The organism is Streptomyces luteosporeus, from assembly GCF_039532865.1.
Classification (GTDB): domain Bacteria; phylum Actinomycetota; class Actinomycetes; order Streptomycetales; family Streptomycetaceae; genus Streptomyces; species Streptomyces luteosporeus.
Map to the genome: position 1 here is coordinate 115,344 of NZ_BAAASL010000006.1, position 57,671 is coordinate 173,014.

General features: G+C 74.1%; 44 protein-coding genes, 1 tRNA gene and 1 pseudogene (2 of these 46 cut by a window edge). 26 read left to right on the plus strand and 20 right to left on the minus strand.

Features of this window, described 5'->3' with window-relative positions:
- Positions 1–1,606, minus strand: the 5' portion of a protein-coding gene (locus ABD361_RS09235) for a TIGR03767 family metallophosphoesterase (RefSeq protein WP_344434384.1). Its footprint begins 152 nt before the window's first position; 1,606 of the gene's 1,758 nt are visible here — the first part of the coding sequence; it begins with the start codon at positions 1,604–1,606; its stop codon lies off the left edge, out of view.
- Positions 1,607–2,144: 538 nt separating this feature from the next.
- Here ABD361_RS09235 and ABD361_RS09240 point away from each other — a divergent pair.
- The 3 genes and pseudogenes from ABD361_RS09240 to pepN form a co-directional block, all read left to right on the plus strand.
- Positions 2,145–4,850: pseudogene (locus ABD361_RS09240) on the plus strand (S8 family serine peptidase); the annotation flags it as partial.
- Between the two features lie 255 nt (positions 4,851–5,105).
- A complete protein-coding gene (locus tag ABD361_RS09245; RefSeq protein WP_344434385.1) occupies positions 5,106–6,134 on the plus strand; it encodes an aspartate-semialdehyde dehydrogenase in 1,029 nt (342 codons plus the stop codon).
- A 140-nt stretch (positions 6,135–6,274) separates the two neighbouring features.
- Positions 6,275–8,845: an aminopeptidase N gene (gene pepN, locus ABD361_RS09250; protein ID WP_344434386.1), complete on the plus strand. Its 2,571-nt coding sequence runs from the start codon at positions 6,275–6,277 to the stop codon at positions 8,843–8,845.
- A 57-nt stretch (positions 8,846–8,902) separates the two neighbouring features.
- Here pepN and ABD361_RS09255 read toward each other — a convergent pair whose 3' ends face one another.
- The 3 genes from ABD361_RS09255 to malQ all read right to left on the minus strand — a co-directional run bounded on the left by ABD361_RS09255 (position 8,903) and on the right by malQ (position 12,462).
- On the minus strand, positions 8,903–9,868 hold the full coding sequence (locus ABD361_RS09255) for an acyl-ACP desaturase (protein WP_344434599.1): 966 nt from the start codon (positions 9,866–9,868) through the stop codon (positions 8,903–8,905).
- Positions 9,869–10,054: 186 nt separating this feature from the next.
- Positions 10,055–10,333: a hypothetical protein gene (locus ABD361_RS09260; protein ID WP_344434387.1), complete on the minus strand. Its 279-nt coding sequence runs from the start codon at positions 10,331–10,333 to the stop codon at positions 10,055–10,057.
- Between the two features lie 47 nt (positions 10,334–10,380).
- Positions 10,381–12,462 carry a 4-alpha-glucanotransferase gene (gene malQ, locus ABD361_RS09265; RefSeq protein WP_344434600.1) on the minus strand — a complete coding sequence of 694 codons (2,082 nt, stop codon included), beginning with the start codon at positions 12,460–12,462 and terminating at the stop codon, positions 10,381–10,383.
- Positions 12,463–12,743: 281 nt separating this feature from the next.
- On the opposite strand from malQ, the gene ABD361_RS09270 reads away from it, so the two are divergent.
- Positions 12,744–15,722 (plus strand): beta-N-acetylglucosaminidase domain-containing protein, encoded by a 2,979-nt coding sequence (locus ABD361_RS09270; RefSeq protein WP_425583186.1) that lies wholly within the window; start codon positions 12,744–12,746, stop codon positions 15,720–15,722.
- An 84-nt stretch (positions 15,723–15,806) separates the two neighbouring features.
- Here the strand turns inward: ABD361_RS09270 and ABD361_RS09275 are convergent, their stop codons facing one another.
- Entirely contained in the window at positions 15,807–16,343 is a 537-nt protein-coding gene (locus ABD361_RS09275; RefSeq protein ID WP_344434388.1) for an HNH endonuclease, read from the minus strand.
- Between the two features lie 213 nt (positions 16,344–16,556).
- On the opposite strand from ABD361_RS09275, the gene ABD361_RS09280 reads away from it, so the two are divergent.
- The gene (locus ABD361_RS09280) at positions 16,557–17,624 is read left to right on the plus strand and encodes a mechanosensitive ion channel family protein (protein WP_344434389.1); all 1,068 of its coding nucleotides are present in this window, start codon (positions 16,557–16,559) and stop codon (positions 17,622–17,624) included.
- 19 nt (positions 17,625–17,643) lie between these two features.
- Here the strand turns inward: ABD361_RS09280 and ABD361_RS09285 are convergent, their stop codons facing one another.
- Positions 17,644–18,147, minus strand: coding sequence for an FBP domain-containing protein (locus ABD361_RS09285; protein ID WP_344434390.1), 504 nt, complete (start codon positions 18,145–18,147; stop codon positions 17,644–17,646).
- 148 nt (positions 18,148–18,295) lie between these two features.
- Here ABD361_RS09285 and ABD361_RS09290 point away from each other — a divergent pair, with 148 nt between their 5' ends.
- The 14 genes from ABD361_RS09290 to ABD361_RS09355 all read left to right on the plus strand — a co-directional run bounded on the left by ABD361_RS09290 (position 18,296) and on the right by ABD361_RS09355 (position 35,670).
- Positions 18,296–19,498 (plus strand): ROK family transcriptional regulator, encoded by a 1,203-nt coding sequence (locus tag ABD361_RS09290; RefSeq protein ID WP_344434392.1) that lies wholly within the window; start codon positions 18,296–18,298, stop codon positions 19,496–19,498.
- Between the two features lie 115 nt (positions 19,499–19,613).
- Positions 19,614–20,912 (plus strand): extracellular solute-binding protein, encoded by a 1,299-nt coding sequence (locus ABD361_RS09295; RefSeq protein WP_425583188.1) that lies wholly within the window; start codon positions 19,614–19,616, stop codon positions 20,910–20,912.
- Between the two features lie 28 nt (positions 20,913–20,940).
- Positions 20,941–21,885: a carbohydrate ABC transporter permease gene (locus ABD361_RS09300; RefSeq protein WP_344434394.1), complete on the plus strand. Its 945-nt coding sequence runs from the start codon at positions 20,941–20,943 to the stop codon at positions 21,883–21,885.
- Between the two features lie 5 nt (positions 21,886–21,890).
- The gene (locus ABD361_RS09305) at positions 21,891–22,733 is read left to right on the plus strand and encodes a carbohydrate ABC transporter permease (RefSeq protein ID WP_344434395.1); all 843 of its coding nucleotides are present in this window, start codon (positions 21,891–21,893) and stop codon (positions 22,731–22,733) included.
- On the plus strand, positions 22,730–23,983 hold the full coding sequence (locus ABD361_RS09310; protein ID WP_344434396.1) for a 6-phospho-beta-glucosidase: 1,254 nt from the start codon (positions 22,730–22,732) through the stop codon (positions 23,981–23,983). The genes ABD361_RS09305 and ABD361_RS09310 overlap by 4 nt, the downstream gene beginning before the upstream one ends.
- Positions 23,974–25,002: an N-acetylglucosamine kinase gene (locus ABD361_RS09315; RefSeq protein WP_344434397.1), complete on the plus strand. Its 1,029-nt coding sequence runs from the start codon at positions 23,974–23,976 to the stop codon at positions 25,000–25,002. Before ABD361_RS09310 ends, ABD361_RS09315 begins: the two co-directional genes overlap by 10 nt.
- A gap of 221 nt (positions 25,003–25,223) precedes the next feature.
- A complete protein-coding gene (locus ABD361_RS09320) occupies positions 25,224–26,570 on the plus strand; it encodes a hypothetical protein (protein ID WP_344434398.1) in 1,347 nt (448 codons plus the stop codon).
- A gap of 29 nt (positions 26,571–26,599) precedes the next feature.
- Positions 26,600–27,562 (plus strand): glutamate ABC transporter substrate-binding protein, encoded by a 963-nt coding sequence (locus tag ABD361_RS09325; RefSeq protein WP_344434400.1) that lies wholly within the window; start codon positions 26,600–26,602, stop codon positions 27,560–27,562.
- A 30-nt stretch (positions 27,563–27,592) separates the two neighbouring features.
- Complete coding sequence (locus tag ABD361_RS09330) at positions 27,593–28,915, plus strand: hypothetical protein (RefSeq protein WP_344434401.1); 1,323 nt, start codon at positions 27,593–27,595, stop codon at positions 28,913–28,915.
- Positions 28,912–31,446: a serine/threonine-protein kinase gene (locus ABD361_RS09335; protein ID WP_344434402.1), complete on the plus strand. Its 2,535-nt coding sequence runs from the start codon at positions 28,912–28,914 to the stop codon at positions 31,444–31,446. The genes ABD361_RS09330 and ABD361_RS09335 overlap by 4 nt, the downstream gene beginning before the upstream one ends.
- Positions 31,447–31,449: 3 nt before the next feature.
- Complete coding sequence (locus ABD361_RS09340; protein ID WP_344434403.1) at positions 31,450–32,613, plus strand: PP2C family protein-serine/threonine phosphatase; 1,164 nt, start codon at positions 31,450–31,452, stop codon at positions 32,611–32,613.
- A 121-nt stretch (positions 32,614–32,734) separates the two neighbouring features.
- Complete coding sequence (locus ABD361_RS09345; RefSeq protein ID WP_344434404.1) at positions 32,735–34,060, plus strand: vWA domain-containing protein; 1,326 nt, start codon at positions 32,735–32,737, stop codon at positions 34,058–34,060.
- A 23-nt stretch (positions 34,061–34,083) separates the two neighbouring features.
- Complete coding sequence (locus ABD361_RS09350) at positions 34,084–35,202, plus strand: FHA domain-containing protein (protein WP_344434405.1); 1,119 nt, start codon at positions 34,084–34,086, stop codon at positions 35,200–35,202.
- Positions 35,203–35,265: 63 nt separating this feature from the next.
- Positions 35,266–35,670 (plus strand): globin, encoded by a 405-nt coding sequence (locus tag ABD361_RS09355; RefSeq protein ID WP_344434406.1) that lies wholly within the window; start codon positions 35,266–35,268, stop codon positions 35,668–35,670.
- Between the two features lie 67 nt (positions 35,671–35,737).
- On the opposite strand, the gene ABD361_RS09360 is transcribed toward ABD361_RS09355, so the two are convergent.
- The 7 genes from ABD361_RS09360 to ABD361_RS09390 all read right to left on the minus strand — a co-directional run bounded on the left by ABD361_RS09360 (position 35,738) and on the right by ABD361_RS09390 (position 44,717).
- Positions 35,738–36,481, minus strand: a complete 744-nt coding sequence (locus ABD361_RS09360; protein ID WP_344434407.1) for a DUF8010 domain-containing protein — start codon at positions 36,479–36,481, stop codon at positions 35,738–35,740.
- Positions 36,478–36,909, minus strand: a complete 432-nt coding sequence (locus ABD361_RS09365; protein ID WP_344434408.1) for an acyl-CoA thioesterase — start codon at positions 36,907–36,909, stop codon at positions 36,478–36,480. The genes ABD361_RS09360 and ABD361_RS09365 overlap by 4 nt, the downstream gene beginning before the upstream one ends.
- Positions 36,910–36,911: 2 nt before the next feature.
- The gene (ettA, locus tag ABD361_RS09370; protein WP_344434409.1) at positions 36,912–38,576 is read right to left on the minus strand and encodes an energy-dependent translational throttle protein EttA; all 1,665 of its coding nucleotides are present in this window, start codon (positions 38,574–38,576) and stop codon (positions 36,912–36,914) included.
- Between the two features lie 140 nt (positions 38,577–38,716).
- Positions 38,717–40,132, minus strand: coding sequence for a Cys-Gln thioester bond-forming surface protein (locus tag ABD361_RS09375; RefSeq protein WP_344434410.1), 1,416 nt, complete (start codon positions 40,130–40,132; stop codon positions 38,717–38,719).
- 246 nt (positions 40,133–40,378) lie between these two features.
- Positions 40,379–40,855, minus strand: a complete 477-nt coding sequence (locus tag ABD361_RS09380; protein WP_344434411.1) for a single-stranded DNA-binding protein — start codon at positions 40,853–40,855, stop codon at positions 40,379–40,381.
- A 143-nt stretch (positions 40,856–40,998) separates the two neighbouring features.
- Positions 40,999–42,975, minus strand: coding sequence for a GTPase (locus ABD361_RS09385; protein ID WP_425583189.1), 1,977 nt, complete (start codon positions 42,973–42,975; stop codon positions 40,999–41,001).
- A 101-nt stretch (positions 42,976–43,076) separates the two neighbouring features.
- Positions 43,077–44,717 carry a dynamin family protein gene (locus ABD361_RS09390; protein ID WP_344434605.1) on the minus strand — a complete coding sequence of 547 codons (1,641 nt, stop codon included), beginning with the start codon at positions 44,715–44,717 and terminating at the stop codon, positions 43,077–43,079.
- Positions 44,718–45,022: 305 nt separating this feature from the next.
- Between ABD361_RS09390 and ABD361_RS09395 the strand changes: the two genes are divergently transcribed.
- A tRNA-Arg gene (locus tag ABD361_RS09395) sits at positions 45,023–45,095 on the plus strand.
- A gap of 66 nt (positions 45,096–45,161) precedes the next feature.
- Here ABD361_RS09395 and ABD361_RS09400 read toward each other — a convergent pair.
- Positions 45,162–47,234 (minus strand): nuclease-related domain-containing DEAD/DEAH box helicase, encoded by a 2,073-nt coding sequence (locus ABD361_RS09400; RefSeq protein WP_344434412.1) that lies wholly within the window; start codon positions 47,232–47,234, stop codon positions 45,162–45,164.
- 158 nt (positions 47,235–47,392) lie between these two features.
- Between ABD361_RS09400 and ABD361_RS09405 the strand changes: the two genes are divergently transcribed.
- On the plus strand, positions 47,393–49,138 hold the full coding sequence (locus ABD361_RS09405) for a hypothetical protein (protein WP_344434413.1): 1,746 nt from the start codon (positions 47,393–47,395) through the stop codon (positions 49,136–49,138).
- Between the two features lie 111 nt (positions 49,139–49,249).
- Here the strand turns inward: ABD361_RS09405 and ABD361_RS09410 are convergent, their stop codons facing one another.
- Together ABD361_RS09410 and ABD361_RS09415 are read right to left on the minus strand one after the other, a co-directional pair.
- A complete protein-coding gene (locus ABD361_RS09410; RefSeq protein ID WP_344434414.1) occupies positions 49,250–51,325 on the minus strand; it encodes a hypothetical protein in 2,076 nt (691 codons plus the stop codon).
- Between the two features lie 237 nt (positions 51,326–51,562).
- A complete protein-coding gene (locus tag ABD361_RS09415) occupies positions 51,563–51,802 on the minus strand; it encodes a chaplin (RefSeq protein ID WP_344434415.1) in 240 nt (79 codons plus the stop codon).
- Positions 51,803–52,028: 226 nt separating this feature from the next.
- Between ABD361_RS09415 and ABD361_RS09420 the strand changes: the two genes are divergently transcribed.
- The 5 genes from ABD361_RS09420 to crcB all read left to right on the plus strand — a co-directional run bounded on the left by ABD361_RS09420 (position 52,029) and on the right by crcB (position 55,317).
- Positions 52,029–52,700, plus strand: a complete 672-nt coding sequence (locus ABD361_RS09420; RefSeq protein WP_344434416.1) for a 4'-phosphopantetheinyl transferase family protein — start codon at positions 52,029–52,031, stop codon at positions 52,698–52,700.
- A 147-nt stretch (positions 52,701–52,847) separates the two neighbouring features.
- Positions 52,848–54,113 (plus strand): styrene monooxygenase/indole monooxygenase family protein, encoded by a 1,266-nt coding sequence (locus ABD361_RS09425; protein ID WP_344434417.1) that lies wholly within the window; start codon positions 52,848–52,850, stop codon positions 54,111–54,113.
- Between the two features lie 9 nt (positions 54,114–54,122).
- Entirely contained in the window at positions 54,123–54,599 is a 477-nt protein-coding gene (locus ABD361_RS09430) for a fluoride efflux transporter FluC (protein WP_344434418.1), read from the plus strand.
- A complete protein-coding gene (locus ABD361_RS09435) occupies positions 54,596–54,961 on the plus strand; it encodes a DUF190 domain-containing protein (protein WP_344434419.1) in 366 nt (121 codons plus the stop codon). The genes ABD361_RS09430 and ABD361_RS09435 overlap by 4 nt, the downstream gene beginning before the upstream one ends.
- Entirely contained in the window at positions 54,958–55,317 is a 360-nt protein-coding gene (gene crcB, locus ABD361_RS09440; protein ID WP_344434420.1) for a fluoride efflux transporter CrcB, read from the plus strand. Before ABD361_RS09435 ends, crcB begins: the two co-directional genes overlap by 4 nt.
- Before the next feature lie 16 nt (positions 55,318–55,333).
- On the opposite strand, the gene ABD361_RS09445 is transcribed toward crcB, so the two are convergent.
- The 4 genes from ABD361_RS09445 to ABD361_RS09460 form a co-directional block, all read right to left on the minus strand.
- Positions 55,334–55,594 carry a Prokaryotic metallothionein gene (locus tag ABD361_RS09445; RefSeq protein ID WP_344434421.1) on the minus strand — a complete coding sequence of 87 codons (261 nt, stop codon included), beginning with the start codon at positions 55,592–55,594 and terminating at the stop codon, positions 55,334–55,336.
- Positions 55,595–55,733: 139 nt separating this feature from the next.
- On the minus strand, positions 55,734–56,051 hold the full coding sequence (locus ABD361_RS09450; protein ID WP_344434422.1) for a transcriptional regulator: 318 nt from the start codon (positions 56,049–56,051) through the stop codon (positions 55,734–55,736).
- The gene (locus ABD361_RS09455) at positions 56,048–56,536 is read right to left on the minus strand and encodes a hypothetical protein (RefSeq protein WP_344434423.1); all 489 of its coding nucleotides are present in this window, start codon (positions 56,534–56,536) and stop codon (positions 56,048–56,050) included. The genes ABD361_RS09450 and ABD361_RS09455 overlap by 4 nt, the downstream gene beginning before the upstream one ends.
- Before the next feature lie 86 nt (positions 56,537–56,622).
- Positions 56,623–57,671: the 3' portion of a sigma-70 family RNA polymerase sigma factor gene (locus ABD361_RS09460; RefSeq protein WP_344434424.1), read on the minus strand. Its footprint extends 661 nt past the window's final position; the window shows 1,049 of its 1,710 coding nt (coding positions 662–1,710); the start codon falls outside the window, past its right edge — the gene reads right to left on this strand; its stop codon occupies positions 56,623–56,625.

Genomic DNA, 57,671 nt, shown 5'->3' on the forward strand with positions numbered 1-57,671 from the left:
CCGACTCGATGAGCGTGGTGAACAGGGAGATCGTGCCGTCCTGGTTGTCGGTGACCTCGATGACGCGGGCGAGCTGGGGGTAGTCCACGTGCGAGGCGGTGGAGATCTCCCAGAAGCTGCCGCGGGGGCGGATGCGGTTGCGGTGGCTGTGGCCGTTGATCCAGGCCAGGACGTTGGTGTGGCGCTGCAGGAGGGCGACGACCTCGTCGCCGCCGTGCCGCTTGTCCCCCGGCCGGGCGGGGTCGGGCGTCATGTTGCTCATGCTCCAGCTCGGGTGGTGGCTGAAGACCAGGGCGTACTGGTCCTTGTGGGCGGTCAGGGTGCGCTCCAGCCACTGCAGCTGGGCGGTGCCGAGAGAGCCCTGGTAGTGGCCGCCGGGGTCGGTGGAGTCGATGCTGATGCCGATGACCTTCTCGGAGACGGGGAAGGTGTAGTAGAGGTTGCCCGTCTCCAGGTTGGCGCGGGTGTAGCCGTGGCCGAGCGGCCCGCGGCCGGTGTGCCGGGGGTCGAGGTGGGCAGCGACGTACTGCCGGGCGGTCAGGGGCACCCGGCGCGGGTCGGGCGTGACGGTGCGCATTTCCTTGCTGTGCGCCTTGAGCAGGGACTCCACGCGCTTGCCCTTGGGGTCGGCGCCGTCCGCCTCGCCGGCCATGAGCCACTTGGCCTCGGCGGGCGGGATGTACTGCAGCTTGCGGTTGCCGACGCAGACGTCGGCGATGAAGGAGCCGGCCGCGGGGTAGCAGCCGCCGGAGAGCAGGTCGTGGTTGCCGAAGGTGGAGTACCAGGGGATGTTCAGGCCGGGGCTGTTCACGGCGCGGCAGGCGGCGGCCAGGTAGCCGTCGATGCGCGGGTAGCCGAGCTGTTTGTCCTGGTCGCGCACGGAGCTCTCGGGGTGCCAGAAGGTCTTGAGGTTGCTGTTCTGGACGCCCTCGTAGTGGTGCGGATCGCCGGTCTGGGGGTCGATGCGGCCGCCGCTGAGTGCGGTGAGGAACCACTCGACCTCGATCTTCGCGTTCTCGTCGCCGTTGTCGCCGGTGGTGACGACGAAGGAGAGCGGGCTGCCGGTGACCGGGCCGCGCCGCAGCTTGTTCACGCGCTCGACGAGGGAGACGATGCCGGGCAGCGTGAGGGCCTCGTGCGGGCGCCAGGCGCCGGGCTCGCCGGAGCGGAAGAACTCGTAGCGCAGCGGGTGCTGGACGTCCGTCAGGTGCAGGTCGGTGAACTGCACGAAGCAGGCCAGCGTGGTGCGCCGGTCCTCGCGCCGGCCGCCGGCCGCGGCCAGTTCGGCGCGCACCTGCCGCGGCCAGCCCGGCCCGTCGCCCAGCCTGCGGTAGCCGCCGCTGCCGCGCGGGGCGGCCACGGAGACGAGGGTGGTGCCGGCGGCGGTGGGCGCGGCCTCGGCGGTGGCGGTGGTGCTCGCGGTGGCCGTCGCCGTGGCGCTCGCGGCCGCCTGGGGGGCGGGCGTCGGGTCGGCGGGTGCGGCACCGGCCGGGCTGCTGCCGGCGCCCAGGCCGAGGCCCAGGCCCGCGGTCGTGGCGCCCGCGGCGGCCAGGAAGGTGCGGCGGTCCAGCGGTGAGTCTGCGGTCCTGCGGGCTCTGCGGTGCATGGCGGTCTCCCCGAGTGCGAACGCGAAGGCTGGCGATCCGGAGCGCGGCCGGCGGACCCCGGCCACGGGGATGCTTGGCACCCCGGGTGACCTGGGCGTGAACGGGGCCGCAACGATCGCCGCCGGGCACCTCACATGGATCTTGGCTACTGCGAATGGACATACACCACTCGTCCCCTCGTGCGCTGACACTCACTCAGCGTTCACCCGCGGGGGAAGCGTTGGGCCCGGCAGCGGGGCGATCCTTTGGTCCGTTTGTCCTACAGTCACCGGACCGCGCCACCGGACCGGGGCCCTCCCCCGACCGCTTCGTGGTCCGTCGCCCCGTTTCATCCCGCCCTGCCCCCTGGCGGGTTTACGCCATCCTTATCCTCACGCCCCGGCAACTCTCCCCGAAACCACATCACTTCCATCAAAGTGGGCGATCACCCGGCTCCGATTTCCGGACGCCGCGTCGTCGTACCTTTTGCGTTTCCTCTTCGTTCCCTCAGCTCCGCCTTTTGTCACCCGCTCACCACTGACAAGCCCAGGGATGCCCATGCAAGCCACCCCCGAAGGCGCCGCGGCCGGTGCCGTGGACGCACCCCCCGCGCGCGCGAGACGCACGGCCCGAATAGCCGTCGCGGCCTCCCTCGTGGCCGCCCTCACCGCCGCGGGCGCCGCCCCCGCCCTCGCCGACGACCCCGTGCCCGCCCCGGGTGCGGTCGAACCGTCCAAGGGGCCCGCGGACAAGCTCGGTTCGCAGGACGCCTCCCTGCTCGCCAAGGCCAAGGCCGAGGGCGACAGGACGGTCACCATGATGATCGCCACCACCCCGGGCCAGACCGGCCAGGTCGCCCGCAAGCTGGACGCGATCAAGGGCGCCTCGGTGGGCCAGGCGTACGACAAGCTCGGCTACGTACGGGCCACGGTGCCCATCGCCAAGGCCGACGACGCCATCGACGAGGCGAAGAAGCTGGCCTCCGTGCACGGCATCGACCTCAAGCAGGAGATACCCCTGCCGGACCCGACGCCCCGCGCGGACACCGCCTCCGGCGCCCCCCGTGCGGCCAAGGGCCGCACCTACCCGGGGCCCGGCAAGGACACCCCGGCGAAGAACCCCTACCAGCCGGCCTTCGAGACCGGCGCCGTCGACTTCGTCGAGGACCACCCGCAGGCCGACGGCCGCGGCGTGACCATCGGCATCCTCGACTCCGGCATCGACCTGGCCCACCCGGCGCTGCAGAGGACCACCACCGGCGAGCGCAAGATCGTCGACTGGGTGACCGCGACCGACCCGCTCACCGACTCCGACGACACCTGGCTGCCGATGACGCAGGACGTCTCGGGCCCGTCCTTCTCCTTCAACGGCCGCACCTACACCGCTCCGGCGGGCGGCGGCAGCTACCAGGTCGCGCTGTTCCGCGAGAGCGCCACGACCGGCGGCGATATGAAGGGCGACCTCAACCGGGACGGCGACACCACCGACTCCTGGGCCGTGCTGTACGACAAGGCCAAGGGCACCGTCCGCGTCGACCTCGACGACGACGGCGACTTCGGCAACGACGAGGAGATGAAGCCGTACAAGGACGGCTTCCAGGTCGGGTACTTCGGCAAGGACGACCCCAAGACCCCCATCGCCGAGCGCATCCCGTTCGTCGTGCAGATCCGCAAGGACGTGCCGATGGACCCCAAGGGCGGCTCGTGGGTCGGCAAGAAGGCCGACTTCGTCAACATCGGCGTCATCGAGTCCGAGCACGGCACGCACGTCGCCGGCATCACCGCCGCCAACGGCCTGTTCGGCGGGCGGATGAAGGGCGCTGCGCCCGGCGCCCGGCTCGTCTCCTCCCGGGCCTGCACCTGGACGGGCGGCTGCACCAACATCGCCCTGACCGAGGGCATGATCGACCTCGTCGTCAACCACGGCGTCGACATCGTGAACATGTCCATCGGCGGGCTGCCCGCGCTCAACGACGGCAACAACGCCCGCTCCGAGCTGTACACCCGCCTCATCGACACCTACGGCGTCCAGCTGGTGATCTCCGCGGGCAACAGCGGCCCCGGCGCCAACACCATCGGCGACCCCGCCCTGGCCGACAAGGTCCTCAGCGTCGGCGCCTCCATCTCCAAGGAGACCTGGGCGGCCAACTACGGCTCGGAGGTGAAGACCAAGTACGCCATGATGCCCTTCTCCTCCCGCGGCCCGCGCGAGGACGGCGGCTTCACCCCGACCATCACCGCCCCCGGCGCGTCGATCAACACCACGCCGACCTGGGAGCCGGGCGCGCCCGTCAAGGAGGCCGGCTACGACCTGCCGCCCGGCTACGGCATGCTGCAGGGCACCTCGATGGCCTCCCCGCAGGCCGCCGGCGCCTCCGCACTGCTGATCTCGGCCGCCAAGCAGAAGCACATGAAGCTCACCCCCGCCGACCTGCGCACGGCACTGACCGGCACCGCGAAGAAGATCAAGGGCGCGCAGGCGTACGAGCAGGGCTCCGGCCTGATCGACATCAACGAGGCGTGGGAGGCCCTGCGCGAGGGCGCCACCGCCCACGACTACACGGTCAAGGCGCCGGTGAACACCGTGCTGGCCGGCAGGCTGAAGACCCCGGGCTTCGGCACCGGCCTGTACGACCGCGAGGGCGGCCTGAAGGCCGGCGAGACGCGCACCTACGACGTGACCGTCACCCGGACCTCCGGCCCGGACCGGCCCGTGTGGCACGAGCTGAAGTGGCGCACCAACGACGGCACCTTCTCGCTCGTCGGCGACGACGAGGTGAAGCTGCCGCTGAACAAACCGGTCACCGTCAAGGTGAAGGCCAAGGCCAAGGCGGCGGGCATCCACAGCGCGATCCTGACCGTCGACGACGACCGCACCGAGGGCATCGACAAGCAGATCATGACGACCGTCGTGGTCGCGGACCCGGTCGCTGCGCCCTCGTACACCGTGCAGAAGTCGGGAACGGCCACGCGCAACGCCACGACCTCCTACTTCGTGACCGTGCCCAAGGGTGCGAAGAGCCTCGAGGTGGCCCTCGGCGGCCTGGCCGCCGGCAGCCAGACCCGCTTCATCGCGATCAACCCCTACGGCGTACCGGTCGACCCGACCTCCACGCCGAACTGCTACCCGAACTACCCGAACCCCCAGAACACCTGCCGTCCGGACCTGCGGTCGTACACGAACCCGCTGCCGGGCGTCTGGGAGATCGAGGTGGAGTCCCGCCGCACGTCGCCGCTGCTGGAGAACCCCTACCAGCTGACGATCACCGCCAAGGACGTCACCGGCTGACACAGGCGCCGGCTGACACAGGACAGGGCGGGGCGGGTGCGGCTTTCGCACCCGCCCCGCCCCGTCCCGCCGCAACGCAGGGTGCAGGCTTGCGACACAGCGTGACGATCTGTGTTCGGATCCACGGCCAAAGGATTGGACTTCCACCCCCGGTCCACCCGCATGATGGAACCGTAGACCCAGGTCAGCCGTCGTTGGACGTACGTGCTGAACGGCAAGTAGGGAGTCCTCGTGAGGATCGGAATCGTCGGAGCCACCGGTCAGGTCGGCGGAGTCATGCGCAAGATCCTGGCCGACCGGAAATTCCCGGTCAGCGAGCTGCGCCTGTTCGCCTCGGCCCGCTCCGCCGGTACGACCCTGCCGTACGAGGGCAAGGACATCACCGTCGAGGACGCCGCCACCGCCGACTACACCGGTCTGGACATCGTGCTCTTCTCCGCCGGCGGCGCCACCTCCAAGGCGCTGGCCGAGAAGGTCGCCGGCCAGGGCGCCGTGGTGATCGACAACTCCTCGGCCTGGCGCCGGGACCCCGAGGTGCCGCTGGTGGTCTCCGAGGTCAACCCGCACGCGATCAAGCAGCGGCCCAAGGGCATCATCGCCAACCCGAACTGCACCACCATGGCCGCCATGCCGGTGCTCAAGCCGCTGCACGAGGAGGCGGGGCTGACCGCGCTGGTCGCCACCACCTACCAGGCCGTCTCCGGCTCGGGCCTGGCGGGCGTCGCCGAGCTCGACGGGCAGGTGCGCAAGGTCGCCGACCGGGCGGCGGAGCTCACCCACGACGGCGGGGCCGTGGACTTCCCGGAGCCGGGCGTCTACAAGCGCACCATCGCCTTCAACGTGCTGCCGCTGGCCGGCGCGGTCGTCGACGACGGCAGCTTCGAGACGGACGAGGAGCAGAAGCTCCGCAACGAGTCCCGCAAGATCCTGGAGATCCCGGAGCTGAAGGTGTCGGGCACCTGCGTGCGCGTGCCGGTCTTCTCCGGCCACTCGCTGCAGGTCAACGCCCGCTTCGCGCGTCCGCTGAGCGTCGAGCGCGCCTACGAGCTGCTGGGGGACGCCCCCGGCGTGGAGCTGTCGGAGATCCCGACCCCGCTGCAGGCGGCGGGCAAGGACGTCTCCTACGTGGGCCGCATCCGCGTCGACGAGACCGTCGAGCACGGTCTGGCGCTGTTCCTCTCCAGCGACAACCTGCGCAAGGGCGCGGCGCTGAACGCCGTCCAGATCGCCGAGCTGGTCGCGGCCGAGCTGCGCGGCTGATCGTTTGAGCACGAGCGAAGGGGCGGGCCCGGTGCGGGCCCGCCCCTTGGCGCATCCGCCGTCAGCGTACGCACCGCCACGCAGCGCGACGGGCGTGGAAGGATGGCCGGACCCATCGCGACGTTGAAGGAGATGCCCACGTGCCCGGTACGAATCTGACCCGCGAGGAAGCGCAGGAGCGGGCGCGGCTGCTCACCCTGGACGCGTACGAGGTCGAGCTCGACCTCTCCGGCGCGCAGGAGGGCGGCACCTTCCGCTCGGAGACCGTCGTGCGCTTCGATGCCGCCGAGGCCGCCGACACCTTCATCGACCTGGTGGCCCCCACCGTGCACGAGGTCGTGCTGAACGGCACCGCGCTGGAGCCGGCCGAGGTCTTCGCCGACAGCCGGATCGCGCTGCCGGGCGTGGTCGCCGGCCGCAACGAGCTGCGGGTGGTCGCCGACTGCGCGTACACCAACACCGGTGAGGGCCTGCACCGCTTCGTCGACCCGGTCGACCAGCAGGCGTATCTGTACACGCAGTTCGAGGTGCCCGACGCCCGCCGCGTCTTCGCCTCCTTCGAGCAGCCCGACCTGAAGGCGACGTTCCGCTTCACGGTGAAGGCCCCCGAGGGCTGGACCGTGATCTCCAACTCCCCCACCCCCGAGCGCCCGGCCGACGACGTCTGGCGCTTCGAGCCGACGCCGCGCATCTCCACCTACATCACCGCGCTGATCGCCGGCCCGTACCACTCGGTGCACAGCAGCTACGAGAAGGACGGGCAGGTCGTGCCGCTGGGCATCTACTGCCGTCCGTCGCTGGCGGAGTTCCTCGACGCGGACGCCATCTTCGAGGTCACCCGGCAGGGCTTCGACTGGTTCCAGGAGAAGTTCGACTACGCGTACCCCTTCGCCAAGTACGACCAGCTCTTCGTGCCGGAGTTCAACGCGGGCGCCATGGAGAACGCGGGCGCGGTCACCATTCGCGACCAGTACGTCTTCCGCTCGAAGGTCACCGACGCCGCCTACGAGGTGCGCGCCGAGACGATCCTGCACGAGCTCGCCCACATGTGGTTCGGCGACCTGGTGACCATGGAGTGGTGGAACGACCTGTGGCTGAACGAGTCGTTCGCCACCTACACCTCCATCGCCTGCCAGGCCGCCGCCCCCGGCAGCCGCTGGCCGCACTCGTGGACCACCTTCGCCAACTCCATGAAGACGTGGGCCTACCGGCAGGACCAGCTGCCCTCCACCCACCCGATCATGGCCGAGATCCGCGACCTGGACGACGTGCTCGTCAACTTCGACGGCATCACCTACGCCAAGGGCGCCTCCGTCCTCAAGCAGCTGGTGGCCTACGTCGGCGAGGACGCCTTCTTCCGCGGCGTGCAGGCGTACTTCAAGGCGCACGCCTACGGCAACACTCGCCTGTCCGACCTGCTGGGCGCGCTGGAGAAGACCAGCGGCCGCGACCTGAGCACCTGGTCGAAGAAGTGGCTGGAGACCGCCGGCATCAACATCCTGCGCCCGGAGGTCACCACCGACGCCGCCGGCGCCATCACCTCCTTCGCCGTCCGCCAGGAGGCCCCCGCCCTGCCCGCCGGCGCCAAGGGCGAGCCGGTCCTGCGCCCGCACCGCATCGCCATCGGCCTGTACGAGCTCGAAGGCGGCAAGCTGGTGCGCACCGACCGCATCGAGCTCGACGTCGACGGCGAGCGCACCGAGGTCCCGCAGCTGGTGGGCAGGCAGCGCCCGGCCGTGGTCCTGCTCAACGACGACGACCTGTCGTACGCCAAGGTGCGCCTGGACGCCGAGTCGCTGGCCACCGTCACCCAGCACCTGGGCGACTTCGAGCAGTCGCTGCCGCGCGCCCTGTGCTGGGCCTCGGCCTGGGACATGACCCGCGACGGCGAGATGGCCACCCGCGACTACCTGGACCTGGTGCTCTCGGGCATCGACAAGGAGTCCGACATCGGCGTGGTGCAGTCGCTGCAGCGCCAGGTGAAGACCGCCCTCGACCTGTACGCCGCCCCCACCTGGCGCGAGAGCGGCCTGGCGAAGTGGAGCGAGGCCGCCCTCGCCCACCTGCGCGCGGCCGCCGCGGGCAGCGACCACCAGCTGGCCTGGGCGCGGGCCTTCGCCGCCACCGCCCGCACCGACGAGCAGCTCGACCTCGTGGCCGGGCTGCTGGAGGGCACCGAGACCATCGAGGGTCTGGCCGTCGACACCGAGCTGCGCTGGGACCTGCTCGGCCGGCTGGCCGCCACCGGCCGCGCGGACGAGAAGGCCATCGAGGCCGAGCTGGAGCGCGACCGCACCTCCGCCGGCGAGCAGCACGCCGCCTGGGCGCGCGCCGCGCGCCCGACGGCCGCGGCCAAGGCCGAGGCGTGGGCGTCCGTGATCGAGTCCGACACGCTGCCCAACGCCGTCCAGGAGTCGGTCATCGGCGGCTTCCAGCAGGCGGACCAGCGCGAGCTGCTCGCCGGCTACGCCGAGAAGTACTTCGCGTGCGTCAAGGACGTCTGGAACGGTCGCAGCCACGAGATGGCCCAGCAGATCGCGATCGGCCTGTACCCCGTGCTGCAGGTCTCCGAGGCCACGCTGGCCGCCACGGACGCCTGGCTGGCCTCGGCCGAGCCGAACGCCGCGCTGCGCCGCCTGGTCACCGAGGCGCGCTCCGGCGTCGAGCGCGCCCTGAAGGCGCAGGCCGCGGACGCCGCGGCGACGGCGTAGTCAGCACCTCACCGGCGAAAGCGCCGGACGGGCCGGGTGGCCCGTCCGGCGTTCTCGTCATCCCTGACGGGCGGCCCGCCGGGCCAGGATCGCCGCGCGCCGCTCGTCGAACTTGCGCGCCTGCGTGTCCAGGTCGCCCAGGAACAGCCCCAGCTCCTCCTGCGCCTGCAGGCCCTCCGGCCCGAGGCCGTCGATCTCCAGGACCTTCAGGAAGCGCAGCACCGGCTGCAGCACGTCGTCGTGGTGGATGCGCAGGTTGTAGATGCCGCCGAGGGCGATCTGCGCGGCGGCGCGCTCGAAGCCGGGGATGCCGTGGCCGGGCATCCTGAAGCCGGTGACCACGTCGCGCACGGCGCTCATGGTCTGGTCGGGCGCCAGCTCGAAGGCCTTCGCGAGCAGGTTGCGGTAGAAGACCATGTGCAGGTTCTCGTCGGTGGCGATGCGCGCGAGCATGCGGTCGCAGACCGGGTCGCCGGAGTGGTGGCCGGTGTTGCGGTGCGAGATGCGGGTGGCCAGTTCCTGGAAGGCGACGTAGGCGACCGAGTGCAGCATGCTGTGGCGGTTGTCGGACTCGAAGCCCTCGCTCATGTGCGCCATGCGGAAGCGCTCCAGCTCCACCGGGTCGACGGCGCGCGAGGTGAGCAGGTAGTCGCGCATCACGATGCCGTGCCGGCCCTCCTCGGCCGTCCAGCGGTGCACCCAGGTGCCCCAGGCGCCGTCGCGGCCGAAGAGCGTGGCGATCTCGTGGTGGTAGCTGGGCAGGTTGTCCTCGGTCAGCAGGTTGACGACGAGGGCGACGCGACCGATGTCGGTGACCTTCGACTGCTCGGGCGCCCAGGCATCACCGCCCAGGGGGCCGTCGAAGTTCCGGCCGTCGCTCCACGGCACGTACTCGTGCGGCATCCATTCCTTGGCCACCTTCAGGTGCCGGTTGAGCTCGGCCTCGACGACCTCTTCGAGGGCGTACAGCAGGCGGGCGTCGCTGAGGACGGCACGGCCGTCGTGGGCGGGGGCGAGGGTCACGTGCGGCTCCTGGGCGATCATCACCTACGGCTCCGTAGGTTACGACACCGTAAGTTAGCGGTCCGGCAAACGCCAAAGCCAGTGGCCTCTACACGTAAAAGGGCCGGGGAAGGGCCGGGAAAAGGGCAGCGAAAAGGACGGCACCATGCGGTGCCGGCCTTCCGGGAAGCGATCGGGGTGAGGACCCTAGCGCGTGGCGCGCGGGTAGTGCGTCTGCGCGGCGTGGGTACGGGCGTTGTCGGAGTTCCGGGACAGCACCATGGTCAGGCCCGCGATGACCAGGAACAGCACGATCGGGGCCGCCACGTACAGACCGAGCGTGTTCAGCACGCTCAGGCCGGGGCCCGGGTCGTCGCCGTCGTCGCGGGTGAGCGCGAACGCGGGGGACGACATCAGCAGCATCAGCATCGTGCCGGCAGAGATCGCACCGGCGCGCACGGCGTTCTTGTTGACCTTATTGCTCACGGCCTCAACGTATCGGACCCCTGCTCGGGCCGCGCGCCCGGGGTGGCCTATCGGGGGCCGCGGGCCGCCACCACGTCCTCCATCAGCGCGTGCAGCCGGGGCGAGGCCACCAGTTCCTCCAGGGACAGCGGGCGGCCGCGGGCGTCGGCGACCGGCAGCCGCCAGTTCGGGTACTGGTCCCAGGTGCCCGGCAGGTTCTGCGGCCGGCGGTCGCCGACGGTGTCCGGCAACCAGATCCCGACCAGCCGGGCCGGGGTGCGCAGCAGGAAGCGGTGCACGGCCCGTACGGCCGCCTCCTCGTCCCCCGGGCCCTCCGGCAGCAGCCCCAGGCGCACGAAGCCGGCCAGCCACTCGGCCACGTCCATGGCGTCCTCGCGCTGCTCCTCCTGGAGCGGGCGGGCCAGCAGCCCCAGGCGGTGACGCAGCTCCACGTGCTCGCCGGTCAGCCGGGCGGCGGTGCTGGGCAGGTCGTGGGTGGTGGCCGTCGCCAGGCAGGCGGAGCGCCATTTCTCGGGGGGCAGCGGCTCCTCGGCCGCTTCGTCCCCTTTTTTCCCGCCGGAGTCCCCGTACGTGCGCTCGAACCACAGCACCGAGGTACCGAGCACGCCGCGCTCCTGGAGCGTCTCGCGCACCCCCGGCTCGACCGTGCCCAGGTCCTCGCCGATGACGGCGGCCCCCGCGCGGTGCGCCTCCAGGGCCAGGACCGCGAGCATCGCCTCGTGGTCGTAGCGCACGTACGCGCCGCGCCGCGGCTCGTACCCCTGGGGCACCCACCACAGCCGGAACAGCCCCATCACGTGGTCGATGCGCAGGGCACCCGCGTGCCGCAGCAGGTGGCGCAGCAGCTCGCGGTACGGGGCGTGGCCGGTGGCGGCGAGGGCGTCGGGCCGCCAGGGCGGCAGGCCCCAGTCCTGGCCGTGCGGGCTGAAGGCGTCGGGGGGCGCGCCCACCGACATGCCGGCGGCGAAGGTCTCCTGCTGGGCCCAGGTGTCGGAGCCGGTGGGGTGGACGCCGACGGCGAGGTCGTGGACGAGGCCGATGCGCATGCCGGCCTCGCGGGCGGTGCGCTGGGCGGCGGCCAGCTGCCGGTCGGTGAGCCAGGCGAGCCAGCAGTGGAAGTCGACGCGGTCCAGCAGCTCGCCGCGGGCCCGGGCGGTGCGGGCCGAGCGCGGGTCGCGCAGGCCCGCCGGCCAGCTGCGCCAGTCGGGGCCGTGCACCTCGGCCAGGGCGCACCAGGTGGCGTGGTCGTCGAGGGCCTGGCCCTGGGCGGCGAGGAAGTCGTGGTAGGCGGCGCGCCGGCCGGGGCCCAGCGGGACGGTGCGCACCAGTTCCAGGGCGCGCCGCTTGAGGTCCCACACGGCGTCCCGGTCGATGAGGGCCGAGCGGACCAGCACGTCCTCGCGCAGGGCCGCGGCCCGCTCCAGCAGGTGCTCGGCCTCCTGCCGGGCGGCGCCGGCGAGGTGGGCGAACTCGGGCACCTCCTCGATGCGCAGGTGGACGGGGTCGGGGAAGCGGCGGGAGGAGGGGCGGTAGGGCGAGGGGTCGGTGGGCGGGCCGGGCACGGCCGAGTGCAGCGGGTTGACCTGCAGGAAGTCGCAGCCGAAGGTACGGCCGGACCAGGCGGCGAGCTCCGCGAGGTCGCCGAGGTCGCCCATGCCCCAGGAGCGGGCGGACAGCAGCGAGTACAGCTGGACCATGAAGCCGATGCCCCGCCCGGTGGGCCCGGGCAGCTGCCGGGGGGCGACGATCAGGGGCGCGCTCGCGGTGCGCCCGTCGGGGGTGCGGGCGCGCAGCAGGTGGCCGCCGAGCGGCAGCGCCTGCCCGCCGGGGTCGTCCCAGGGCAGGGTGCGGCCGTCCTCGGTCTCCACGCGCAGCACGGTGCCCTCGGGCAGCGCGGGCGGGCGCCCTGCCGTGCCGCGCACGACGACGGTGGGGGGCAGCAACCGGCCGCGGGCGGCGGCCTCGTGCGCTTCGAGGGCGTCGCGCACGGCCCGTGGTGTGGAGGCGTCGACGCCGAGGGCGGCGAGGACGGCGACGACAGTGTCCTCGGCGACCTTGACGGTGCGGCCGGGGCCGGCCTCGTAGGAGGTGGCCACGCCGTGCAGTTCGGCCAGGCGCGCCCTGCCCATCGAGACTCCGTCCATCAAGACCTCCGCGGTCGGCCCCGGTGCCGGACGCCTGATGCCCTACCCATGTGCGGTGGCCGTCGACACCTTGCGTTCCCTCATGTCGCTTTGACGCCTCTTCGGGCGGCTTCCGGATCGGTTCCGGGCCTGGTCCCGTTCGTTGTGCCGGGGGCATTACCGGCAGTTCGGGCAGGCGCGTTGACAGCTCACGGACCTGGTGATGGGCTCGACGCTCCACGGCGCGACGGCTAGGCGCGATGGCTAGGGGCGAGGAGCAGCAGACGGTGCGTTTCCCGGTCGAGGACCCCTCGTACGAAGGCGGCGGTGCGGCGGTGCCCGGCCGCGCGGTGGGCACCGGCCGGCTGGGCCGGCCCCGCCGGGCGGGGGTCACGGTGCTGGCGGCCGCCCTGCTGGGCGGGTTGCTGGGCAACGCCGCGGACGCCCTCGCCGACCCCCGGCCCGGCGACGAGCGGGCCGCGACGGCCGGTTCGCCGGACGCCCCGGACCGCGAGAGCGCGGGCGCGCTGCCGGCGGTGTGGCCGCGGCCCCAGTCGATGCGCGCCCAGGGCTCGTTCGTCCGAGTGGGTGACGAGGTCACCCTGATGGCGGAGCCGGGCACCGACCCGTACGCCCTGCAGGCGCTGAAGGACGTGCTGCGCGACGCCGGCGCGCGCACGGTCGTCGACGCCGCGCCGGGCGGCACCCCGCCGCCCGGCGGGCTGATCGTGCACGCCGGCGGACGGAGCGCCGAGGGCGCCCTGAAGGCGCTGGGCGCGCCGGCGGTGGGCGACCTGCCGGCGGGCGGCTACCGGCTTGCCACCGGTGTCGTCGACGGTCGGCCCGCTGTGGCGCTGGCGGGCGTGGGCGACGACGGGCTCTTCCACGCGGCCCAGACGCTGCGGCAGCTGGCCGTCGAGCGGGACGGCGGCAAGGGCTTCGCCGGCGCGCTGATCCGCGACTGGCCGACCACGGCGGTGCGCGGGCTGACCGAGGGCTTCTACGGCCAGCCGTGGTCGGCGCAGCAGCGGCTGGACCAGCTGGACTTCATGGGCCGCACCAAGCAGAACCGCTACCTGTACGCCCCCGGCGACGACCCCTACCGGCAGGCCCGCTGGCGCGATCCGTACCCGGCCGGGCGGCGCGCGGAGTTCCGGGCGCTGGCCGAGCGGGCGCGGCGCAACCACGTGACGCTGGGCTGGGCCGTGGCGCCGGGGCAGGCCATGTGCTTCTCCTCCGCCGCCGACCTGCGGGCCCTCAAGCGCAAGGTGGACGCGATGTGGGCGCTGGGGGTGCGCGCCTTCCAGCTGCAGTTCCAGGACGTCAGCTACAGCGAGTGGCACTGCGACGCGGACGCCGAGGAGTTCGGCTCCGGGCCGAAGGCGGCGGCGAAGGCGCAGGCGAAGGTGGCCGGCGAGCTGGCCCGGCACCTGGCCGCCAAGGGCCCCGGGGCGGCCCCGCTCTCCCTGCTGCCCACCGAGTACTACCAGGACGGGCGCACCGCCTTCCGGCGGGCGCTGGCGGAGAAGCTCGACAAGCGCGTCGAGGTGGCGTGGACGGGCGTGGGCGTGGTGCCCCGCACCATCACCGGCGGCGAACTGGCCGAGGCCCGCACGGCCTTCGGGCACCCGCTGGTGACCATGGACAACTACCCGGTCAACGACTTCGCGCAGGACCGTATCTTCCTCGGGCCGTACACCGGCCGCGAGCCGGCCGTGGCCGCGGGCTCCGCCGCGCTGCTGGCCAACGCGGCGGCGCAGGCCACCGCCTCGCGCATCCCGCTGTTCACCGCGGCCGACTTCGCCTGGAACCCGCGCGGCTACCGCCCGGAGGAGTCCTGGCGGGCGGCCGTGGCCGACCTCGCCTCGCTCGCGGGCGGCGACGCGGCGGCCCGCGACGCGCTGTTCGCGCTCGCCGGCAACGACGCGTCCTCGGTGCTCGGCGGCGAGGAGTCGGCGTACCTGCGGCCGCTGCTCGACGACTTCCGCGACGCGCTGTCCACCGCCGATGCCGGACGGCTCGAGACGGCCGCGGGCCGGCTGCGGGAGGCCTTCCGCACCATGGCCGGCGCCCCCGAGCGGCTCGGGCCGGCCCTCGGCGGCGAGGTGGGGCCCTGGCTGGACCAGCTGGGCTGGCACGGACAGGCCGGGCTGCAGGCCGTCGACATGCTCACCGCCCAGGCGCGCGGCGACGGCACGGCGGCCTGGCGGGCCCAGCTGGCGGTGCAGAAGCTGCGCGAGCGGATCGGCGCCGAGCGCGCGACCGTGGGACAGGGCGTCCTGGTGCCCTTCCTCGACCAGGCGCTGGCCCGCGCCAACGGCTGGACGGGAGTCGACCGGCCGGTACGCACCGCGGGCGCGGCCACCGACGGGGACGCCGCGACCGCGCTCACCCCGGCAGCGGGCACGCCCCTGGCCGTCCGGCTGCCCGAGCCGCGGCCGCTGACGGAGGTCACCCTGCTGACGGCGGACGCGCCGGGCGCCGGAGGCGTCGTGGAGGCCCACGACCCGGTGCGCGGCTGGCAGCAGCTGGGACCGGTGGCGGACGGCGGCTGGACGCAGCTGCCCGGCAAGGGGCTGCGGGCGGACGGCCTGCGCGTGGTGTGGGACCAGGGCGCGCAGCCGCCGGCCGTGCACGAGATCGCCCCCTGGTTCGACGACAGCCCCCGGGCCGAACTCGAACTGACGAACGATGGACAGGCCGAGGCGGAGATCGGCGGCCGGCCGGCCGTCGTCGGCATCCGCGTGATCAACCAGCGACCGGGGACGATCCGCGAGGCGCTGGCCGTCCAGGCTCCCAAGGGGGTGACCGTCACCGCCCCCGCCGAGGTCACGGCGGTCCGGGCGGGCGTCACCACGGCCCGCATCGAACTGTCGGTGCCCGCGGGGACCCCGGCCGGCACCTTCACCGTGCCCGTGCGGCTGGCGGGCCGCGAGCGGACCGTGACGGTCCGGGCGTACCCGGCGCTCGGGGGCGAGGACCTGGCGCGCGGCGGACGCACCACGCCGGCGGACGACGACGTGTGGTGGCAGCTCGAACTGGCGCGCCCGGTACGGCTGGGGCGTCTGGTGCCGCACTGGCAGGGCGGACGGCCGGGCCGCTACCGGGTGGAGGTGTCCGGGGACGGGCGCGGGTGGCGCGAGGTGCCGTTCACCACGGACGCCGGGGGCGGGCTGCGCCTGGACGCGCCCGGCACGCGCTTCGTGCGCCTGCGCGGCGACGGCGGCTACGCGGTGGGGCAGGTGGAGGCGTACGCGCTGCGGTAGCCCTGCGGGCGGCCGGGCCCCGACCCCGCCCTTTCACCGCTGCGGGAAGGAGCGGGGTGGGGAAAACGAACGGCCCGGATGCGATCAGGCGGAGACGCCGTCGATCCGGGCCATCGCATCCTCCGCGCCGTACGCCTTGAGGTACGGCAGCCAGCGCGGATCCCTGTGGCCCGTGCCGATGATGCGCCACGCCAGCCCCGTCGGCGGGGCCGGCTGGTGACGCAGGCGCCAGCCGAGCTCCGCGACGTGCCGGTCGGCCTTGACGTGATTGCAGCGGCGGCACGCGGCCACCACGTTCTCCCAGTTGTGCTGGCCGCCACGACTGCGCGGTACGACGTGGTCGACGCTGGTTGCGACACCACCGCAGTACGCGCAGCGCCCGCCGTCGCGGGCGAACAGGGCGCGGCGGGTGAGCGGCACGGGCCCCCGAAAGGGCACCCGCACGAAGCGCTTCAGCCTCACGACGCTGGGCGCGGGGATGGTGCAGCTCGCACTGTGCAGATAGGCGCCCGTGTCCTCGAGGCTGACGGCCTTCTCATTGAGGACGAGTATGAGCGCGCGGCGGAGCGGTACGACGCCGAGCGGCTCGTACGACGCGTTGAGGACCAGGACATGCGGCACGGGTGCCTCCTTGTACGCCGGCGGCGCGTGGCTCGCGCCGGGACGATCTCCTGCAAGTGTCCCCTTACCCCTGGCACGCGCGCCACCATGACCAGGTAACGGGTCTCGGGTGTTTTTGAACAAGACCTGTCCCATCTCGAACACAACAGCGGGCGAGCGGCCCCCTCCCGTTACTCTGGGAGGCTGCCCCGCTCCCTCCAGGAGGCTTCTGCTGTGTTCTGGTCCGCCCTCCCGGCCGGTGATTCCCCGACCCCCCGTACCTCGTCGCTGGACGAGGCGCAGCGCACGGCGAACGACGCCGCGGGCTGGGTCGAGGAGAACTGGTCCATCTGGCTCAGCAACGGCCTGCGCATCGTTTTGATCCTCGTGATCGCGGTGGCGATGCGCTCCTTGATCCGCCGTGCCATCACCAAGCTGATAGCGCGGATGAACCGCACCGCACAGGCGGTGGACGGCACGGCGCTGGGCAGCCTGCTGGTCAACGCCGAGCGGCGGCGGCAGCGGTCGGAGGCCATCGGCTCGGTGCTGCGCAGCGTGGCCTCGTTCCTGATCATGGGCACGGCGGCGCTGACGGTCCTGTCCGTCCTGAAGATCAACCTGGCGCCGCTGCTGGCGAGCGCGGGTGTGGCCGGTGTGGCCATCGGTTTCGGCGCGCGGAACCTCGTGACGGACTTCCTCTCCGGCGTCTTCATGATCCTGGAGGACCAGTACGGCGTGGGCGACGAGATCGACGCCGGTGTGGCCACGGGCACGGTCGTCGAGGTGGGCCTGCGCGTGACCAAGCTGCGCGGCGCCAACGGCGCGATCTGGTACGTGCGCAACGGCGAGGTCAAGCGCATCGGCAACCTCAGCCAGGGCTGGGCCCTGGCCGAGGTCGACGTCACCCTGCGCTACGACGAGGACCTGGACCGGGCCCGCACCGTCATCGCCGCGGCCGGCGAGGAGCTGGCGCGGCAGGCACCGTGGACGGAGCGGATCTGGGAGCCGGTACGGGTCATGGGCCTGGACTCGGTGACGCTGGAGACGGTCGTGGTGCGGGTGCAGGCGAAGGCCATGCCGGGGCACGCGGCCGACGTCGAGCGGGAGCTGCGCTGGCGGATCAAGCAGGCCCTGGACGCGGCCGGCATCCGCATGGGCGCCGCCTCGCAGGGCCCGGAGGAGGACGTCCCCGCCCCGGACCTCGCCACCGCGGTGGCACCGCCGTCGGTGCTGGGCAATCCGGCCTCGCCGCAGTCCCAGGCGACGGCGCCGATACCGCCGGGGGCGACGCTCGGCAAGTAGCGCCGCACGCCTCCTGGCCTCACGCCTCCTGCAGGACCTTCTCCAGGAACTCGTCGAGGTGGGTGCGCATGCGCTGGAGCCGCTCCTCCACCGACAGGCTCTCCTTGTAGCGCATCGTCAGCAGCGGCACCTTCTTGCCGCGCACGTACAGCGGGCAGGCCAGGTCGGCGCACATGTAGGCGCCGACCGTGTTGCCCTCGCGCCCGGAGGCGCCCACGCGGCGGGCGGCCAGCAGGGAGACGCCCGAGCCGGGGTGCCCGGTCAGGCACAGCGAGCACATGGTGGTCTTGGTGAAGCTGCGGGGCCCGCCCTGCGGGACGCGCAGGGTCACGCCCACCAGGCCGCCGCCGCGCTCGACGACGAGGTAGCCCCGGTCGGGCGCGCCCGGGTCGCGCCAGCCGAGGAAGTCCAGGTCCTCCCAGGGCAGCTCGGCCAGCCCGCGGGGCAGGTTGATGCGGCGCGCCTCGCCCTTGGAGCAGTTGACGAAGCTGGCGCGTATGGCGTGGTCGCCGAGTGGTTCCATGCCGCGGAACGTAACAAGACGTGACGAAGGGGCGCACGCGATTTTTCGTTGCAGTGCACACCCTTGACGCCGGTGCGAGCGGGGCCCTAACGTCCCCGTCAGTTGGAAGGTTTCCTTACAGATCTGCCGAGGGGTGGGACTCGACGTCATGGGCCAGGCGGGAATCCCCGGGACGCCGCGCGTCCTGCGGGCCATGAACGACCGGGCCGCGCTGGAGCTGCTCGTCGACCTCGGGCCGCTCACGCGCACACGACTGGGCGAGCTGACCGGCCTGTCCAAACCCACCGCCTCCCAGCTGCTCGGCCGGCTGGAGGCCGCCGGACTGGTGCGCGGCGTCGGCAGCGTCACCGGCCGCCCGGGCCCCAACGCCCAGCTCTACGAGGTCAATCCCTCCGCCGCCCACGTGGCCGCCCTCGCCGTCGACGAGGAAGGCATCACCGCCGCCGTCGCCGACATCACCGGCACCCTGCTCGGCGAGCACCGCGTCCGCGCCCGGGCCCTGGACGAGGACGTCGCCCGGCGCACCGGCGAGCTGGTCGCCGAGGCCGTCCGGGGCGCACTGGCCGCCGCCGGGCTGGGCACCGGCGACCTGCACCGCACCGTCATCGGCACGCCCGGCGCCCTCGACCCGCGCACCCGCGTCCTGCGCTACGCCCCCCACCTGCCCGGCTGGCAGGCCCCCGGCATGAGCGAGGAGCTGGCCGGGCGGCTGGGCACGCCCGTCGTCATCGAGAACGACGTCAACCTGGCCGCGGTCGCCGAGCGCCACGCGGGCGCCGCCCGGGGCGAGGACAACTTCGTCCTGGTGTGGATCGACGAGGGCGTGGGCGCCGCCGTCGTCCTCGGCGGCCGGCCCCTGCGCGGGGCCACCGGCGGCGCCGGGGAGATCGGCTACATGCCGCTGCCGGGGGCGCCGCTGGCCCGCGGCGGCCCCGAGGCCACCGTCGCCCCGGACGGCGGGGGCGGTTTCCAGCAGCTCGTGGGCTCGCCCACGGTGCTGCGGCTCGCGCGGGAAGCGGGCCTGCCCGCCGGCAGCGTGCACGAGGCGCTCGATGCGGCGGCGCGCACGCCGGGCACGGGCGACGCGCTGTTCGCGGAGCTCGCCGAGCGCATCGCCACCGGGCTCGCGGCAGTGGTCGCCGTCCTCGACCCGGGGCTGGTGGTGCTGACCGGGGAGGTCTGCCGGGCCGGTGGCGAACGGCTGCGCGCCCTGGTCGCGTCGCGGCTGGACGGGCTCGCCCTGCCCCGCCCGCAGGTGCGCCTGAGCACCGTCGAGGGCTGCCCCGTCCTCGTCGGCGCGCTGCACACCGGGCTCGCCGACGCCCGCGACGCCGTCTTCGACACGGCCTGAACCGGCGGAAGGAGGCCCGGTGCCCCGGTCGACGTCACGCTCACGTTCACCGTTACGGCCACGGCCACGGTCACGGTCACGGTTACGGGCGCCTGCTGCGGTCGTCCTGCTGCTCCTGCCGGTGCTGTGGGTGCTCCCGGGCTGCGCCGCCCCGGCCGCCGGCAGCGCCGACGACGATCCCACCCGGCCCGTCACCCTGCGCCTGTGGCACGGCTGGTCGCAGAAGGACGAGGTGAAGGCGGTCGACGAGGCCCTCGCCCGGTTCCACCGCGTCCACCCGAACATCCGCGTGGAGACCACCGGCAACGTCGGTGACGCCACCGTCAACCAGGCCCTGCGCGCCGGCGGCCCGGGCGCTCCGGACGTCGTGGCCTCCTTCAGCACCGACAACGTCGGCCAGTACTGCTCGTCGGGCATGTGGACCGACCTCGGCCCCTTCCTGCGCCGGTCCGGCATCGAGAAGGAGGCGGTCTTCCCGCGCGTGATGCTCGACTACACCGCCTACCGGGGCAACCAGTGCGCGCTGCCGCTGCTCGCCGACGCCTACGGCCTGTACTACGACAAGGACGCCTTCGAGCAGGCGGGCATCGCCCGTCCCCCGCGCACCCTGTCGGAGTTCAAGGCGGCCGCCGTCCGGCTCACCGAGCGCACCGCCGACGGCGGGTACCGGCGGGTGGGCTTCATGCCGGACTTCCGGCTGTACGAGAACAGCCCGGACCGCCTCTTCGCCCAGTGGGGGCCCGCCTACTTCGACGGCGACGGCAGCGCGCGGCTCTCGCGCGAGCCGGCGACCGCCGCCTTCCTCCGCTTCCAGCAGGAGCTGATCGACGCGCTCGGCGGCTACGGGCCGCTGGAGAGGTACCGCACCACCTTCGGCGAGGAGATGTCCTCGCAGCACGCCTTCCGCACCGGGAAGCTGGCCATGCACCTGGACGGGGAGTGGCGCACCCGGCTGCTGGAGGCGGACCGCCCCGGCTTCCGCTGGGCGACGGCGCCCCTGCCCGTACCGGACGACCGGCCCGAGACGTACGGGCGCGGCCTGCTGACCGGCACCGTGGTGGGCATCGCGCACAGCAGCCGGCATCAGAACGCGGCCTGGGAGCTGGTGAGGTTCCTGACGACCGACACCGATCAGGTGGTCGCGTTCGCGAACGCGCTCGGCAACGTGCCCTCCACCAAGGCCGCGCTCGCCTCGCCCCGGCTGCGGGCCGGCCCGGGCTTTCGCACCTTCCTCGACATCGCCCGGCACCCACTGAGCGTCGCCCTGCCGCCCTCGGTCAACGGCGGGATGTACGTGGTGACGCTGCGCGAGTTCGGCTACGCCGTCGAGGCCGGCCGGGTGCGCGACCTCGGCAAGGGGCTGCGGCAGCTCGACCGGCAGATCGACGACGACACCCTCCAGTCCGCCGACTGACGAAAGGGCAGGGATGAAAAGGGCAGGGATGAACCGTCCGGACCCCGCCCGCCGCGTCCGGCTGCGCCGGCGCCTGCGCACCGCGGGCTTCCTCTCCCCCTGGCTGGCCGGCTTCGGCGTCTTCTTCGCCTACCCGCTCGCGGCCACCGTCTACTTCTCCTTCATGCACTACAACCAGATCCGCCCGCCGACCTTCGTGGGACTGCGCAACTGGTCGTACGTGCTGGAGCGGATGCCGCTGTTCGGGCCGGCCCTGTGGAACACCCTGTGGCTGGTAGTGGTCATGGTGACGCTGCGGGTGGTCTTCGGCCTGGGCATCGGGCTGCTGGCCACCCGGGTCAAGCTCGGCAAGGGCCTGCTGCGCACCCTGTTCTACCTGCCGTGCCTGGTGCCGCCGGTGGCCGCGACGGTCGCCTTCGTCTTCCTGCTGAACCCCGGCACGGGCCCCGTGAACGGCATCCTCTCCGCGCTCGGCCTGCCCTCCCCCGGCTGGTTCACCGACCCGGCCTGGGCCAAGCCCTCGCTGGTGCTGCTGTCGCTGTGGGGCATCGGCGACCTCATGGTGGTCTTCCTCGCCGCCCTGCTCGACGTCCCGCGCGAGCAGTACGAGGCGGCCGAGCTGGACGGGGCCGGGCCGCTGGCGACGTTCCGCTACGTCACCTGGCCCTCGATCACTCCCGTGGTGACCTTCGCGGTGGTCACGGGCGTGGTACAGACGATGCAGTACTACACGCAGGCACTGGTGGCCGGGCGGATGGCGTCCGGCGTGAGCATCGGCCCCGGCACGGTCGTCCAGCCCGGCTATCCCGACCATTCCACCCTCACCGTGCCGCAGCTCGTCTACTCACTGGGCTTCCAGAACTTCAACACCGGCGCGGCGTGCGTGCTCTCGCTCGTGCTCTTCGCCCTGGCCATGTCGGTCACCGCCCTGCTGATGCGCAGGCGCGGCGGGCTGCTGCGGGCGGAGGACTGACGACCGTGACGACCGCCAAAAAACCCAGGGCCGTGCTGCACTGGATAGCCGTGCACACCACGGCCGTCGCCGCCGCGCTGTTCTTCACGCTGCCCTTCGTCTTCATACTGCTGACGTCGGTGATGAGCGACGAACAGGCGCTGAGCGGCGAGCTGTGGCCCCACCAGTGGCAGTGGTCGAACTACGCCGAGGTCTTCCGCACCCCCGGGTTCCTGACCTGGTGGCGCAACTCGCTGCTGTACGCGGGGCTCGGCACCCTGCTGACCGTGTGCTCCTCCGTCCCGGTCGCGTACGCGCTCGCGAAGTTCCGCTTCCGGGGACGGCGGCCGGCACTGCTCCTGGTGATCGCCACGATGATGCTGCCGCCCCAGGTGGTCGTGGTGCCCATGTACCTGGTGTGGGCCCAGCAACTGCACCTGTCGGGCTCCCTGTGGCCGCTGATCGTCCCGCTGGCGTTCGGGGACGCGTACTCCATCTTCCTGCTGCGCCAGTTCCTGCTCACCATTCCCACCGAATACCTCGAGGCGGCGAAGGTCGACGGCTGCGGCGAGGTGCGCACGCTGCTGCGCATCGTGGTGCCGATGGCCCGCCCGGGCATCGCGGCGGTCGCCCTGTTCCAGTTCTTCTTCTGCTGGAACGACTACTTCGGGCCGCAGATCTACGCCGCCCAGAACCCCGGCGCCTGGACGCTCAGCTACGGGCTGGAGTCCTTCAAGAGCGCCCACGGCGTCGACTGGAACCTCACCATGGCCGCCACCGCCCTGGTGACGGCCCCGGTGGTCGCCGTCTTCTTCTTCGCCCAGAAAGCCTTCGTCGAAGGCGTCACACTGACAGGAGTCAAGGGTTGAAGCTCGCAGTAGTGGGGGGCGGCTCCACGTACACCCCCGAACTCGCCGACGGCTTCGCGCGCCTGCACGCGACGCTGCCCGTGGACGAGCTGGTCCTGGTGGACCCCGACACCGACCGGCTCGAACGCGTCGGCGGCCTGGCCCGGCGCATCCTCGCCCGGCAGGGCCACCCCGGGCGCGTGACGTGGACGAGCGACCTGGACGCCGGCACCGACGGCGCCGACGCCGTCCTGCTGCAGCTGCGGGTGGGCGGGCAGGGGGCCCGCGAACAGGACGAGACCTGGCCGCTGGAGTGCGGTTGCGTCGGACAGGAGACCACCGGCGCGGGCGGGCTCGCCAAGGCGCTGCGCACGGTGCCGGTGGTGCTGGACATCGCCGAGCGGGTCCGCCGGCGCAACCCGCAGGCCTGGATCGTCGACTTCACCAACCCCGTCGGCATCGTCACCCGCGCCCTGCTCGCCGCCGGGCACCGCGCGGTGGGGCTGTGCAACGTCGCCATCGGCTTCCAGCGGAAGTTCGCCGGGCTGCTGGGCGTCGCCCCCGAGGACGTGACGCTGGAGCACGTGGGCCTGAACCACCTCACCTGGGAGCGGGCCGTACGCATCGGCGGCCGGGACGTGCTGCCCCGGCTGCTCGCCGAGCACGGCGGGACGATCGCCGCCGACCTGCGCCTGCCGCGCGCCCTGCTGGACCGCCTCGGCGTGGTCCCCTCGTACTACCTGCGCTACTTCTACCGGCACGACGAGGTGGTGGAGGAACTGCGCGGCGGGCCCTCCCGGGCCGCGCAGGTCGCCGAGATGGAACGGCGGCTGCTCGCGATGTACGCCGACCCCGGCCTGGACGAGAAGCCGGAGCTGCTCGCCTCCCGCGGCGGGGCGTTCTACTCGGAGGCCGCGGTCGCGCTCACCGCCTCGCTGCTGCGGGACACCGGCGACGTTCACGTGGTCAACACCTTCAACCGGGGCACGCTGCCCTTCCTGCCCGACGACGCGGTGATCGAGGTCCCGGCGGCGGTGGGCGCCGAGGGCGCGCGCCCACTGCCCGTACGCCCCCTGGAGCCGCTGTACGCCGGGCTGGTGGCGGCCGTGACGGCGTACGAGCACCTGGCGCTCGAAGCGGCGCTCAAGGGCGGCCGGGGGCGCGTCTTCGAAGCACTGCTCGCCCACCCGCTGATCGGCCAGTACGCGCAGGCGGAACGCCTGACGGACGCACTCCTCGCCCACAACCGCGAACACCTGGCGTGGGCGTGACCGGTCCGGCGGGCGGGAACGTGATCGTGGCGGTCGACGCCGGCAACAGCAAGACGGACGCGGCCGTCGTCGCCCCCGACGGCACCGTCCTGGGCAGCGCGCGCGGCGGCGGCTTCCAGCCGCAGACCGCCGGCGTCGAGCGCGCCGTCGACATGCTGCAGACGACCGTCACCGGCGCGCTCGCCGCCGCCCGGACCCTGCGGCCCGGCCCCCTGCGCATCGGACACGTCTCCGCCTGCCTCGCCAACGCCGACTTCCCGGCGGAGGAGGAGCTGCTCGCCACCGAGCTCGCGCGGCGCGTGCGCCCCGCGGGCGGGCAGGGCGGGCCGCCCTCCGTCGAGGTGGCCAACGACACCTTCGCGCTGCTGCGGGCGGGGCTGCCCGACGGCGGTGAACCGGTCGGCGTCGCCGTGGTCTGCGGCGCCGGCATCAACTGCTGCGGACTCGCCCCCGGCGGCCGCCGCGCCCGCTTCGCCGCGATCGGCCGCATCTCCGGGGACTGGGGAGGCGGCGTGCACCTGGCGGAAGAGGCCCTGTGGTGGGCCGCCCGCGCGGCCGACGGGCGCGGCGGGCCCACCGCCCTGGCCCACGCCCTGCCCGCCCACTTCGGGTTGCCCACCATGGCCGAACTCATCGAGGCCCTTCACCTGGGCCGCATCGACCCCGCCCGCCGCCACGAGCTCGCTCCGGTGCTCTTCGCGGTCGCGGACGCCGGCGACGCGGTGGCGCGGGCGCTGGTCGAACGCCAGGCCGAGGAGGTCGTGGCGATGGCGACGGCCGCGCTGCGGCGGCTGGAACTGCTCGACACGGCGGTGCCGGTCGTCCTGGGCGGTGGCGTATTGACGGCGCGTCATGCGCTGCTCGACGAAGGCATCGCGCGGCTGCTGGCGCGGCGGGCGCCGCGGGCGGTGGCGCGGGTCGTGACCGCGCCACCGGTGCTGGGGGCGGCGCTCCTGGCCCTCGACCGGGCGGCCGCGCCACGGCGCGCGTACGCGCGCTTGAGGGCCCACTACGCGTAGGGGGCGTGCCCCGTAGGGGCGCGGGGAACTGCGCGATCGGCCACCGACGGCCCGCAGTCGACGCACGGCCTCCGTCTGCGGGCACGTCGTGGCTTGTCGCGCAGTTCCCCGCGCCCCTACGGGGCGGGAACCGAACACGCGCCCGGCGCGTGGAGGATGGTGCACCCCGGTCCCTGCGGCCATACTGCTGGCCGGGCACTCGCGACCCAGGGGGAGGTCACGTGTCACCAGCGCATCCGGCCCTGGACCGGCTCAGAACGGCGGTGGCGGCCACCACCGAGCCGGGCAGACTCCGGCTGGCCGGTGCGGCCCTCGCCGTCCTCCTGGCCGCCTTCGGCGCGCTGGCCGCCTGGCAGGTGGCCGCCCGCCAGTCCGCCGCGGACGCCGTCGTACGGCACAGCCAGCCGCTGAGCGCGGACGCCGCCGACATCTACCGTTCCCTGGCCGATGCCGACACCACCGCCGCGGGTGGTTTCCTGGCCGGCGGCCAGGAGCCGGCCGCGGTCAGGCAGCGGTACGAGAAGGACATCGCCGTGGCCTCCGAGCTGCTGGTGAAGGCCGCGGCCAACACCGATCCGGCCGATCCGGCCCGCAGCCGCATCACCCGGCTCAACGCGCAACTGCCGGTCTATACGGGCCTGGTGGAGTCCGCCCGTGCGGCGGGCCGGCAGGGACTGCCGCTGGGCGGCGCCTACCTGCGCTACGCCAGCGACCGGATGCGCGAGGAGCTGCTGCCCGCCGCCCGGGAGCTGTACGAGTCGGAGACCGGGCGGCTGGAGTCCGACTACGCGGGTGCCACGGGCTGGCCGTGGGCCGCCCTGGCCGCGGGGGTCGTCGCACTGGGTGCGCTCGGCTGGGCGCAGCGGCGCGAGTACCTGCGTACCCACCGCGTCTTCAACCACGGCCTGCTGGCCGCCACGGCCGCCGCCGGGGTGGGCCTGCTGTGGCTGGTCGCCGGGCACGCCGTGGCCCGCACCGAGCTGACCGCCTCCTACGAGCACGGGGCGCGTTCGATGCAGGTGCTCAGCGAGGCCCGTATCGCCGCCCTGCAGGCCCGCGGTGACGAGAGCCTGACGCTGGTGGCGCGCGGGGCGGTGCTCACCGCGGCCGGGGACGACGCCTACGAGGCCAGCTACCGCGCGGGGATGCGCGCCCTGGTCGGCGGCGACCTCACCACCGGTGGCGAGCCGCGCGGGGGCAGCCTGCTGGGCAGGGCGCAGTCGCTGGCGGACGGGGCCGCGGGCCGCGACCCGGTGGCCGGGGCGATCCGGGACGTCGGCCGGTGGCAGCAGCGCCACGGCGAGGCGCGCGCCGCGGACGACGGCGGCTACTACGAGCGGGCGCTGCCGCTGGTCATCGGCGACAGGGACAGCACGGGCGCGGCCTTCGACCGGGTCGACACGGGGCTGCGCCGGGCCCTGGCGCACGAGGAGGAGGACTTCCGGCGGGCGGCGGACGACGGCCGCGGTGCGCTGACGGGGCTGGCGGCCGGCACGGCCGTGCTGGCGGTGCTGGGGGCGGCGGGTGCGGTGCTCGGCATCGGCCGCAGGCTCGCGGAGTACCGGTGAGCGCGGGAGCGGGGACGGGAGGGCGAGGGATGGGCGAGCGATCCGCCGCCAGGGGCTGGGCCCTGCTGACGACGGCGGTGTGCGCGGCGGCTGCTGCGGCCGCCGCGGCGCTGCCGCAGCCGGCGGCGCCGGGGCCCACGGCCCGTACGCCCGCGCCCGTTGCCGCTGCGGGCGCGCAGGCCGCGGCCGCCTGCAGCTCCCCGGAGGCGAGCCTGCGGCCCTCGACCGCCGACGGGCCGGCCGTGCAGCGCATCAAGGAGCGCGGTCGTCTCGTGGCAGGTGTCGACCAGAACAGCTACCGCTGGGGCTACCGCGATCCGGCCACCCGGGAGCTGGAGGGCTTCGACATCGATCTCGTCCGCGCCGTCGCCAAGGCCCTGCTGGGCGACCCGGACAAGGTCACCTTTCTGGCGATCCCCACGAACCAGCGCATACCTGCCCTGCAGAAGGGCAAGGTGGACATCATCGCGCGCACGATGACCGTCAACTGCGACCGGATCCGGCAAGTGGCCTTCTCCACGGCCTACTTCGAGGCCGGGCAGCAGGTGCTGGCCCCCAAGGGCTCGCCGGTCACCGGGTTCGACGACTCGCTGAAGGGGAGGAAGGTCTGTACGGCCAAGGGATCGACGGGCGAGGGCGAGCTGCACCGTCAGTCGCACGGAGCGACCGTGACGACGGTGCCCAACCAGCTCGACTGCCTGGTGCGGTTGCAGCTGGGGCAGGTCGACGCGGTGGTCACCGACAACGCGCTGGCCGCCGGGCAGGCGGCCCAGGACCCGTCCGTGCGACTGGTCGGCAAACCGTTCACCACCGAGTCCTACGGCGTGGCGATGAACCTCAAGGACGAAGACCTGGTACGCCGGGTCAACGCAGTACTGGAGGACTACCGCCGGGGCGGGGAGGCGAGCCCGTGGATGCTGGCCTACCGCAAGTGGCTGGCGGCCGATCTGAAGGGCATCACCGCACCACCGGAACCGACGTACAAGGACTGACACCGGCAGACACCGGAGGAGAGGAGATCGATGGCGCTCGCGGGGCCCACCGGGCCGGCTCTCAGCCGCGAGGAGGCGGACCGCGAACTGGCGCGCCTCGGCGAGGAGCACGAGGCGGTCGAGTCCTCGCTGCTCGCCCTGCAGGACCACGCGGGCCGCAGACTGCTGGAAGGAGCCCGGCTGAGCGGCACCACCGAGGCCCGCTGGGCGGCCACCGAGCAGCTGATCACCCAGCTGTGGGTGTACTTCGACGCCTTCACCGACGCCCTGGAGGCCGCCCGTGAGCTGCGGGCCCGGCGCCGCTGGCCCACCCAGGGCGAACTGGCCCGCATCGCCGACCTGCTGCGCGGCACCGCCATCACCCTGCCCGGCGTGCCCCCGGCGGCCACCGCCGCGGGGCTGATCCCGCCGCCCCGGCTCAGCGAGCGGCTGAGCCTGCGGGAGCTGGCCGAGCGGATGAACGCCTGGTACGGCGAGGCCCTGGAGGTGGTCGTCGCCGCCGACGCCGTGTGGTCCGCGCTGCCGACCCGCATCGACCTGCTCGCCGCCGAGCTGCGGCGGGTGCGCGCGCTCGCCGAGTCGGTGGGCGTGCGGCCCGGCGCCCACCCGGCGGGCGACGAGCTCGACGGCATCGCCGCCGAGCTCACCGCCCTGCGCGCGCGGGTGCTGGAGGACCCGCTGGCCTTCTGGACCGGCGCCCCGCCGGGCGCCGGCCCCGGCGGCGGCCGCCTGGACACCTCCCTCTACGACCGCTCCGCCCGCGCCCTGGAGGACGTGCGGCGCGAGGTCGAGGCCGTCCTGGACGTGCGCGACGACGCCGAGCGCCGGCTGATGCGCGTCCGGGACGTGATCTCGCGCGTCGACCGCACGCTCGGCGAGGCCCGCAGCGCCCGCACCGAGGTGCTGTCGAAGATCGCCGCGTACGAGGTGCCCGTCGTCTCCGGCCCGCCGACCGTGCTGTACGAGCAGCTGTCCGCGGCGTCGGAACACCGCCGCAACGCCGCCTGGCACCTGCTCTCGCCGGTGCTGGAGGGCCTGGAGCTGCAGGCCGAGGAGGAGCTGCTGCGCGCCCGCGAACAGCTCACCGCGGTCACCGCTCCGCTGGCGGTGCGGGCCGAGCTGCGCGGGCGCCTGGACGCGTACAAGGCCAAGGCCGCCCGCCTGGGCCTGGCGGAGGACGCGTTCGTCCTGGAGCGGTACGACGCGGCGCGGCGCGTGCTGTGGAGCGCGCCGTGCGACCTGGTCACCGCCGAGGCGGCCGTGCTGCGCTACCAGCAGGCCGTCGCGGAGGCCGTGGCCCCGCCCGCCCGGCCGGCGGTCACGGGGACGACGGACCACAAGGGGGAGCGATGACCGGTACCGGCTGCCAGCGGCCCGGCTGCCCGGGCACGTACGAGGACGTGGGCGCCGGCGAGCTGTACTGCGACACCTGCGGGCTCGCACCGGTCGTGGCGCCGGGCGGTGCCCTTTCCTCGCCGCCGACGGGGGTGACCAGGGCGCGCGAGGGGTCCTCGTCCTCCGGGTCCTCTTCCGGTTCGTCTTCGGGTTCGTCCTCGGGGTCCTCTTCGGCGCGTTCCTCCTCCTCGCGCCGGTCGGTCTCCGGCCGTCTGTCGCGCTCGTTGCAGGAGGGCTCGCAGAGCACGCCGACCGCGGCCCGTTCGGTCTCGGTGCGCAGCCGGCGCTCGGCCGCGTCCTCCTCCGGCCGGGGCCGGCTCGGCGCCGGCCTGGTGACCATGCCCGGCGTGCCCCGGCCCGACCCGCGGGCGGCCGTGCTGAGCGATCCGGAGGTGCCCGAGCGCAAGCGGTTCTGCAGCCGCAGCGACTGCGGGGCACCCGTGGGGCGTTCGCGGGAGGGGCGGCCGGGGCGCACGGAGGGCTTCTGCACCAAGTGCGGCCACCCCTACTCCTTCGTGCCCAAGCTCCGTCCGGGCGACGTGGTGCACGGCCAGTACGAGGTGGCGGGCTGCCTCGCGCACGGCGGTCTGGGCTGGATCTACCTGGCCGTCGACCGTGCCGTCGCCGACCGCTGGGTGGTGCTCAAGGGCCTGCTGGACACGGGCGACGAGGACGCGCTGGCCGCCGCCGTCTCCGAGCGGCGCTTCCTCGCCGAGATCGAGCACTCCAACATCGTGCGCATCTACAACTTCGTCGAGCACCTCGACCAGCGCACGGGCAGCCTCGACGGCTACATCGTCATGGAGTACGTCGGCGGCAAGTCGCTGAAGGAGCTCGCCAACGAGCGCCGCCGCCCCGACGGCCGCCGCGACCCGCTGCCGGTCGAGCAGGCGTGCGCGTACGGCATCGAGGCGCTGGAGGCACTCGGCCACCTGCACAGCCGGAACCTGCTCTACTGCGACTTCAAGGTCGACAACGCCATCCAGCAGCAGGACCAGCTCAAGCTCATCGACATGGGCGCGGTGCGGCGGATGGACGACCAGGACGGCCCCATCTACGGCACGATCGGCTACCAGGCCCCCGAGGTCGCCGAGGTGGGCCCGACCGTGGCCTCCGACCTGTACACGGTGGCCCGCACGCTCGCCGTGCTGACCTTCGACTTCCAGGGCTACACCAACGTCTTCGCCACCAGCCTGCCCGCGCCGGACAACATCGAGGTCTTCCAGCGCTACGAGTCCTTCTACCGGCTGCTGGTGCGGGCCACCGACCCGGACCCGGCCCGGCGCTTCGCCTCCGCGGCGGAGATGGCCGAGCAGCTGACGGGGGTGCTGCGCGAGATCGTGGCCCTGCAGACGGGCACGCCGCGCCCGGCGGTCTCCACGCTGTTCGGGCCGGAGCCGCGGGTGGTGGACACCTCCCTCTTCCCGGACGTCGCCGGGGACGTCTCGGCCCTGGGGGTGCGCCCGCGCACCGGCTTCTTCCGCCGGCCGGCCACCGGAGCCGTCGCTCTCGCCCCGGCGGCCCCCGCCCCCGGCACGGCTCTCGCGGAGCTCGACGTACGGGCGGCCGCGCTCGCCCTGCCGATGCCGCTGGTCGACGCCGGCGACCCCAACGCGGGCTTCCTCGCGGGGCTGCTGGCCTCCCGGCCCGCCGAGCTGTACGCCGCGCTGAAGGCGGCCCCCACCGACTCGCACGAGCTGCGGCTGTGCCGGGTGCGGGCGCTGCTGGAGCTCGGCGAGGACGGGCCCGCGGGGCAGGCCGTCGCGGCGCTGGAGGCGGCGCGGCCCGAGGACTGGCGCACCGTGTGGCACCGCGGTGTGCTCGCTCTGGTCACCGGCGACCACGCCACCGCCGCCCTGTCGTTCGACGCCGTGTACGACGCGTTCCCCGGGGAACCGGCGCCGAAGCTGGCGCTCGGTCTGTGCGCGGAGGTGCTCGGGCAGCTGGACAACGCAGCCGAGTACTACCGGCTGGTGTGGGCGACCGACCCCGGCTTCGTGGGCGCCGCCTTCGCGCTGGCCCGGGTGCGGCTGGCCGACGGCGACCGCCCGGGCGCGGTGGCCGCGCTGGAGTCGGTGCCGGAGGCGTCCATCCACTACACCGCGGCCCGTGTGGCCGCGGTGCGGGCCCGGCTGCGGCGGCGCTCGGCCCACGAGGCGCTGCTGGAGGACCTGCGGGCGTCAGCCGCCCAGGTGGAGCGGCTCGCCGGCTTCGGGCTGGACGCCGTGCGGCGCGAGCGGCTGTCGGCGGAGGTGCTGGGCACCGCTCTGGACTGGGTGCTCGCGGGCCGGCAGGGCGAGGCGCCGGCGCAGACCGGGCAGCCCGGGCGGACCGGCGACGTGCTGCTGGACAGTCCGCTCGACGAGCGGGGCCTGCGGTTCGGGCTGGAGCGCTCGTACCGCGTGCTCGCCCGCCTGGCCCACCGCGGCGAGGAACGGATCGAACTGGTGGAGCGGGCCAACCGTTACCGCCCCAGGACATGGGTGTGATCGATGTCGCAACTGCCCCCACAACTGACGGTGTGTCCCGTCTGCCGCGAACCGCTGGAGCCCTCCGACAACTTCTGCGGAGGCTGCGGTGCCGCCCTGGCGGCGGCGGTGCCCGTGCCCGCCGGCGGGCACGGCACCGACCGGTGGCGACCCGACACGCCCGCGGCGCGGGAGGCGGCCGAATGCCGCGAGGGCCCGGGGGGCGGCGCCGTACCGGCGCAGCCGGGGCGCGGCGCGAGCCCCGGCAGGCCGTGCGCGGCCTGCCGGTCGGGCATGATCGACAACGACGGGTACTGCGAACACTGCGGGCATGCACAACCGCGCGAACGGGATCACATGGAGCACGAGTCGGCAGGCGTCGCGGCAGTCAGCGACCGCGGCCTGCGCCACCACCGCAACGAGGACGCCTACGCCGTGTCCACCCCGCAGCCGGCCGGCGGCCGGCCTGCCGTCGTCGCCGTCGTCAGCGACGGCGTGTCCTCCGCGGCGCGGCCCGACGAGGCGTCGGCCGCCGCCGTACGGGCCGCGCACGACGTCCTGGTGGCGGAGCTGGAGCGGGGCACGGCGCCCCGGGAGGCCACGCACACGGCGATCGTGCACGCCGCGGAGGCGGTCACCGACCTGGCCGCCGCCCCCGCGGGCGAGGCGCGCGAGCACGACCCGTACCGCCAGGTCAACTCCCCGGCCTGCACCGTGGTCAGCGCCGTGATCACCGGTGACCTGCTGACCGTCGGCTGGGTCGGCGACAGCCGCGTCTACTGGGTGCCCGACGACCGCTCCACCCAGCCGGCCCGGCTGACCGAGGACGACTCCTGGGCCGCCCAGATGGTCGCCGCCGGGCTGATGAGCGAGGCCGAGGCGTACGCCGACGAGCGCGCCCACGCCATCACCGGCTGGCTGGGCGCCGATGCGTACGAGGTGGTGCCGCACACCGCCTCGTACCATCCGGACCGGCCGGGCGTGGTGATCGTGTGCACCGACGGGCTGTGGAACTACGCCGAATCGGCCGAGGAGATGGCCCGGGTCGTGCCGGCCGACGCCCGCAGCCGGCCGCTGGAGTGCGCACGCCGTCTGCTGGCGCACGCCCTGGACGGCGGGGGCCACGACAACGTAACAGTGGCGGTACTGCCGTTCCCGGCCCGGCCGGAAGGGGCAGGATCGGCCTGACGGCCAAGCGTTCACGGGGGGATCCGCACGCCGGTGCCGGCCTTGCCGCACCGCGCGGCTGTCCGCCCCGCCGCACGTCCGTGCACCACCCACGTGGCAGACGTACGAAGGAGCGGATGAAATGGCCAGCTTCGGCAAGGCGAGCGTGCCGCGCTTCTCGGTCGAGGTGTACCAGAACGTCAACCTTCCCGAAGGCGGCCGCGAGGTCAACGCGATCGTCACGGTCACCGCCGACGCCGGCCAGGGCGGGGCGGGGGAGCCGGCCTCCGGCGGCGGGCAGCAGGCGGCGGTGGTCCTGATGGTGGACTGCTCCGGCTCGATGGACTACCCGCCGGCCAAGATGCGCAGCGCCCGCGAGGCCACGGCCGCCGCGATCGACGCCCTGCGCGACGGCGTCGCCTTCGCCGTCGTCGCCGGCACCCACCAGGCGCGCGAGGTCTATCCGGCGGGCGGCAGGCTCGCGGTGGCCGACGCCACCACCCGCGGCCAGGCCAAGGAGGCACTGCGCAAGCTGAGCGCGGGCGGGGGCACGGCGATCGGCACCTGGCTGCGGCTGGCCGACCGGTTGCTGTCCTCCTCCGATGCGGCGATACGCCACGGCATCCTGCTGACCGACGGCCGCAACGAGCACGAGGAGCCGGAGGCGCTGCGCGCGTCGCTGGACGCCTGCGCGGGCCGCTTCATCTGCGACGCCCGCGGCGTGGGCACGGACTGGGAGGTCAAGGAGGTCACGGGCATAGCCTCCGCCCTGCTGGGCAGTGCCGACATCGTCGCCGATCCGGCCGGCCTGGCCGCCGACTTCACGCGAGTGATGGAGTCGGTGATGGGCAAGGAGGTCGGCGACGTCGCGTTGCGGCTGTGGATCCCGCAGGGCGCCGAGGTGATGTTCGTCAAGCAGGTCGCGCCGACCGTGGAGGAGCTGACGCAGCGCCGGCAGGAGGCCGGTCCGCGGACCGGCGACTACCCGACGGGCGCCTGGGGGGACGAGTCCCGCGACTACCACGTGTGCGTCAAGGTGCCCGAGGCCCGGGTGGGGCAGGAGATGCTCGCCGCCCGGGTCTCGCTCGTCCGGCCCGGGGCCGACGGCTCCGCGCAGGTCCTCGCCCAGGGCCTGGTGCGCGCGGTGTGGACGGACGACCTGGTCGCCTCCACCGCCATCAACCCGCAGGTGGCCCACTACACCGGCCAGGCCGAGCTCGCCCAGGCCATCCAGCAGGGGCTGGAGCTGCGCAAGGCGGGCGACATCGGCGGGGCGACGGCCCGGCTCGGCCGGGCGGTCCAGCTCGCCAGCCGCTCCGGTCACGAGGACACCGCGAAACTGCTGGCCAAGGTGGTGGACGTGGTCGATGCCGCGAACGGTACTGTGCGGCTGAAGACCAGGGTGTCGGAGGAGGCGGAAATGACCCTCGAGACCCGGTCCACCAAGACCGTTCGTGTCAAGAAGTGACGCCAGAGGGGGAATCGACCGACATGCCGACCTGCCCGAACGGCCACCCTTCGGTGGCCGACGACTGGTGCGAGGTGTGCGGCCACCGGATGCAGGGGGCCGCCGCGGCCTCCCCCGCCGTCCCCCCGCCGCCGCCCGCCGCGCCGCCGGCACCTCCGGCACCGCCCGCGCCCCCCGGCCCGCACGGCCCGCCCGGCCCCGGCGCCACGGGCGGCTACGGCTACCCGGGGCCCGCCGGCGACGCCACCGTCCAGGCCGAGCTGTGCCCGCAGTGCCGCACGCCGCGCGAGGCGCAGGCGCCGTTCTGCGAGGAGTGCCGCTACAACTTCGTCACCCGCTCGGCCAACCCGTACGCCTCGCCGCCGCCCCCGCCCGGCCACGGGCTGCAGTCCGCGCCGCCGCCCCCGCCGCCCGCGCACCCCCAGCCGCCGCAGGGCTTCGACTACCAGGGCTCGCGCCCCTCCCGGGTCAACCGGCCGGCCGAGCCGCTGCCCCCGCAGGGCCCCGGCCAGGGCTACGGAACGGCCTCCCCGGGCTACGACGGGCAGGGGTACGGCGCCCCGGGCCGCCCCGCCCCCGGCCACACCGCTCCTGGCCACAGCGTCCCCGGCTACGACTCCCCCGGCTACGACGACGACTGGATGCTCCCCCCGCCGGAGGGCGCGCCCGAGCCGCCCGCGGCCCCCGGCGCGTACGGGTACGAGACGCCCGACCACCAGCCGGAGCCGGAGCAGCCCGCCGGCTGGGTGGCCGTCGTCGCCCCGGACCGCGAGTACTTCCTGTCGATGATGAACCGCAGCGGCCCGGAGGCGGCGGGGCTGAACCTGCCCGCCTACTCCCCCGAGCTGCGCTTCCCGCTGGACGGCGGGCAGGTCACCATCGGCCGCCGGCGGCACAGCACCGGCGAGTCCCCCGACATCGACCTCTCCCGCCCGCCGGAGGACCCGGGCGTCTCCCACCAGCACGCCATGCTGGTGCAGCAGCCGGACGGCAGCTGGGCCGTGGTCGACCAGGACTCCACCAACGGCACGACGATCAACGGTTCGGAGGATCCCATCCAGCCGTACGTGCCGGTACCGCTGCGCGAGGGCGACCGGGTGCACGTGGGCGCGTGGACGACGATCACGGTGCGGCGTGGCTGAGGAGTCCTGAGGCGGAGTCCTAAGGCGGAGGTCCTCGGTCCGGTGGTCTGAGACCATGGAGGGGTGATGGAGATTCCGCGCGGCACGCTTCAGGAGCAGACCTTTTACGAGCAGGTCGGCGGGGAGCAGACCTTCCGGCGCCTGGCCCACCGCTTCTACCAGGGTGTGGCCGGGGACCCGCTGCTGCGGCCGATGTACCCCGAGGAGGACCTCGGGCCCGCCGAGGAACGCCTGGCACTGTTCCTGATGCAGTACTGGGGCGGTCCGCGCACCTACAGCGAGAACCGCGGTCACCCCCGGCTGCGGATGCGCCACGCGCCGTTCACCGTGGACCGGGCCGCCCACGACGCGTGGCTGCGGCACATGCGCGACGCCGTCGACGAGCTCGGACTGGAGCCCGGGCTCGAGACGCAGCTGTGGAACTACCTGACGTACGCGGCCGCCAGCATGATCAACTCGGCCGACTGACCGATCGGGCGCTCCCTGCGCAGGCGGCTCAGTGCCTGGGCTCAGTGTCTGGGCTCAGTGTCTGGGCTCAGTGTCTGGGGGTAACCGTCAGATCCCGCAGGCCGCCGCCGGTGCTCACGGCGACCGAACCGTGCGGCGTGCGCAGCCGCAGCCAGCCCCGCGCGGCGAACAGCGCCAGCGGCTCGGGGGCCAGTGCCGTGGCCGTGCCGTTGCGGGCGCCCGCGGGCGCCTGGGCCCGGGCCGGGCGCAGGAAGCCCAACGCCTGGGCGGCGTGCACCGCCCGCAGGGGCAGCCCCGTCTCCCCCAGGGTGCGGGACCAGATCTCCCGGCCGATGCGGTCGCGCTCGGCCCGGGTGCGGTGCTGCTCGGGCAGCGCCTCGTCGCGGGCACGGAACTCCGCGACGGCCGCGGCCACGGCGGCGCGCACCGCCTGCTCGCCGGGCAGGCCCTCGACGCGCTGCCAGCCGCCGCGCGGCGGCAGCACCCCGGCCCACGGAGGGCCGGTGACCGGGGGCGGAACGACGATGCCGGCGGCGGCACCGTGCCGGGCCGGCTCCCCTTCGCGCAGCTCGTCCAGGGCGTCCAGGAGCTGCCCCGCCGAGACGGTGACGTCCAGCTCGGCCGGGTCGGCCAGCCGGGCGGTGCGCACGGCCAGCACCTCGAAGGACGGCGGCCGGCCGAAGGCCGCGAGGACCGCGCCGCCGGCCTGCAGCCGGACGGCCGCGGCACGGTCGAAGTGGATCAGCCGGGCCAGGAAGGCGGCCAGGTCGGCCGCCTCCCCGGCGTCGGCGAAGCGCAGCCGCTGCGTCATGCGGCGACGGCCTCCTCCGCGGCGTCGTCCGCGTACGCCAGGAGCAGCTCGCGCTCCTCCGGGGTGACCCGGCGCGGGCGGCCCGCGGCGAGGTCGAACGGCACGACCACGGTCGAGGCGCGGACGAAGGTGTGCTCGGCGTCCTTGATCTCGTAGGAGACCGTCATGGACGCCGCGCCGATCTTCGCCACCCACAGCTCGACGGTCACCGGCTCGGGCCGGTGGACCAGCGGACGCAGGTAGTCGATCTCGTGACGGGCCACGACGGACCCGTCCGCGAAGTTGCCCTGCGTCGCGCCCTGCTTCACCGCGTGGATGAAGTCGATCCGGGCCTCTTCGAGGTACCGCAGGAAGACCGCGTTGTTGACATGGCCGTAGGCGTCCATGTCGGACCAGCGCAGGGGGCAGGAGTAGCGGTAGCGCGCCACGGTCAGCCCCGGGTGAGCTTCTTGTAGGTGGCGCGGTGCGGACGGGCCGCGTCCGGGCCGAGACGCTCGATCTTGTTCTTCTCGTACGACTCGAAGTTGCCCTCGAACCAGAACCACTTGGAGTTGCCCTCGTACGCCAGGATGTGGGTGGCGACCCGGTCGAGGAACCAGCGGTCGTGGGAGACGACCACGGCGCAGCCGGGGAAGTCGAGCAGGGCGTTCTCCAGCGAGGAGAGCGTCTCGACGTCGAGGTCGTTGGTCGGCTCGTCGAGGAGCAGCAGGTTGCCGCCCTGCTTGAGGGTGAGCGCCAGGTTCAGGCGGTTGCGCTCGCCGCCGGAGAGCACGCCGGCCGGCTTCTGCTGGTCCGGGCCCTTGAAGCCGAACGCGGAGACGTAGGCGCGCGAGGGCATCTCGACCTGGCCGACGTTGATGTAGTCCAGCTCGTCGGAGACGACGGCCCACAGCGTCTTCTTGGGGTCGATGTTGGCGCGGGCCTGGTCGACGTAGGAGATCTTGACGGTCTCGCCGACCTTGATCGTGCCGGAGTCGGCCTTCTCCAGGCCCTGGATCATCTTGAACAGGGTCGTCTTGCCGGCGCCGTTCGGGCCGATGACGCCGACGATGCCGTTGCGCGGCAGGGTGAAGGACAGGTCGTCGATGAGGACCTTGTCGCCGAACGCCTTGGAGAGGTTGTTGACCTCGACGACGACGCTGCCCAGGCGCGGGCCCGGCGGGATCTGGATCTCCTCGAAGTCCAGCTTCCGCATCTTCTCCGCCTCGGCGGCCATCTCCTCGTAACGGGCGAGGCGCGCCTTGGACTTCGCCTGGCGGCCCTTGGCGTTGGAGCGGACCCACTCCAGCTCTTCCTTGAGGCGCTTCTGGCGCTTGGCGTCCTTCTGGCCCTCGACCTTCAGACGGGCGGCCTTGTTCTCCAGGTAGGTGGAGTAGTTGCCCTCGTAGGGGTGGGCGCGGCCGCGGTCGAGCTCCAGGATCCACTCGGCGACGTTGTCGAGGAAGTAGCGGTCGTGGGTGATCGCCACGACGGTGCCGGCGTACTTGGCGAGGTGCTGCTCCAGCCAGTTCACCGACTCGGCGTCGAGGTGGTTGGTGGGCTCGTCCAGCAGCAGCAGGTCGGGGGCCTCCAGCAGCAGCTTGCACAGGGCCACGCGGCGCTTCTCGCCACCGGAGAGGTTGACGACCGGCCAGTCGGCGGGCGGGCAGCCCAGCGCGTCCATGGCCTGCTCCAGCTGGGCGTCGAGGTCCCAGGCGTTGGCGTGGTCCAGCTCCTCCTGGAGCTTGCCCATCTCCTCCAGCAGCGCGTCGGAGTAGTCGGTGGCCATCAGCTCGGCGATCTCGTTGAACCGGTCGAGCTTGCCCTTGATCTCCGCGACGCCGTCCTGGACGTTCTCCAGCACCGTCTTGGACTCGTCGAGCTTCGGCTCCTGCATGAGGATGCCGACGCTGTAACCGGGCGAGAGGAACGCGTCGCCGTTCGACGGCTGCTCCAGCCCGGCCATGATCTTGAGGACGGTGGACTTACCGGCACCGTTGGGGCCGACCACACCGATCTTCGCACCGGGCAGGAAGCTCAGCGTCACGTCATCGAGGATGACCTTGTCGCCGTGCGCCTTGCGCGTCTTGCGCATGGTGTAGATGTACTCAGCCAAGAGAAACCGTCCGGCAATCGAGAAGGGCCAATGTGCGGCTCCGCCGCGTGAGGGCAGATACACCCCATCTTGCCGTACCGGTACCCCTGGGCGGAAACGCGTTGTGCCCGGCGGGCCGCCGCGTCACCGGGCACCGCGCGTCACTGGTCGCCGGCCGCCTCGGTGCGGCGCAGGAGGAAGACGGCACCTCCGCCCACGACGATCAGGGCTATGGCCACGCCGGCCACCTCGGGCGTGGCGCCGCTGCCCCCGGTCCCGGCGAGGTCGCCGCCGGTCACGGGGCCGCCACCGGTGCCGGCCTTGTGCGCGACGACGGGGCTCGCCGCGGGGGAGGGCCTGGTGGTGCCGGAGCCTTCGGCGGCGGCGGTCTCGGCAGTGCGGCAGTCGAGGATGCCGGAGAAGGTTCTGGCGAAGCCGCCGGGGCCGGTGACCTGGAGCCGGTACGCCTGGTCCTCGCCGATGCGGACCAGCGTCGTCTCGGTGCGGCCGGGGGCGACGGTGTGCGGGCGGCCCTGCAGCTCGTGGGTGAACGGGCGGTCGCCCTTGTTCTCCACGGCGACCTGCACCCCGCCCGCCGCGCAGTCCTTCCGGGCGGTCACGGCGGGTATCGCTCCCTCGGCCGCCCAGGTGGCACCGGCCCCCGCCGACACGGTGCTCTCGCTGGACCCGGCGAGGATCATGGTCTGGGTCCGGGTGTGGTCGCCGATGAACGCGCGGCCCACGGGGACCTTGGTGGCGGCCGTGGCCTTCAGCGCGGCCGAGCCGTCGGGGGTGCCGGCGGGGACGTCGAAGTAGACCTCGCCGCCGTTGCCGGTGGTGGTGACGGGCTTGCCCGCCTTGTCGACGAGCCGGACGTTCTTGGCGACCGCGGCGGCGGAGGGCATGACGGTGACGCTGCTCGCGTCGGTGCGGACGGTGACGGGCCCTATGCGTCCGCCGGCCCGTCCGGAGACGGCCGCCGGGGTCAGGGTCAAGGACGCCTGGGGCTCCGGGGTGTCCTCGGCGTGTCCGTAGAGGTAGTCGGCGAGCTTCTGGGCCTCGGGGCTGACGGCGTCGACCTTGACGGAGTCGGAGTAGCGCCAGACGGCGACCTGGGTGCCGGCCGCGGCGCTGTTGGCGTCGAGGGTGCCGGCGCCGGAGTCCTTGGCGAGCGCGGCGAGATCGTTGACCTGCGGATAGGAGTGCTGCAGGATCCAGCGGATCCGCCCGGCGTTGGGGTTGTCGTGCAGCGAGGACTCGCCCCAGCCCGTCTCCTTGTACTTGGCGCCGTCGACGGTGTTGGTGAGGATGTCGACGCAGTACGTCTGCAGGGTGCCGCCGCCGTCGACCTTCATCTCGAACAGGCCGGCCATGACGGGGCCGGTCCTGCGCCGGTCGTGCACCACGGCGCCGCCGCCGGCGGTGATGCGGCCGAGGGTGGCGCTCACGCCGCCCTGCTGCGCCCCCTCCTCGGCGGCCGCGGCACCGCTGGCCGCCGTGCCGGCGAGCGTCAGACCGCACGCCACCAGCAGCACCAGGGCGCGGCGGACGATCCCCCGCCCCTTCACAGAGTTCATGGATTTCCTTTCGCGCGGGCGCGGACCGCGCACGGACCGGCCCCGGCCGTCGCACGAGCGCCCCGTTGGACAACTCGGAACGCAGGTGCCCCCGTTGCCATGCAGGGGATCTTAAAGATCAGTTGCAGGGCTCCGGGCCGCACATCTCTTCGGACGGCCGATCCGAATCGGAATCGTTATCACATCAACGTTTGACGGCGGCGATTATCGATAAATCACCGGAACCACTTCCTCCGCGATGGCCCGTCAGGACCCCGGCGCGGCAGTGCCGGCCTGGAGCTCCCCGCCGCCGGCCCCGTCCGCTCCCCCGGCGCCGACGGCGGCCGCCACGCGGACCGGCTCGACCGGCAGCGGCAGCCGGGCCGGCGCGACCCTGCGGAAGGCGGAGGTGCCGCGCGTCAGGTCGTGGCCGATGGAGACCGCGTCGATGTCCGCCGACAGCCGGCGTCTGCCCTCGTACTCCTGCTCCTGGATGCGCAACCTGCCCTGCACGATGACCGGTTCGCCCACCGACACCGACCCGACCACGTTCGCCGCCAGGGTGCGCCAGGCCCACACGGTGTAGAAGCTGGTGTACGCGTCGGCCCACTCCTCGCGCTGCCGGTCCCAGCGGCGCACCGTGGCCGCGAGCCGGAAGCGCGAGAGGGCCGCGCCGTTGGCCGCCTCCCTGAAGTCGGGCTGCGTCGCCACGTTGCCCACGACCGTCACGAGCGTCTCGTTCATCGGAAGGCTCCTCCCCCGTCACCGGAACCGGTCGCCACGACCGGTCCGGGCTTCATCGTGCCCGGGCCCCGCGATTCCCGCTGAGGGCTGTGGACAAGCGGCGGCTTGGGGAAAAAGCCGTCACCCCTTGAGGTGAGACGAGGTCAGGCCTCGCCCGCGGCGATCACGTACTGGGCCCGTACCTCCCGGTACCGCAGCAGCTCCGCCGCCACCGGCTCCAGGACGCGGGCCCGGCCGCAGCACGCGGCGGCGCTGCGCAGCCGGTGCTCGGTCTCCAGCCCGTACCCGCGCGCCGGCCCGCGGGCCGCGAGCCGGCCGCACCAGGCCAGCACCGGGCCGGCCAGGCCGCCGCCGGCCATGAGGGCCGCCGGCGCCCACCAGGGGCCGCCCGCGAAGTCCCCGGTCACGTCCCCCACCATCCAGGCCAGTCCCAGCAGTTGCACCAGTGACAGCATGCCCTGGCCGGCCGCGACCGCCGCCCACCAGCGGGGCCGTACCGTCTGGGAGCGGGCGCCGCCTCGCCGGCCGCCGCCGCTCGTCGGCCACACGCCCGTGCGGCCGCCGTCGGCGCGCCCCACGCCCGTCGGCGGCTCGGCGCCGCCCGCGCTGACGGGCCGCCGCGCGCCCGGCACCTCGGCCGCCGACGCCGTGGCGGCCACCTCGTCCAGGGCCTCGGCCAGTCCTTCCGCGCCCCGGGCGGCCGCCTCGCGCACCGCCTGCGCCCAGGGGTCCGGCAGCCCGGCGGACGCCTCGTACGCGAGGGCCCGTACGGCCTGCTCGACCAGCGGCCGGGAGGCCGTACGGCGGGGCGCCGGGCCCGTACCGATGCCGCTCGGGCCCCTGGCGTCACCTACGGCGCACGCGTCACCGTCGCCGTCGCCGCCCCGCGCCGTGCGCGGCGCGAATCCGGCGAACCTCTTGCACCACTCGTAGCAATAGCGCAGTCGCGTCCACGCCGTACCGCAGGCCCGCTCGGCGTCCCGGCGCCACGCCCGTTCCGCGGCGAGCCCGGCCGCCTGGGCACCGACCGCCTCCGCCAGCCGGTCCTCGAACTCCTGCCGCGCCCGCTCGGTCAGCCCCGGCCGCACGTCGGTGACGTAGGCGGGCCGCAGCCGGGCCGAGACGCCGTCGACGTCGGCCGTCAGCCGCAGCTCCGCCGCGTTCCGGCGGGCCACGAAGGCGCCCAGGGCGTCGCGCAGTTCCCCCACGCCCGCCCCGGTCAGCGCCGACAGGGCCAGCACCGCGGCCCCGGGCTCGCCGTGCTCGCCGAGGGCGATGCCGTCCTCGTCCAGCAGCCGCCGCAGGTCGTCCAGCACTTGGTCCGCGGCGTCCGCGGAGAGCCGGTCCACCTGGTTGAGCACGACGAACGTCACCTCCGCGTAGCCCGCCAGCGGCCGCAGGTAGCGCTCGTGCAGCACGGCGTCCGCGTACTTCTCCGGGTCCACCACCCAGATCACCGCGTCCACCAGGCCGAGCAGCCGGTCCACCTGCTCGCGGTGGCCGGGCGCCGCCGAGTCGTGGTCGGGCAGGTCGAGCAGCACCAGCCCGGCGAGTGCCGGGTCGTACGGCCGCACCGGCTGGCGGCGGGCGCGGGCGGGGATGCCCAGGCGCTCCAGCAGGCCGTCCGCCCGGTCGCTCCACGCGCACGCGACGGGCATGGCAGTGGTGGGGCGGCGGACGCCGGCCTCCGAGAGCTGGGTCCGGGCGAGGCTGTTGAACAGCGTGGACTTCCCGCTGCCCGTCGCCCCCGCGATGGCCACGACGGTCAGGTCCAGCGCGTGGCGGTGCCGGGCGGCGGCCTCCTCCAGCACGCGCCCCGCCTCGGCGAGCGTGCGCCGGTCCAGGCGGGCGCGGGAGAGCCCGACCAGTTCGCGCAGGGCGTCCAGGCGCGGCCGCAGCGCGAGCCCGACCGGCGAGGGCGAGGGGGCGATGCGGGGCACGGCCGGGGGCGCGGACTCCGGCAGGAGCCCGGCGTGGGCGGCCCGGCGCGGTGGGGGCTCCGGGCGGGAGCGGCGGGCGATGAGGCCGTCGTTCCAGTAGCGGTCGGGGCGCGCCGCGGGGCCGAGGCGCTCGGCGCAGACCATGCGCTCCGCGTCGCCTTCGTGCGCCCCCGGTTCCATGGAGGCGCCGGCGTCGGTGTCGTTCCCGGTCCCGGTCCCGATGTCGTCCACGGGGTCCACGGGGTCCACGGCCCGGCCATCGTCCCTTGTGGACACGGCCGTCACCTCTCCTTCTGCAACAGGGACAGCGCCGCGATGAGCTCCACCTGGTGGTCCGGGGTCATCTCCAGTGCTTCGAGCGGCCCCGTACGGCGGTCGCGCTCGGCGTCGAGGACCTGCTCCAGGCAGTCGGCCAGCAACTGCCCGCCGCGGTCGCGCAGTCGCAGCGCGCGCTGGGCGCCGTAGGCCGACGCCAGCGTCGCGCCCGCGCCGGCGGCCCGCCGGCCGCCCAGCAGCGCCGCGGCCAGCAGCGCGGCGGTGCGCTCGCTCTCGGCACCCTTGTCGCGCTCGGCGGCCCGGACCTCCTCCTCCGCGATCTCCTCCAGGCACCGCCGCCACCGGCGCACGGCCACGCCCACCCGGGCGCGCATCCCGTCCGGGTCGCGGGGGCCGAGGGCGTCCACGGCGGCCGGGTCGCTCTCGCAGAACGCGGCGATCTCCTCGTCGGCGGCGTCCGCGGCGCAGATCAGCAGCGCGACGACGGAGCCGGTCAGGGCGGTGAGCAGTTCGTCGGGGGTGCTGTCGTCGGGGTAGCCGCGCCAGTGCGCCAGGGCGTCCCCGGCCAGTGCCTCGCCGGCCTCGATCTCGCCGCGCACCCGCTCGATCGCCCGCCCGTAGGCGTCCTCCACGCGCTGCAGGGTTCGTACGGCGGCGGCGTGCTGCACGGCGAAGGCTCCGGCGAGCCCGGGGAGCCGGGAGCCCAGCGAGGACAGCACGCCGCGCGCGGTACGGGCGCTGGCGACGGCCCTGGCGGCGGGGTCCTCGGCGCGCTGGGCGAGCCAGGCGCGCAGCCCGGCGACCGCGGTGGAGGGCAGCAGTCCGCTGCCGTCGGCGGATTCGGGCAACTCCGGGATGGTGAAGCGCGGCACGTCGCCGAGGCCGGCGTTCTCCAGCAGCGCGTCGTACTGCCGGGAGACCTCGACGGCCACCTGGTGCGGCACCCGGTCCAGCACGGTCACGAGCGTGACGTCGTACTCCTTGGCCGTGCGCAGCAGGTGCCAGGGGACCGCGTCGGCGTAGCGGGTGGCGGTGGTGACCAGCACCCAGATGTCGGCGGCGCAGATCAGGGCGGCGGCCAGGTCGCGGTTGCGGGCGACCAGGGAGTCGATGTCGGGGGCGTCCAGCAGGGCGAGGCCCCGCGGCAGGGAGCGGTCGGTCTCGATGCGCAGGGCGAGCGGGGTGTCCTCGTCCTCCTCGGGCTCCGGGAGGGCCGCCGTCGCCTCCTCCTCGTCGACGCCCTCGGCGGCACAGGCGCCGGCGGCGCCGTCCTGGGCCGGCACCCACACCCGGCGCAGCCGGGGCAGCACCCGGGGGCCGGCGAACCAGTGATGGTCGTCGGGATGGCAGACCAGGACCGGGGTACGCGTGGTGGGGCGCAGCACCCCCGCCTCGGTGACCCGCCGCCCCACCAGCGAGTTCACCAGCGTGGACTTGCCGGCCCCGGTGGACCCGCCCACCACGGCCAGCAGCGGCGCCTCCGGCGCGCACAGGCGGGGGATCAGGTAGTCGTCGAGCTGCGCCAGCAATTCGGCCCGGTTCCGGCGGGCCCGGGCGGCGCCGGGAAGGGAGAGCGGGAAGCGTGCGGCGTCCACGCGGTCACGCAGTGCGGACAGCGCGTCGAGCAGTCGGGGCCGTACGTCCAAGGTCGCCACACGTGCAGAATGCCCAACTCTGGGGTGATTTTGAAACATATTGGCCTTCGGGCGCACAGCGTGGCGCACGGGGCCCAGGCATAACGAGTAGACAACACCCGCTTCCCGGGACGTCAAAAACGATGCGAAAATCGCACCTGCCTGCGATTATCAGGACCGCTTCACCGAACCTCCACATCGTGCTACGGAGGTGAAGCAACCGGGACGAGGTACGCGGAGCCCTATCCTTGTCCCCGGCAAGGTCACGGCACCACCGAGCCCGGGGCTTCAGCCGTCCGCGACCGCCGCACACACCGGCCCCCGTAGCTCAGTGGATAGAGCAGGCGCCTTCTAAGCGCTTGGCCGCAGGTTCGAGTCCTGCCGGGGGCGCTCGCTCCACACCGTACGCCCCTCCCCCCGGGAGGGGCGTTTTTCGTCGCCCGAGGGGCGGCGCGGTCAGAGGGTGCGGCGCACCGCGCCCAGCCAGAGGGTGTCGCGGGCCCGGGTCATGGCAACGAAGAGCTGGGCACGCTCCAGCTCGGCGCGCTCGCCGGCGATGTCCTCGTCCGCCGGGCCGGGGCCCAGGGGCGGGGCGTGGTCGGGCAGGTAGACGTGTGCGAACTCGAGTCCCTTGGCGCGGCGGTAGCTGCCGACCTTCACGGCGGCGACCGGGCGACCGTCGTAGCGGTCCAAGGAGCACTGGGGGATGCCCGCGCGCTCCAGCAGGTGCTGGTAGTGGGCGGTCTCCCGGCGGGAGCGGCACAGCACGGCCGAGTCCGGCCAGGTGGGCTCGCCCCGCTCGCGCAGGGCGGCCAGCAGGGCCCGGTCGTGCTCGGCCGGGGTGCGGCAGACGGATCGCAGGACCTGGCCCCCGTGGTAGGCGAGATCCACCTCGCGCAGACCCGCCGTACGGGTGCCGTCGATGTCGTCGAAGGCGTCGTCGGCGACGACGGCCAGCGCGGCGCCGAGGATCTCCCTGGCGTTGCGGTAGTTGGTGCGCAGGATCTGGCCGCGGTCGCCGCGCACGTCGATGCCGGCGTCCGACAGGCGGAAGCCGCCGGGATAGACGGCCTGCTGGCCGTCGCCGACCAGGAGCAGGCCGTTGGGTGCGTCGCCGACCAGGGCGTGCAGCAGGCGCACGCCCACCAGGGTCAGGTCCTGCACCTCGTCGGCGATGACGGCGGCGTACGGGGAACGGCCCGGGCGGGCGCGGGCCTCGGCCAGGGCGAGCGCGAGGATGTCGTTGAAGTCGTGCACGCCGCGCCGGATGCGCACCCGCTCGTACTCCTCGTACAGCGCCCAGACCGCCTCGCGGTGCGGGCGGCGCAGGTTGGTGCGGCGGCGGTGCCGGCGCAAGGTCGCGTACTCCTCGAAGCGGGTGATGCCGCGGCCCTTTATGACGCGGTCGATCTCCTCGTGCCAGTAGCCGGGCGAGGGGTCGAGGGAGGCCAGGACGCTGTGCCGGCCCAGGTGCAGCCAGGCACGGCTGAAGGCGTCCTCGGCCTTGCCGCCGTGCAGGTTGTGCGGGATGCCACGCTCGTCGAGGAAGCGCTGGGCCCACGCGTGCAGGCTGCGGAACTCCACCCGGTCGGCGACGGCCGGCGACATCGTGCGCAGGAACGTGCGCTGCACGCGCGGCAGGTTGCTCGCGAAGGTCACATACAGGATCCGGCCCGTCGTGCGCTGGGCCAGGTGCGCGGCGCGGTGCAGGGCGACGACGGTCTTGCCGGTGCCGGCGGGGCCGCTCACCCGGGCCGGGCCGGACCAGTTGCGCCGCACCAGGGCGAGCTGGGCGGGGTGCAGGAAGGTCATCCACTGCTCGATCGGGCCGCTGCGGGCCGCCTCCACGGCCGCCTCGCACAGGCCGTCGAGGTCGAACAGGGCCTCGGCGGGGGCGCCCGGCGCCACCCCGTGCGCGCCGGGGTGCTCCTCCGGCAGCGCCGAGCTCTCGTACGCCGGAAAGACCTGCGCCAAGTGATCGGCAACCGCTCGTACGCCCGGCGGCGTCAGCCGCGCGCGCTCGGCCAGCAGGGCCGGGCCCACCTCCCGCTCGCCCAGCAGCCGCACCCGGCCCAGCTCGCCGGTGAAGGAGCGGCCGGCGAAGACCATGACCGGCTGGACGGCCACCGGCGACATGCCCAGCGCCGCCACGGCCGCCTCGGCCAGCCGCGTGACGGCCAGCAGCTTGCCGATCTCGCCGTCGCGCCGCTGCCGGCCGGCGGTCAGGTGCCCCTCGGCGGCACCGGGCGGCGCCTGCCAGTTCTTGACGTCGATGACGAAGACGCCACCCGGGCCCACCAGCAGCATGTCCACGTTGGCCGACCGCGTCCCCGGCCAGCGCCGGTCCACCAGCAGCCGCCAGCCGCGGCCGGTGAGCATCAGCAGCTGGGCCGCGACCTTGCGCTCGCCCTCGCTGGCCGCCTCCCACCGCCGCGCCTCGCGCTGCGCCGCGAGCAGCTGCTCGCGCAGCTCGCGCTCGTGCCGCCGGGCCTCCTGGGCCCTGACCGATGCCGATCCCCCAGCCACCATCGCCCGCCCCCCTTGCCTGCATCCTCCCCCAGAACTTGCATATATACGCAAAGTGATGATCCTACTGCTCCCCGAAGTCGCCGTCAGGGCAGCAGGTATCGTCGCCCGGACGGGCACGGAGCCGGGGGACGGAACAGCACGACACGGGAGGGCCAGCCATGCCGGACGCACAGGCGTCGCCGTCGCACGTCCTGCTGCGGGACGACGCCACCCGGTGGGCCACCGCCCCGCCCGAGCGGACGGTGCTGGCGGTCATCCACAACGTCACCTCCGCCACGCGGCTGCTGGACCTCCTGGCCCCCTTCGAGGGGGACAGCCGGGTGCAGGTGCTCTTCACCTGCACCGGGTCGTCGGCGTTCGACGCGGGCATACGGGAGTTCGTCGCGGCCCGGCAACTGCCGTACGTTCCCTGGGAGGAGGCGAAGCGGCAGAAGTTCGACCTGGCGGTGAGCAGCAGCCGGGGCGGCGAACTGCAGGCGATAGACGCCCCGTTGATCGGTGCGCCCCACGGCGCCGGTTACAATAAATACTTGCCCCGGACACCGGACACCGGACACCGGACACCGGACACCGGACACCGGACACCGGAAGCCTTCGGCCTGGATGCCGAGTGGCTCACCCACGACGGCGAGCTGATCCCCTCCGCCGTCGTCCTGTCCCACGACGAACAACGTGAACGCCTGCGCCGCGGCTGCCCGCAGGCCGTGCCCGCCTCCGTCGTCGCCGGCGATCCCTGCATGGACACCCTGCGCGCCGGCCTGCCCTTCCGCGAGGAGTACCGCGCCGCCCTCGGGCTGCTGCCCGGGCAGAAGCTGCTCGTCCTGACCTCCACCTGGGGCCGGCACTCCCTCCTCGGCGCCGACTTCGGCCTCGTACGCCGCGCGCTGGCCGAACTGCCGCACGACGAGTACCGCGTGCTGGCCGCCGTCCATCCCAACGTCTGGTACGGCCACGGCGGCTGGCAGGTGCGCACCTGGCTGGCACCCTGCCTGCGGGCCGGGCTGCTGCTGCCCGCGCCGGAGAGCGACGTCTGGAAGGCCGCCCTGCCGGCCGCGGACGCCTTCATCGGCGACCACGGCTCGCTGACCCTGTACGCGGCGGCACTTGGCATACCCGGGCTGCTCGGCGCCTTCGGCCACGACGTGGTCGCCGCCGGCTCGCCCATGGAGCTCCTGGGAGCGGCACTGCCGCGGGTGGACGCGCACGAACCGCTCGAACGGCAGCTGCGCCGCGCGGTCACCGCCCGCGCCGGTGACGAACGGCTCGCCCGGATCGGCGACCTGGTCACCTCCCGCCCGATGCGTGCGGCGGCGCTGCTGCGCCGCCTGTACTACGCCCGGCTCGGACTCGACGAGCCCGCCGACCCGGCCGTCCCGCGCCCGGTGTCCCTGCCGCTGCCCCTGCCCACCGAGCGGCGCAGCCCGGGCACACCACCAGTACTTGTCGACCACCGCGCCCCGGCGGCCGGCGGCGGGGCGCTCTCGCTGCGCCGGTACCCGGCCGCTGTGCAGGGCGCCCGGGCCGGGCACCTCACCGATCCGCATGTGGTCGCCACCGAGGGCGAGCCGGACGCCCGGTGGGCGCACAGCGCCGACGTCCTGCTCGCCCGGCCGCCGGCGCCCGGCGAGACCCACCGCGCGGCAGCGGCCCGGCTCCTGCAGCAGTACCCGGGCTGCTCCCTGGTCGCCTTCGCGGAAGGGGAGGCCGGCTGCACGACCTACGCGCGCAGTGGGCAGCGGACGACGGCGGCGTGGGAGGCACCGCACAGTCCGGTGTACACGGCGGCAGTGGCAGCCTCGGCCCTGTTTGTCGCCGCCAACACCTCAAACCTTTCGGCGGCCACCCTTGTGGTGGACGTCGCCGACGGCATCCCGCCCGCGCGCCTGACCGTACGGCAGCAGTAGACGTGCAGCGCCCGGTAGAGGCGCGGGGGCCGGGCGGAGCACGGCACTTCGTCTGCGGGCGCGTCGTGGCTTGTCGCGCAGTTCCCCGCACCCCATCGGGGCGCTGCCCGTCTAGTCGGCGCCGAGCCGCTCCTGCGCAGCCGCGGCCAGGGGGCTGCCCAGCGTCCCGTACAGGTGCGCCGCCCGCTGCCAGTCGGTCTCGGCGGCCTCGCGTTCGCCCTCCTGGGCCAGCACGTCGCCGCGCAGCAGCAGGATGTCGGCCTCCTCCTTGGGCGCGCCGCACGAGGCGATCAGCTCGGCGGCCTCGTCCAGCGGTGTGCGGGCCTCGTCCGCGCGGTCGGCGTGCAGCCGGGCACGGGCGTACTGCCACAGGGCCTTGGCCTCGTTGAACCGGTCGGGCAGCGCCGCGAAGAGGGTCCGGGAGCGCAGCAGCAGGCGGGCCGCCTCCTCGTGCCGGTGCTCGGCGCTGCGGGCCCGGCCGAGGTGGAAGGTCAGCAGCGCCCTGCCGCGCGGGTGGTCCACGCCCTCCAGCGCCGCCACTGCCCGCTCGAAGCGGCCGGCGGCGGCTGCCGGATCGCCTGCGCGCAGATCGAGCAGGCCCAGGCCCTCCAGGGCCGAGGAGACGGTCCGGGCGTGACCGGTGGCCGTCGCCTCGCGCAGGGCGTGCCCGTAGTGCTCGCGGGCGATCGCCGTGTCCCCGTCGGCGTCGCGGTCGGCGTGGGCGAAGGCCAGCTCCAGGTGCATGCGGGCCACTGCCAGGCGGTCGTCGCCGTGACGGGCGGCGGCGAGCCCCCGGGCGCACACCGCCGTCCAGTCCGTGTGGTACTTGCGCCGGAAGAAGAAGCCGCGCAGGGCCTCGCACAGCTGCCACACCTGCGCGTACCGCCCCGTCTCATAGGCCAGTTCGACGACGGCCACGACGTTGGCGCGGTCGGCCTCGAAGGCGTCCAGCGCCTCCTGTGCACTGCCGAAGACGCCGGCGAGCTCGTCCGGCCGGGCGAACAGCGGGCCGTATCGCCAGCGCTCGGAGGTCCGCCACTCGACGGCGGCGGCCCGCCGCAAGTACCAGTCGGCGTACGCGTCCACGGCGCCGTCCGGGCCCAGGGTCTGCGCGCGGGCGTGGTCGTGCACCAGGCCGTGCATCCGCAGCCGCCCCTCCTCGCCGGGCTCCAGCAGCCGTTCGCGCTGGAGGGTGCGCACGTCGTCGTCCGCGGCGGCGAGGCGGCGCACGAGGTCGCGGGAGAACTCCGGCGTGGGGTGCAGGCCCAGGGTGCGGTAGAGCCGTGCGGGGCCCGGCGGCAGGGCGGCGTACACGGCGTCGAAGACCTGGGCCACGGAGAGGTCGTCGGGCACGGCGAGTGCCTCCAGCCGCGTACGGCGGTCGTCGAGTTCACGGGCGAGTGCGTGGAGATCCTCCCCGTTCTCCAGCAGTTCACCCACCCGGGCGCCCGCGATCCGTACGGCCAGCGGCAGCCCCGCGCAGGCGTCCAGGACGCCGGTGAGCGCGGGCCGGTCCAGGGCGCCGCCGCCCGCCACGGCGTGCAGGAGCTCGGCGCCGGAGGCGTCGTCCAGGGCGTCCAGGCGGACGGTGAGCGTGCGCGGGTGGCTGGCGCGCAGGCCGGTGAGGGCGAAGCGGCTGGTGACGACGACCACGCTCGCGGGATGGCCCGGCAGCAGCGGGCGCACCTGACCGGGGTTGACGGCGTTGTCGAGGAGGACGAGGGCGGGGGCGTCCGCGGTCAGCGAGCGGTAGCGGGCGGCGAGGCCCGCGAGGTCGGCCGGGCGGTCGCCCTGCGGACCGGACAGCTCGGTCACGAAGCGCTCGAGGACGGCGAGGGGGTCGCGGGGGCCGAGCGGGCCCGTGGGGGCGAGGTCGTCCTGGAGGTGGCCGCCGGGGAAGGCGGGGCCGAGCCGGTGCAGCCAGCGCAGCGCGGTGGCCGTCTTGCCCATCCCGGGCAGGCCCGTCAGGACGACGACCAGGGGCGCGGTCGCCTCGCCGCGTTCGCGTTCGTCGAGGGCGCGCCCCAGCTCGGCGAAGACCGCGGTGCGGTCGACGTAGACGTCGGGCGGGGGAGCCAGCAGCCGCGGCGGGCGCCGCTCGGAATGCCCGTACATCACGGTGTGGGCCTGGATCACCGTGTCGTGGTAAATGCCGCCCCGGATGGTGTTGCCGCCGTCCCCGCCCATGCTCCCCGCCCGCCCCGCCATCGGTTCAGGGAAGCGATCCTACGTGCGGTCACGTGCGCCTGACAGAGCATCACCTCTTGACGCCCGCATCTCTTGACGCCCGCGCGTTCTCCCCGGGAAGGGCGAGGGCGCATGGCGCCCACCGGTCCGAGGACCGGGGACGCCATGCGCACTCGGTGTGCGGTCGCGGGCCGGGGAGCGCCCCGCGACCGCAGGACCGGCGTCGCCGGGCGTGCGTCAGCCGGCGATGCAGACGTTGCCCGACGCCGCGTTCAGCAGGCCGACGATGTCGATCGAGTTGCCGCAGATGTTGATCGGGATGTGGATCGGGACCTGGATGACGTTGCCCGAGATGACACCCGGGGAGCCGACGGCGGCACCCTTCGCTCCGGAGTCGGCGACAGCTCCGCCGGAGACACCGGCGAGCGTGGCGCCGACGGCGGCGGTGACAACTGCTGCCCTGGCGATTCGTGACATGGGGAGACACCTTTGCTTGGTCGTACGGGACGGGCACCCGGCCCGTGAGGGCCGGGAGCCCGGATCAACGTGCGATGACAACAAAGGTTTCGTCCATGAAGCGTCCGGGTGATCCCGATGTGGGCCGATCAACAGAATGAGTGGGTTTCCCATTGGCTTCCCACCTGGCAGGGTGCCTTTCGTACATGCACTCCGGCCGCTTCGACCAAAGGAATGACCGGCGCACATGATTGGCACGCTGCTGCCCTCACCCATCCAGACGGCCGAGGCGTTCGAGGACCCTGCCGAGAGCCCTGCCCTCTTCCCCGAGGAGGAGGCCCTGATCGCCCGCGCCGTGGACAAGCGGCGCCGGGAGTTCTCCACGGTGCGGGCCTGCGCCCGCACCGCCCTGGGCCGCCTCGGCGTGGCACCGGCGGCGATCATTCCCGGGCAGCGCGGTGCGCCGCAGTGGCCGCAGGGGGTCATCGGCAGCATGACGCACTGCGCGGGCTACCGGGGCGCGGCCGTGGCGCTGTCCGGTGACGTCCTGACGATAGGCGTGGACGCCGAGCCCAACCTGCCGCTGCCGCAGGGCGGTGTACGGGGCCTGGTGACGCGCCCGGAGGAGCACGGGTGGCTGGCCCGGCTGGAGGCGCAGCGGCCCTCCGTGCACTGGGACCGGCTGGTCTTCAGCGCCAAGGAGAGCGTCTACAAGGCGTGGTTCCCGCTCACCCGGCAGTGGCTGGACTTCCAGGACGCCGTCATCGAGGTGGACGCCGACGCCGGCACGTTCACGGCCCGGGTGCTCAAGCCGGAGCCGCTGCGGGCGGCGACGGGCGGCCGGCTGGCCGGCTTCGAGGGACGGTGGCTGGTGCGCGACGGGCTGGTGCTGACGGCGATCGCGGTGCCGGCGGCCTAGGACCTGTCAGGTGCGCCCCTTCGGGGCGCTGCCCGGTCCCCCGGACACGCCGGGCGAACGGGGCGTCCGCGTGCCTTCTGTACAGCGCGCGCCGGGGGCGGTTACATCGGGGGCGGGCCAAGGAAGGACCTGCTTTCGGAGGCAACCATGCGCAGGATCGCGATCGTCGGCGCGGGCCAGGCGGGGCTCCAGCTGGCGCTGGGGCTGCAGGCGGCCGGCGGGTACGAGGTGACCGTGGTCGCCGCCCGGACGCCCGAACAGATCCGCGGTGGACGGGTGCTCTCCACCCAGCTGATGTACGGACCGGCGCTCGCCCTGGAGCGGCGGCTCGGCCTGAACCTGTGGGACGGGCAGGCCCCGCCCATCGAGGGCATCCAGCTCAATCCCACCGACCCGCCCGGCACCCGCTGCCCCGGCCGCTCGGTCACCGCCCGGCTGGAGAGCCCCGCCCAGTCCGTGGACCAGCGGGTGAAGACGGCGCGCTGGCTGGAGCTGTTCGCCGAGCGCGGCGGCCGGGTGGAGTACCGGCAGGTGGCCGGGGAGGACCTGGCCGCCCTCGCCGCCGCCCACGAGCTGACGGTGCTGGCGACGGGCCACGGCCCGCTCGCCGAGGTGTTCGGCCGGGACGAGCGGCACAGTCCCTACGCGCACCCCCAGCGCGTCCTGGCCTGCCTGTACCTGCACGGCGTGCGGCCCGACGCGGGGCTGCCGCCGTCGTTCCTGCGCATGTACGCCTTCCCGGGCGCGGGCGAGTTCTTCGTCCTGCCGGCGCTGACCGGGTCCGGGCCCTGCCGGATCCTGCTGTGGGAGGGCAACCCGGGCGGGCCCTTCGACTGCTGGGGGAACGTTTCGGGGCCGGGCGAGGCGCTGGAGCGCTCCTTGCACCTGCTGCGCTCGTACGCGCCGTGGGAGTACGAGTTGTGCGCCGGGGCCGAGCCCACGGACGCCGGGGCCCTGCTCGCCGGCAGCCTGACGCCCGTGGTGCGGCACCCGGTCGCGGAGGTGGCGCCGGGCAGCCATGTGCTGGGCATGGCGGACGCGGTCGTCCTCAACGACCCGCTGTCGGGCCAGGGCTCCAACAACGCGGCGCGCTGCGCGGACCGCTACCTGCAGTCGGTCCTGGAGCGCGGCGAGCGGCCCTTCGACCGCGCGTGGATGCACGAGACGTTCGCGGCCTGGTGGGAGCACGCACGGCACGCCAGCGCCTTCACCAACATGCTCCTCGACGCCCCGCTGCCTCCCCACGTGCAGCAGATCATCACGGCCGCGGCCATGCACCCCGCACTCGCCCACCGCTACGTCAACGGCTTCGCCGACCCGGCGGACTTCCAGGAGTGGCTGATGGACGCCGACCGGGCGGAGGCCTGCCTGGCGGCGGTGGCGGGCGGCGGCACCCCGCAACCCCTGGGCTAGCCTGGCCGCATGAGTACGACGGGAGCGGCGCCGCCCCGCACGGCGGCCGGTACGAGCGGCGGCGTCGCCGCACGCCGCGACCGCCCCGCCGGCCAGGGCGCGGTGGTGTGCGCCGTCTCGGCGGGCGGCGGCCTGGGCGCCGCGGCCCGCTACGGCGCGGGGCTGCTGTGGCCGACCGCGCCGGGCGCCTTCCCCTGGACCACACTGCTGATCAACGCGGTGGGCTGCGCCCTGATCGGCGTGCTGCTGGTGAGCCTGACCGAGCGCGCTGCGCCGCACCGGCTGACCCGGCCCTTCCTGGGCACGGGCGTGCTGGGCGGCTTCACCACCTTCTCCACCTACGCGGTGGACATCCGGCAGCTGGCCTCCGGCGGCCGCACCGGCAGCGCCCTCGCCTACCTGGCGGCGACGCTGCTCATCGCGCTCGCGGCGGTGTGGGCGGCCGCAGCGGTGACGCGCGCGTACCTGCACCGGGGGCGGTCGTGATCCTGCAGGGCCCTGCACTGCGTCTGACCGTGGTGGTCGGTGAGTCCGACACCCACGGCCACCGGCCGCTGTACTCCGAGATCGTCCACCGTGCCCATGCGGCAGGGCTGGCCGGTGCGAGCGCCTTCCGTGGCATCGAGGGCTTCGGCGCCTCCTCCCGCATCCACACCTCCCGTCTGCTGTCGCTGAGCGAGGACCTGCCGGTGGCGGTGACCGTGGTGGACACCGCGGAACGGGTCCGGGCGTTCCTGCCCGTGCTGGCGGAGCTGTCCGTGGCCGGCCTGATCACCCTGGAGGAGGTCGAGGTCCTCCACTACGGCGAGGCCGTGACCGGTGGGAGCACCGAGGGGCAGCCCGGGTGAACTGGCTCCTCGTCGTCGCCGGCGCCATGGCCGGCGCTCCGCTGCGCTATCTGACGGACCGCTTCGTGCAGTCGCGCCACGATTCGGTCTTCCCCTGGGGCACGTTCACGGTGAACGTGGTGGGCTGCCTGGTCCTGGGCGTGCTGACGGGCGCGCTGCCCGACGAGCGGTGGCGCCTGCTGCTGGGCACCGGCCTGTGCGGTGCCCTGACGACGTACTCGACGTTCTCCTACGAGACCCTGCGCCTGGCCCAGGACGGTGCCCGCGCGTACGCCGTGCTCAACGTCGCGGCGAGCGTGGTGTGCGGCGTGGGCGCCGCGTACGCGGGGGTGGCCGTGGGCCGGGGCCTGGGGTGAGGGGGCCGGCGGCGCGTCAGCCCGGGTGGGCGCCGACGGTGTCGCGGATCTCGGCCCCGAGGCCGGAGTCGCCCTCGCGGGCGCAGTGGGCGCAGCAGAAGAAGCGGCCGGAGACCTCGACCCCGTGGCCGATGATGCGGGCGTTGCAGTGCTCGCACGAAGGGGCCAGCCGGGTGATCGCACACTCGAAGCTGTCGAAGGTGTACGTCTGCCCGGTGACGGTCTTGATCTCGAAGGCCAACCAGTAGTCGTTGCCGCAGGTGTCGCAGCTTGCCATGGACTGCTCCGTCTCGACGTCTCGAACGACCCCCCTTCGGTCAGCGGGGGCGGTGCCCCGGCGTGATGGTTCCCGGCAGCGCGGGGGAGGTGGCCGGGGCGGGTGCGGCCTTCACTCGAAGGTGCGCGGACCGCCCGGCTCAGCCGTCGTCCGGCTGGCCCAGGTCCGCATTGACGATGGCGCGCAGCGCGGCCAGGTGGGCGTGGTAGGCGGCGCGGCCGGCCTTGGTGAACTTCAGCCACACCCGCTGCCGCGTGTCACGGACGGCGCGCCGCTGCTCGACGTACCCGGCGTCGGTGAGGACGGTGACGTGCTTGCTCAGCACGGACGGGCTCACGCCCAGCGCCTCGCGGACGGTCGAGAACTCGATCTCCTCGACGGCGTCGAGCACGGCGCAGATCCGCAGCCGGTTGGGCGCGTGGATCGTCTCGTTGAAGCCGTCGTCGGCAGCGGTCACTGTGCGGGTATGCCCTTCGTGCGCGCGTTCCGGTCGAGGACGTGGACGCCCCCTCCGGCGAGCAGGCCCGCGGGCACCCATATCCACGGTGTGCCCGTCCAGTGTTCCAGGGCCAACGCGGCGAGGTAGGTCAGCAGGCCGATGGCGGCGGCGACGGCCATGGAGCGCTTCATGGCCGGGTGCAGCCGGTGCCGCACACCGCTGGAGCGGACCTGGAGGACGAGGGTGGTGAGCATGCCCACGTACATCGCGGCGAGACCGACGAGGTCCAGCGGCTCGGGCAGGAGGTGGGAGAAGTAGACCCCGGCCAGGCCCAAGGAGAGCGCCACGCCGTAGCGCCGGTCGGGCTCGATGGAGCCCACCGCCGCGCGGGTGCGCTCGGCCAGCGCCAGGGCTTCGGCGGCACTTTCGCGCGTGGGCCTGGCGGGCACGGCGGACGGGTCGGGGCGGGACGAGTGCGGGTACGCACCAGCATCAGTTGCCATGACGGAAAGTGAACCACGCACTTTCCGTCATGGCAACTGGAGAGTTTCCGTTGTGGAAAACCTCGCCGCCCGGATGGGTGAAGGACTCAGCGCGCCCCGAAGACCTGGGTCCAGCGCGGACCGCCCGGGGCGCGGTTGATGCCGATGCCGATCTCCTTGAAGGAGCAGTTGAGGATGTTCTTGCGGTGGCCGTCGCTGTGCATCCACGAGTCCATGACCGCCGCCGCGTCCGCCTGCCCGTACGCGATGTTCTCGCCGTAGGTGCTCCACTGGTAGCCGGCCGCCGTGATGCGGTCACCCGGGCCCTTGCCGTCCGGGTTGGTGTGGTTGAAGAAGTTGCGGGCCGCCATGTCGTCGGAGTGGCCCTGGGCAGCGGCGTCCAGGAGGCTGTTGGACGTCACCGGCGAGCACCCGACCTTGGCGCGCTCGGCGTTGACCAGCGCCACGACCTGCTGGGCCGCCGAGCCGCCGCCCGGGTTGGGCGCAGGCGCCCGGGTCGCGGGCTTGCGGGTGGGCGCCGGCTCCGAGTCGGACTTGCCGGCCGGGGACTCGCTCGCCGGCTTCGACGCGGACGGCGAGGCCGAACCGCTCGGCGAGGCGGAGGCCGAGGCGGACGCGGAGGCCGAAGCGCTCGGCGACGCGGACTGCGAGGGGCCCGAACGCAGCGGCGACGGCTCCTGCGCGCTCAGCTGCTTGAGGCTGCCCGGGGCGTCGACGGCCTGGGTGCGGTCGGCGCCGTCCGGGGAGTCCTGGAAGAAGTAGGTGCCGCCCAGCACCCCGCCCGCAAGGAGCGCCAGCACGCCCGCCCCGACGGCGACGCGCCGCCCGCCGCGCCCACCGCCCGCGCGGTGCCCGCCGCCGCCCCGGCGGCCGGCCGCCCGGTGCCCACGGGCCCGGGCCGGGGCCGAGGCCGCGGCCGCCCCGGATCCGGACGAGGCAGGGAAGGCGGTGGTGTGACCCACCGAGCCCGCGGAGCCCATCGACCCCGCCGAAGCCGCGTGCACCGTCGTGCCCCTGCCCCACCAGCCGAGCAGCGCGCCGCCCACCGGCACCAGGCCGAGGCCGGCCAGCAGTCCCTCGGCGGGCACGAGCGCCGACAGGGCGCCGGTGCAGCGGCCGCAGCCGCGCACGTGCC

Coding starts and splice junctions, on each gene's coding strand:
- ABD361_RS09400 (WP_344434412.1), bottom strand. CDS start 47,234: ATGGTGGCTGGGGGATCGGCATCGGTCAGGGCCCAGGAGGCCCGGCGG.
- ABD361_RS09425 (WP_344434417.1), top strand. CDS start 52,848: ATGCGCAGGATCGCGATCGTCGGCGCGGGCCAGGCGGGGCTCCAGCTG.
- ABD361_RS09300 (WP_344434394.1), top strand. CDS start 20,941: ATGAACCGTCCGGACCCCGCCCGCCGCGTCCGGCTGCGCCGGCGCCTG.
- ABD361_RS09325 (WP_344434400.1), top strand. CDS start 26,600: ATGGGCGAGCGATCCGCCGCCAGGGGCTGGGCCCTGCTGACGACGGCG.
- ABD361_RS09455 (WP_344434423.1), bottom strand. CDS start 56,536: ATGGCAACTGATGCTGGTGCGTACCCGCACTCGTCCCGCCCCGACCCG.
- ABD361_RS09380 (WP_344434411.1), bottom strand. CDS start 40,855: ATGAACGAGACGCTCGTGACGGTCGTGGGCAACGTGGCGACGCAGCCC.
- ABD361_RS09330 (WP_344434401.1), top strand. CDS start 27,593: ATGGCGCTCGCGGGGCCCACCGGGCCGGCTCTCAGCCGCGAGGAGGCG.
- ABD361_RS09415 (WP_344434415.1), bottom strand. CDS start 51,802: ATGTCACGAATCGCCAGGGCAGCAGTTGTCACCGCCGCCGTCGGCGCC.
- ABD361_RS09360 (WP_344434407.1), bottom strand. CDS start 36,481: ATGACGCAGCGGCTGCGCTTCGCCGACGCCGGGGAGGCGGCCGACCTG.
- ABD361_RS09290 (WP_344434392.1), top strand. CDS start 18,296: ATGGGCCAGGCGGGAATCCCCGGGACGCCGCGCGTCCTGCGGGCCATG.
- ABD361_RS09405 (WP_344434413.1), top strand. CDS start 47,393: ATGCCGGACGCACAGGCGTCGCCGTCGCACGTCCTGCTGCGGGACGAC.
- ABD361_RS09335 (WP_344434402.1), top strand. CDS start 28,912: ATGACCGGTACCGGCTGCCAGCGGCCCGGCTGCCCGGGCACGTACGAG.
- ABD361_RS09420 (WP_344434416.1), top strand. CDS start 52,029: ATGATTGGCACGCTGCTGCCCTCACCCATCCAGACGGCCGAGGCGTTC.
- ABD361_RS09430 (WP_344434418.1), top strand. CDS start 54,123: ATGAGTACGACGGGAGCGGCGCCGCCCCGCACGGCGGCCGGTACGAGC.
- malQ (WP_344434600.1), bottom strand. CDS start 12,462: ATGGGCAGGGCGCGCCTGGCCGAACTGCACGGCGTGGCCACCTCCTAC.
- ABD361_RS09345 (WP_344434404.1), top strand. CDS start 32,735: ATGGCCAGCTTCGGCAAGGCGAGCGTGCCGCGCTTCTCGGTCGAGGTG.
- ABD361_RS09385 (WP_425583189.1), bottom strand. CDS start 42,975: ATGGAACCGGGGGCGCACGAAGGCGACGCGGAGCGCATGGTCTGCGCC.
- ABD361_RS09445 (WP_344434421.1), bottom strand. CDS start 55,594: ATGGCAAGCTGCGACACCTGCGGCAACGACTACTGGTTGGCCTTCGAG.
- ABD361_RS09375 (WP_344434410.1), bottom strand. CDS start 40,132: ATGAACTCTGTGAAGGGGCGGGGGATCGTCCGCCGCGCCCTGGTGCTG.
- ABD361_RS09340 (WP_344434403.1), top strand. CDS start 31,450: ATGTCGCAACTGCCCCCACAACTGACGGTGTGTCCCGTCTGCCGCGAA.
- ABD361_RS09350 (WP_344434405.1), top strand. CDS start 34,084: ATGCCGACCTGCCCGAACGGCCACCCTTCGGTGGCCGACGACTGGTGC.
- ABD361_RS09285 (WP_344434390.1), bottom strand. CDS start 18,147: ATGGAACCACTCGGCGACCACGCCATACGCGCCAGCTTCGTCAACTGC.
- ABD361_RS09410 (WP_344434414.1), bottom strand. CDS start 51,325: ATGGGCGGGGACGGCGGCAACACCATCCGGGGCGGCATTTACCACGAC.